Source organism: Arcobacter arenosus (assembly GCF_005771535.1).
GTDB lineage: Bacteria > Campylobacterota > Campylobacteria > Campylobacterales > Arcobacteraceae > Halarcobacter > Halarcobacter arenosus.
Genome location: NZ_VANU01000006.1, coordinates 57,672 through 115,342, shown reverse-complemented (window position 1 = coordinate 115,342; position 57,671 = coordinate 57,672). Strand labels below are relative to the sequence as shown.

Sequence of the window (57,671 nt, the reverse complement as noted above, 5' to 3'; positions counted from 1 at the left end):
CTTAAGATGTGCAAAACATCTTTTCCCTGAAATGCCTTATCATAGATTACAATATCTAAGATATGCCCTTGAATTATATAAACAAGAACAAAATGAAGCAATGAAACATAATATTACCATAAAAGCACATGATGCTATTGGTGATGTTTTAGTTATGAAATTATTTTTATCTAAATTAGTTGGAAAATGTAGAGAAATTTACCCAGACTACAACCCTATGGAAAAACTTGTTGATCTTACAAAAACACCAGTTATGGTAAAAACTTTTAGATTTGGAAAATATAGAGGTAAAGATATTGCAGAAGTAGCTCTTGAAGATCCTGGTTATTTAAATTGGATGAGAAGCTCAATGGAAAACCTTGATGAAGATTTAAAATATACACTTGATAAAGTTTTAGGTTAATAACAAATTTTATTCATATAAATTTCATTTTTATTTCACTATAATTACATATAAATTTTTTAGATGAGGATTAGTTGTGAATAAATTTTCACGTATAGGTTTTATACTTACAGCAGCTGGATCAGCTGTTGGATTGGGTAATATATGGAGATTTCCTTATATTACAGGAGAATATGGTGGTGGTGCTTTTATTTTAGTCTATTTACTTGCCATACTATTTATTGGTTTAACTGTTTTTCTTGCTGAAGCAGTTATTGGACAAAATGGACAAGCAGATGTTTCTACTTCATTTGTTACACTTTCTAAAACAAAAAATAAAAACTGGAAATATGCCGGTTTTATGGTTGCTACAGGATTAATTATATTATCTTTTTATTCTGTTGTTTTAGGTTGGATTTTAGATTATATGATTAAATCTTTTGTTTTTCTTCCTACTGAAGCTAAAATTGCTGGTGAAAACTTTGAAAACCTGATTTCAAATGATATTAGCTCTTTACTTCTTTACCATACAATTATTGCAGGGACTGTTGTTTTTATAGTTTTAAAGGGTATTAAAGAAGGTATTGAAAAAATAAATCTTATTTTAATGCCATTATTAGGGTTAATTTTATTTGGTTTATTGATTTATGCATTTACTTTAGACTCTTTTTCACAGGCTGTCTCTTTTATGTTTAGCCCAGATTTTTCAAAAATTGATAGTAATGCACTACTTGCAGCTTTAGGACAAGCATTTTTTACATTATCACTTGGAGTTGGAACAATTTTAACTTATTCTGCTTCTTTACCTAAAAATGCAAATATTGTTAAATCATCATTTATTGTAGCCTCTGTTGATACGATGATTGCCTTAGTTGCTGGCCTTATTATCTTTACATTCCTTTTTACAGCTGGTGCAAAAAGTGCAGCAGGACCTGGACTTGTATTTATTTCACTTCCTGTAATCTTTTCATCTTGGGGAATATTAGGAAATATAATTGCAGTTTCATTTTTTCTTGCTTTAGTTTTTGCAGGTATTACTTCTGCTGTATCAATGATAGAACCATCACTTAGATTTTTTATTGAAAGATTTAAAATATCTAGAGTTAAAGCAACAATTCTTTGTGGGACAACTTTTTATATTTTGGGTATCATAGCCCTACTTTCAATGTCAAAATCATTTGGTGAAGTACTTACTTTCTTTGGAAAAAATGCCTTTGATATTATGGACTTTGCAAGTTCATCAATTATGATGCCTATTGCTGCAATAATGATATGTATCTTCTTAGGTTATTTTGTTGAAAAAAAGACTTTGGAAGAAAAATTTACAAAACATACAAGTTATACGATATTTAGTATCTGGTACTTTCTTATTAGATATATAGTTCCCGTTGCAATTATCATTTTATTCTTAAATAAATTAGGAGCTATTTAATGAAAACAAACACATTTTCAAGAATTGGATTTATATTAGCAGCAGCTGGTTCTGCTGTAGGACTTGGTAATATATGGAAGTTTCCATATGTAACAGGAGAAAATGGTGGAGGTGCATTTGTACTTTTATATATAATTGCTATTACATTTATTGGACTTTCAATTTTTATTGCAGAATCATATATAGGAAAAGAAGCAAAAGCGAATGCTGCATCTTCATATCAAGTTATCTCTAAAACAAACAATAAGAACTGGAGATGGGCAGGTTTTCAAATCTTTGCAGGTATTATAATTTTATCTTTTTATGCATTTATTATTGGATGGATTATTGAATATTTAATAATAAGTATTACAGGACTTCCAACAACTATAAAAGAAGCAGAAGATACTTTTACAAATCTAATTACACAAAAAATTGGAACGCAAATATTATTTCATACTTTAGTTGTTGCAACTATGGTTTTTATTGCATTAAAGGGTATTAAAGCTGGTATTGAAAAACTTAATTTAATACTTATGCCTTTACTTGCATTAATCTTATTTGGATTATTAATCTACTCTATGAGTCTTGATTCATTTGGTAAAGCGATAAACTTTATGTTTATGCCTGATTGGTCAAAAGTTACAGTTGATTCAATTTTAGCAGCTATTGGACAAGCATTTTTTACACTATCTCTTGGTATGGGTATTATAATAACTTATTCTGCATCAATGGGAAAAGATACAAACTTTATTAAATCATCTGTCTTTGTAGCTATTGTAGATACTGCTGTTGCATTAATTGCAGGAATTATTATCTTCTCATTTTTATTTGCTGCTGGAGCAAAAAGTACTGCTGGACCAGGTCTTGTATTTATCTCTTTACCTTTAATTTTTTCGGAATGGGGAATATTTGGACAAGTTATTGCAGTTGCTTTTTTCTGTGCCTTATTATTTGCAGGTATTACATCAGCCGTATCTTTAGTAGAGCCATCAGTAAGATATCTAATTGAAAAATTCCAAATGAGTAGAATAAAAGCTGTATTTTACACAGCAACATTTCTTTGGATTTTAGGAATTTTTGCATTATTATCTATGAGTGCTGATTATGGTGAAATGTTAACTTTCTTTGGTAAAAGCTTATTTGATCATATGGATTACCTAACTTCATCAGTTGCTCTTCCAATTTCTGGTTTTGTAACTTGTATCTTCTTAGGATACTTTGTTGATAAAAATGTTTTAAAAACAAAGTTTACTTCAGTTACTAGTGTTGCTGTATTTAACATATGGTATGCACTAATTAGATATATAGTTCCAATTGCAATTGCTATACTATTTTTTAATAAATTAGGATTAATTGGCTAAATAAAACCATTATCAACTGTAAATTTTAAAGTTTACAGTTGATAAAAAGATTTAAAATAATGCTTTATCTAATCTATAAATCAATTTTTCTGATTGTTCTTCAATCTTTTCTTGTGTATCTTTAATATCAACAAACATCAAAGCTATAAATAAAACTGCCAATGCGCTACCAACAGACCAAAAAACTAAACTACCATATAAAAAGTAAAGAATAGAACCTAAAGTGATTGTAAATAAAAAGTTTCCCATGATGTTTCCTTTTTTTTAATTTTAAACATTATGAACTATAAAGTAGACAAGTTAATGTCCGAAAAATTTAAAATTTTTATTTTTTTAACTTTACATTTGATTCTTTTTATGTTACTATAAATATATAAAAGTAATAAAATATAGTTAAAAGGATACAAAATGAACTATTATTCAATACAATTAAATGGTAATTATATTACTAGCAAAAAAGATTCTAGTAAAATGCTAATTAGCTCAATAGCAGTAATAAGTGTTATTGTTTTAGTATTGTCAATATTCTAAGAAAAAAGAGGAGCCGAAGGGAAGTTAAGCTCCTCTTATAAGTAAAGTAAGTATTGTCTGACGCGAATCATACTGAGTATTGTTATTTAGTTTCAATAGGAAATATTGGGATGTGAAACAAACAAATACTTCAGTAACAAAATAGTATTTAATCTTGGTGACTACTCAGTTACAAAAAAGAATAAAACCTATTCTCTTCTTAAAATTTTTTCATTTAGAAAACTTGCAAAGAAATTCACCTTAAACTCCTCTTTCATTTTTTTTAGATCTGCTACTTCTTTTGACCAAGTAATTAGATCTATATTAGGGTTTTCTTTTTGATATTTAGCAAATTGTTCAAAATAATAATCACTTCTACCTGCCTTTGAATACTTAACATGCCCAAAAGGTAAAAATCTTAATTGATTTGTATCTAAAATATCTCTTTTTTCAATAAAGTACTGATATAAAGTACAAAAGATTCCTGTTCTATCAGCACCTGCTTTACAATGAATTAAAGTAGGATTGTGCATCTCTTCTTCCATAATTCTTTTATATTCTAAAAGTTCTTTAGTTGTAGGCATTTCCCTTGAACGAATATTTACATTTATAAGCTTTAGTCCAAGTTCTCTACATTTTTCCTCTTCAAATAAAAAATATGCACTTTTTCTGTTTTCTGATTTTAGATTAATAACAGTTTTTATCCCATACTCATTTTTCAATTCTTCTAGTTTTTTCATAGTAGGTTGACTTGAACGATAAATTCCATTTGAAACTTGATGAAAATTAAACCTAAAGTAGTTTGTAAAGTTATGATCTTCAAAAAACATTGAATAAAGCCATGCAACTTTTCTATCATAACTATCATCTAAATCAAATCTAAGAGTTTGCATTTTTTTCCTTACTAAGTAAATCTTTTTATTTTAAATCTATATGATTTCATTTTAGTGACATAAAATAGAAATTTCTAAAAGTGATTGTTGGCTAAACTTTCAAAAAATAAATAGGATTGATTTGAATAAAATTTTGAAATTTAGATATCACAACTTAATAGTTCTTTTATTTTTTTCTTTATTTGCCCTACTTCTACCAATTGGAAATGTACCCTTATTTGATTTAGATGAAGGAGCTTTTAGTGAAGCTACTAGAGAGATGCTTTTAAATAAGAATTTCCTTACAATATATTTAAATGGAGAATTAAGATTTGATAAACCAATACTTATATATTGGTTTCAAGCCTTAAGTGTTTCAATTTTTGGTTTAAACGAATTTGCACTAAGAATACCAAGCGTAATATTCTCACTTTTATGGTTAAGTGCAATATATTTATTTACCAATAGATATTTTAATGAAAAAACTGCATTATACACAAGTATAATTTTTTTATCATCTCTTCAAATAAATATTATTACAAAAGCAGCAACTGCTGATGCATTATTAAATATGTTTATAGTTCTAAGCATGTTTAGTTTTTATCACTATTTTAAAACAAAAAATATCAACTATTTATATTATACCTTCACCTTTATAGGATTTGGAGTTTTAACAAAAGGTCCAATTGCAATATTAGTTCCCCTTGCTTGTACATTAATTTTTTTATTAATAAAAAAAGAATTTCTATTTTGGATAAAATCTGTATTTAACATAAAAGGTTTATTGATTTTTTTAGTTATTGCCTTACCTTGGTATATATTAGAGTATCTTGACCAAGGGCAACTTTTTATCGATGGATTTTTTCTAAAGCATAATCTTTCTAGATTTAACTCTACTTTTGAAGGACATTCAGGAACATATTTTTATTTTATTCCTGTATTAATTTTTGGATTATTACCATTTTCAACTTTAGTAATAAAAACACTTACAAAAATTAAAACTTATCTAAATAATGATATAAACCTATTTCTTTTTATCTGGTTTATTTTTGTTTTCATTTTCTTTTCATTTTCAAATACTAAACTTCCTCACTATATAATTTATGGATATACACCACTTTTTATTTTAATGGGAATTGTTTTTAATGAATATTTAAAACAAGAGAATAAGAAAGTTTTTTTAGTACTATTTTTACCACTTTTATTTTTTTTAACAATTTTTCTTTTTTTACCTAACCTATTACAAATGATTCCAATAAAAGATAAATTTGTTAATTCAATTGAAGATGAAATTATTGAAGTTTTAGATATATACTTTCAAGTTAAACTTTGCATACTAATAATTCTAACTCTTTTTATCTTCAAGATAAAACTTATAAAACTTGAAAATAAATTTTTGCTAATAAGTTTTATTTTTGTAATTTCTGTGAATTATATAATTGTACCAGTAGTAGGAAAAATTCAACAGGAACCTATCAAAAATATAGCTTTATATGCAAAAGAAAATAAACTAAAAATAAATATGTATAAAATGAATAATCCAAGTTTTAATCTCTATTCCCAAAGTTTAGTAAAAAAAGGTGCCCCTAAAAAAGGTGAATATATTTTAACTAAGAAAATTTACTTAAAAGATTTTAATAAATATACAACAATAAAAGAAGAAATGGGTATTGTACTGATTAAATATTAGTACAACTTTTGTACATAACTGTATATATTATAATGTTATAAATATTTCTTAGGTAAAATTCACTGAACATATGTTCAGTATAATATTTGGAGATGCAATATGCCATACGTAAAGTTACTAAAAGAACTTAATATCTCATGTTTTTCTTTTGATGAAAAAGAGAAAACTATCAAAAGAATTTCACCAGAAAAAAGATCTTACAAATCCACATCAGAAAATATAAAACTGATTAGAAAACTAAAAGAAAAGAATATGAAATTTAAAGAAACAAAAGAGGGTAATATAAAAATAGAAGAGCTTTAATCTTCTATTTTTCAAACTCTTTTTTCTTTGCAAAACCAACTCCTGGCTTAGTTTTTATAACTAAACCTAGTTGATCTATAAAAATCTTATAATCAATACCTAAATTATGCATTTTTGCAAAACATGCAGCTGCTACGGCTATTGCATTAGGTATATGGTCTTTTTTCTTATAAGATTGTATATTTTTTTCACTAACTTTAATTAACTTACAAAATTTTGGTATGGATGTTTCTGCATCTAGCAAACACTTTTTAAACTCTATAAATGTCATAAATATCCTTCATATTTAAAAAATAATTATAATTTTAACATTTTTTTATTTACAATTAAGTTAAAAAATATATAATAGTCATAATATATTACTTAATGTAATAAAAAATAAAAAAGGAAGCTATATGGCAAAAGAATTAAAGAAAAAGGTAATTGCAAAAGTTGCAAAAAAAGCAGTTAAGAAAGCTGAAATCAAAAAGAAAAAAGCTCCAGCAGCAATTAAAGCAGTTAAGAAAGCAGTTGCAAAAAAAGCGCCAACTAAAGTAAAAGCAGCTAAAAAATTAGCAAAAAAAGCAGTTAAAAAAGCTGCATAATCAAAATATAGGAAGTTTTAACTTCCTATATTAATCCTATCTTTTAAAACCTACAAACTAATCTTGATTTTAATTTAAATACAATAAACTTTCGTATGAAAAAACATGACTATGATAAAATACTTTTTAGACTAAATAGCATTTGGCAAAGACTAAGAGAAGGAGAAGTTCTTTCTGTAAAAGATTTAGCACAGGAGTTTAATGTTTCTACAAAAACAATTCAAAGAGACTTTAACGAGCGACTCATTCAGAAACTTCCAATAGAAAAAATTGGTCATAAATGGAAAGTTAAAGATGGTCATAGTATTGACAAAAACCTTTCTTTTGAAGAAGATTTAGTTTTAGATGTATTAAAAGAGTTTGCTAGTTCTATGGGGAGTGGATTTGGAAGCAAAGCAAATACACTATTTTCAAAACTTCAAAACACTCATGAAAATCCAATTTATAGTAAAATAGAGATAGAAGATATTTCTGATAAAACTCAACTTATAAAACAACTTCAAGAATCAATTATCTCTTTTAAACAAATAAAATTTCAATTTAAAAATAAATATAGATCTTTAGAACCATATAAAATTACAACATTTGATGGATATTGGTATCTTTTTGGGAAAGATTTAAATGATAACAAACTAAAAACATTTTACATAAAGGATATAAATAACTTAATTGTGGAAGATATATTTTTTGAAAAAAATCTCCAAGCCCTTAAGAAATTAGATTCAGCAATTAATATTTGGTTTGAACCAAATAATGATATTTTTGAAGCAAGATTATTAGTAAAAGAAGATATTGCAAAATACTTTAAAAGAAGACCACTTTCGAAATCACAAGTAATTCTAAAAGAGAATAAAGATAAATCCATTGAGATTTTATTAACAGCTACATCGAAAAAAGAGTTGATTTATGAGGTAAAAAAATGGCAACCAAATTTGTTAGTTATAGAACCAACAAATTTAGCTAAAGAGATGTTAGAAATATCAAAAAATTATTATAAAGAACAATTAGTTTTTATAGATTAAATTAACCCTTTCTAAAACTTCTATTTGAATCTCTTTTTGTAGTTTTTTTAGATTTAGCACCAGTTCTTGTTGGAGCTTTATTTGAAGGAGTTCTTTTCCCTTTTATCTCACTAAGTTTTTTCTTAGTTTGAATTTTTTGTCTTGGTTGTCTATCTTTTAATGGAAAGTTTTCATGAACTTCTCTTTTTACATTTAATTTTAAATCTCTTTCAATTTTTGTAAAAGCATTATAATCATCAACAGTAAGAATAGTAATAACTTCTCCTGTATTACCTGCACGTCCAGTTCTTCCAACTCTATGGGTAAAATCATCTGTTGTTTCTGGTAATGTATAGTTTATTACTAAAGGTAGTTTTTCAATATCAAGCCCACGTCCTGCAATATCAGTTGCAACTAAAACTTTTACTTTTTTATTTCTAAAATCTTTGATTGCTTGAACTCTATCTTTATATTCAATTCCACCATGAACTGTTGCTACTTTTACACCTTGTTCTTTGAAATGTTCTAAAGCAGCATCAACTCCATCTTTCTTATTTACAAAAAGAAGGATTTGATCATATTTAGATTCTTTTATAAGTGCAGTAACTAACTCTTTTTTCTTTTTCTTATCTATTTTATAAGCTTTATGAGAGATTAAACTTACAGTATCCCTTCTATCATGAATTTGAACAGTTACTGGGTCTTTTAAAAACTCTTTAGCTAGTTTTCTAATATTTTGGGAAATAGTTGCCGAACACATAATAATTTGTCTATATGGTGAACATGATGAGAAAATTGTTTCTATTTCATCTAAAAATCCCATCTCAAGCATTGTATCAGCTTCATCTAAAACTATAAAGTTTACAGAGCTTAAATCTATTATTCCCTCTTTTGATAAATCAAGCAATCTTCCAGCTGTTGCTACAACAATATCAATTCCACCTTCTAAAGTTTCTGCTTGTTTTACTCTACTTGTTCCACCCATAATTTTTGTATGTTTAACTTTTAAAAATTGTCCATAATCATTTAAAGCTTTTGAAACTTGTTCAACTAACTCCCTTGTTGGTACAACAATTAAACCTCTTAACACCCTATTTTGTAAACTTAAATTATTGTTTATTCTTTCAAGCATAGGAAGTACATAAGCAGCTGTTTTACCTGTTCCTGATTTAGAAGCTGCAATAACATCAATCTTTTTATTTACAATTGGTATTATTTTCTTTTGAACTTTTGTAGGACTTTCATATCCTTTTTTCTCTATTGCCTTTAAAATAGAATCATTTAATTTTAATTCTTTAAACCCTTGTATAACAAATCCTTTTTATTTTGTTAGTAAACACTTGACATAATTTCATCATCAAGATATTCATCTATTTTTTTGATTAAATCATCATAAGAGATATCGCCCTTTTTATTGAAAACAACAATCTCTTCTCCAAAATCATCTTTGATAAAATGCTCACCTTTTTTAATCTTTTTATATAAATTTTTTATCTCAATTGGTGACTCTGCATCATTATATAAAAACCAATTAGCACTTGTTTTTTCAAGTCGAATTAAGCCATAAGTTTGTTCATCATCTATATAATCTTGAATTGTTCCATTTTCAAATTTTGCACCAACAACCATATCAAATTCGTTTAATATCATCTCCATAAAAAAGCCTTCAAATATTTTATAATTTCGCAATGATACCTAGATTTTCATTAAAATAATTGTAGCTAAAATAGCAAACTTAATCTTAACTGAAACAATTAGATTCATATTATAAATATTACTTTATTAGTATTCGTTAAAATTATAATAATAGCTTATATCAAAAGGAGTCAGTTATGAAACTTTATGGAGTAAAAATAGACTTTGATAATATTCAGTCATGTGGGATTCTTCCAGATATGTGTTTAAATTTTGATCATAGATTTGATGAACTATCAGAAAATGAAAAATTACTTTCATATTGGAATAGTCACATAAATGATTTGCTTGAAGAAACAAAAGATTTAGTTGTTATAAATGATGAAACTAAATCAATGGTATATTCAGCTGATAACAATGCAATTGAGCTGATTAAAAAACACTTTAAAGAGATCCAATTAGAAACAATTGAGTATGAAAATATTAATAAATGTGACTATTGTGTACAGCATGATTATTTGCAAAACTAAAAAAGAGTATTTATAAATATAAATGGCAATTAAACAATACCATTAATATATTTAAAACAATAAAGGCTTTGTTATAAAAAACAGAGCCAATTGATAATACTATATAAAATAAGAAAAACCATAATGGTGTTATAACATCAAATACAGTAAATTTATACTCTAAAAAATCTAAAATAAAACTATCTAAAAAACCTCCATAAGAAAATATATGAAATATTAATTCAAAAGGATAAAAAATAGAAAAACCAAGGGTTAATAGAGGAGATAAAAGCTGTTCAATAGTGGTATCAAAAAAGAAAAAATGAACAATAGGATTAAAAACAAAAAAAATCCAAATATTAAAAAACAAAATACTAAAAAGTTTTGGTAGATTTTTAAAATACTCAAGATACAAAAAGATATAAAATACACCAATAATTGAAAACCAAAAAGATATGGAAAATAAAAACTGCGGAAATAAAGAGATTATTATCAAAAAAGTCAATGCTAAAGTTTGAAAAGAAAGAATTTTCAAATTTGAACGGAGAAATAAAAAAGCTAGAAAAAACATCACAAAACTTCTTAATAAAGAAGGTACCATATTTGTCAAAAGTAAATATAAAAATAAAATAAGAATTGTAAATGCCATAACATCCGCTGATTTATTTCTAAAAATAAAATATCTTTTATGTAAATAACTATAAGGAAAATAAATCAACCAATAAATTATAAAAGAAAGAATAGCTAGATGAAATCCAGATATTGCTATTAAATGACTTATACTCAAATTTGTATAAATTTTTCTGTTTACTTTTGAAATTGGAATAGCTAAAAATAAAGCAGAAAATAATTCCTGTAACTTTTCATTCTTATGTTGTTTATTTATTTTTAAAAAAAGTTTTTCTTTTATAGTATTTTTTGTAGAAATCTCATCATAATAAATTGACTTTGTATAAAATCCTTTTAAAAATTCATAAAAACTTAAATTTGTAGTTAATATTGCAATATTGATATTTCTAAGCTTTTTTATTGAATTGTTTTTTTCAATAGAAGTATATAAAACTAAATTGTTCTCTTGAAGTTTTAATACATAAAAATCTTCTTTATCATAAATATTCTCTATCTTAAAATTTGAATAATAAACTTCCTGTGAAGTAAAATCTTTATATTTCATATACTCATAAATTATATTTAACAAAAAAACAAATAATAAAAATATGATTATCAAAAAGAAATCTTTTTTTGAAGAGACTATTTGTAAGCTATTCATTTAAAAAGCTTACACTAATATAACTATAAATATTATTAAATGATAAAAAAATCGATTAAATTATCTTAATTATTATGTTATAATTCTATTACAAAGGATACAAAATGACAAAATTAAGAAAAGTTCTTCTAAAAAGAGATATTTCTTTAATTATGTTAGTATTTTATGGATTAGGAAATATTTTAGGTGCAGGAATATATGTACTTATTGGTAAAGTTTCTGGAATAGCAGATATTTATACTCCATTTTCTTTTTTACTTGCTGCATTTATCGTACTTTTTACATCATTAACTTATGCTGAATTATCTTCAAGGTTTCCATATAGTGCAGGTGAAGCCCTTTATGCAAAAAAAGCTTTTAACTCTAAATATTTATCTATTATCATAGGGTTTATGATAGCGTTAAGTGGAATATTATCAAGTGCTACAATATTACATGGTTTTTACGGATATGTCTCAACTTTTATAAATATTCCAAAAACATTATCATCAATTTCATTGATTATTATACTTTGCATTATAGCTATTTTAGGTATAGCAAAATCAGTTAAATTTGCAGCAGTTTTAACTTGTGTTGAAATCTTTGGTTTATTGTTTATTTTATTTATTGGTTTTGAAAATATTAATTTTAATGAAGTATCGATGGTAAACTTTATTCCTGATTTTAAGATTTCTATTTGGTACACAATATCAATAGGTGCATTTTTAGCGTTTTATGCTTTTATTGGATTTGAAGATATGGTAAATATTGCCGAAGAAGTAAAAGAGCCTACAAAAACTATGCCAAAGGCTATAATTATAGCATTGATTGTATCTACAATGCTTTACATATTAGTTACCATAGTTTCAATATTGGCAATAAATCCAAGCGAACTTTCTAAAAGTGTAGCTCCACTTGCAGATGTATATTCAAAATTAACAAATAAAGAGCCTATTTTACTAAGCTTTATAGGTATGTTTGCCGTTATAAATGGAGCTTTGGTTCAAATTATTATGGTATCAAGACTATTTTATGGAATGGGAGAGAATAATTGGCTTCCTAAGATTTTTTCTAATATAAATGAAAAAACAAGAACTCCAATATTTTCAACCGTTGTTGCCTCTTTTTTAGTTTTGATATTTACATTATGGCTACCAATAGTAACCCTAGCTTCTCTTACTAGCTTTTTTATATTTATAATATTTACTTTAATGAACTTATCATTAATAAAAATAAAAAGAGAAGTGCCTAATCCAGAAGGGGTATTAGTTTACCCTATCTGGATACCAATAGTAGGAGTTATTGTAAATGTATCTTTATTAATTATTCAACTATTTTCTATAATCTAAATCTTTTTCCAAATGCTCATTTGTGAAAGTGTATGTTGATGTTTTCTAGCTGTTTCTCTAATAACAAAAGGAACATCTATAGTTTCAAGTAATTCAAACTTATCTTTTAGATTCTCTTTTAAAGTATCTAAAGTTTCAACCTCTTTATTATCTTTTAGAAAACCTCCTAGCCAATTTTCCTTTGGAGTATAATCTTCTAACCAAGTATAAGGACTTAGAAGTACTAGTAAACCATCTTTATTTACCCTATTTGGAACATCATCTAAGAATTTTTGTGGATAATATAATCTATCAATTAGATTTGAGCAAAAAATTAAGTCATATCCAGTGTAAATATCTTTTAAATTACAAGCATCCCCTTGCATGAAAGTTACTTTATCTTTGATTTCATCTAAATCAAAATCTTTTAAAGAAACAGTTTTTTCTTCAAAAAGTTCACCTTGTGTTGCAACTTTAAAAGTTAGGGAATCATATTTTTTTAACTTTACACCAACATTGATAAAGTTTGCTGAAAAATCAATACCTAAAACTTCATCAAAATATTTTGCAAGTTCGAATGTACTTCTTCCAACAGAGCAACCTAAATCCATAGCCTTTTTTGTCTGACAATCTTTTAAATAGGGTTTTAATATCTCTACACTATTTTTTGGAAAGTTTTTAACCCCAAAGTACTCATCACCATAATGAAACTCACAATATTGAGAGATTTGTTCATCTGTTTCGTAAACATTATTGTTTAGTTTTGTTCTATAATCATTTGATGAGTGTACATATCTAAAACCAGCATGTTGGAAGAAATGTTTTCTAAAGGCATACCTTGCACTTCTTAAAATCTCATTTCCTAAAGATATAAATGAACCACCTTTGATTAAAGCATGCCTATCATCAAAAGTTGGTGTAGTAAAATCATCATATGCAGGGTGAGTTTTAAAGCCATCAAAAGGATAAGTAGGGGTAATACTCCATTGCCATACATTTCCAACTACATCATAAAAATCATCAAAATCATATTTGTCAACTGGTGTTTGATTAAAGAAGTTTAGACCAATATTTGCTTCGTTATTTTTAACTTTTTCTTGAGCATTTACATAATCATTTAATCTATAATACTCATCTTCACTTGGAAGTCTAACCTCAAAACCTAATTTTTCACTCTTATATTTACAAAATGCTTCAGCTTCATAAACGTTGATATCTACTGGGTAGTTTAAAGGTAGAGGAACAATTCTATTTATCTCTCTTAAGAAATATTCTCCATCTTTTTTTAGCCAAAAAACTGGCATTTTAGCTTGCTTAAAATCTAACCATTTTAAGCCATCTTCACTAAAGTAATGAAGTTTTGAGTATCCTCCATCTTTAACAAACTCTAAAAATTCTCCATTAGAAACAAGATATTTACTTGCTTTAAAATCTTTTATAAAAGCTTTATGAAAAGCAAACTCATTGTCCCATCCATAAAAAACTGGATTTGAATGATCTTTTTCTAATAAAACATCACCCCCTTTTACATCAACAAGTTCATTTTGTGGATATTTTTGTGAGAATTCATTACAATATTGAAATATTTCATCTTTTATTAAATATTTAATATCTAATTCCCTTAAAAGTACTGACGAAGTTTCAATATGGATATTTTCATGTTCAATTCCCATAAGGATAATCCACATAGGAGACTCCCAATCTATAGGCATAGTAAACTCTATATTATCAATTATCTCTAAAACCAAACTCTTAACTTCATTTCTATATTGTTTTACTTCTTCAAAACTAGGCCAATCATAGTTTTCACTATTTAAATCATCCCAACTCATTTCATCAACGCCAATGGCAAAAATAGATTCAAATTTTTTATTAATTCTTTTTGTAGTAATGTTTGAAACATTTAATTTATTCATAAAAAAAGTAGCAGTATGACCATAATAAAAAATAAGAGGTTGTCTTAATTTATTTGGTTGTTTATAAAAATATTTTTTATCTTCCAATAAGTCGAATAATTTTTCATCTAATTCATATGTTTGAAGAAAATAGTTTCTAATTTCAGCTCTTTTTTCTTCTACAGTACCCTCATCTAACCTAATTGTATCTTTTCTATAACTTTCCATGACTTCTTTTCTATAATTCATTATCACCCCTTTTTATATGAGGCTTATTTTAGTAATTTAAAATTACAACTTGTATTCATTAAATGTTAATTTATAAACTTATATCGTGAATTTTACCTTTTTTAACAAACTTTTCAATTAAACAATCTATTTGATTTTTTTCATAAGTGTCAACTAAATTTATATGTTCTTTTAATCTTGTCATCATATTTACAGTTGGTTTTCCCAATAAAATATTAGCTATAATGTTTTCACAAAGTAAAATACCTAATCTTTTTATTGAATTAGTGCTATCTAAAATCTCAATTGCTTCTAACGTTAATTTATCAACTGTTTCTAAACATTTTTTATCATCAATAACCAATGATTTATATAAGATATTTAATGCTTGATTATGAAGCACAACTGGCATCTCATCCCTGTCTCCAACTGAAGTTTTTAATAATAATCCAATATCTCCCATATGAATAGATTTATCTATTGTTTCAATATTTTTAAAATCTTCAAAAATAAATTTAAACCTATAAGAAATTGACATATTAATAAAAGTCCCACCATACTCAAAATCTCCAAGATTTGGTATTGCTAGGCATTTTTTATAGTTTTCTATTGCCATTTCATAATCTTCATTCCATTCACAATAATTGGCTTTAATATTATAGTAATGCCATAACCAAATAGGTTTATTATCATTAGAATGGGAATATAACAAGTTTTTTAATGCTTCTAATAGTTTTAATCCCTCTTGTTTTTTCTCTTCATCCCTTTTTGAAACAATAATCCAAGATTTTCTTTGTAAAAATTTTACTTCTATCTCTTCTATTTGATTATTTGTTTTCTTATCAATGTTTTCGGGTAAAGTTTCATATGCTTTATTAAAATCACCCATTCTTTCATATAAAGAACTAATATCAACAGCGTATTTATTAGGGTTTATTTCAAAAAGATATTGAGAAATTAAAAGTGCTTGCTGGAAGTAACCATTTCTTTCAAATAAAAACTTTAAATCATCTAAAGATTCAATTGATAATTTTCTATATATTGAATTATTTGTTAATTCAAAGTTTTCAATCTGTTGTGGATCAAACATCTCACCTGCTATATCAAACCAATAATTATCAATCAATGAGTATTGTTGTTTATTTTTTATTGCTAAAATAAGTTTTTGTAAAATTGCAATGGTTCTTTTTTCATCTAAAACTATATCTTTTACATAATAATATAAGATAAGCAAAGATATAGGATTATCAAAATAGTCCAAACACTCTTCTATATGATTTCGTAAATAATATGATAAGCTTCTTTTCTCATCATCTAACTCTTTATTTTTTACAATACTTGAAAAATATATTTGAGCAGATTTCTCTTGTTTTACAAATTTAAAATCATCAAAACTTCTATTGATAAAGTTTTGAAAACCTGATATTAAAATATTTGAATCATTTTTGGTATCAAAGAAGTTTCTACCACAATATTCAAATAACTCTAAAGAGATAAAAGTTTTTTGACATTTACTGCTTGAAATAAACTTAGTTGAGCTTAAGTGCATCAAAGTATAAAGTTTCTTTTCCTTTGAAGATAATAAGAATTCAATATCAGAATCAAATTTCCCATTTCTTACATTTTCAAAGTTTACCTCACTAACTCCTAGTTTCTTTAATCTATTTGCAAAAACTTTTTTTAAATCATTTCTTACATAAAAATTTACTTCATCAAAGTTTTTAAGTAAGGTTGGAATAATTAAACGATACATCCAATGGTTTTTTTCAAGAATATCAACATTGTAAATATTTACTGTAGTTTTTTTATCTAATTCTTGTAAAGCAACTTGAAGTCTTTTTAATCTTCTTGTATCTTTATTAAACCATGATTGTAAACCATCTTTTAATTGGCTACTTTCACCTTCTAGTATTGAAGGCATCATTAAAAGTCCAAAGAAAAAGATTAAAACGAAAAATAGTGAAATATAATCATTAAAGCCTAAATCAAAAGGAGTTTCAAACAATATTTTTTTAAACATATCTTCATATAAAGAGGAAGAGATTAATGCAAAAAGAATTATGATAACAGAAATTACACTTAAAAAAAGTGTAGATATTTTTTTTCTGAGTTTAAAAAAAGAGGATGAATTTCCACATACACTATTTAAAGAAGACTCAAAATCGTCTAAACTATCTGTATCAAAATATGTAATTTCAATACCATTTTCATTTTTTTTGATTATTGAGTCATCTTTTGTTTTTCTACTAAATTTATTTAAATCTCCACTAATTATAGTTGATTTAGTTTTCATTTGTTAAACCATCTTTTGCAAATTTATTTTGTATAGGGTCACTAAAAGTGTAATTTCCATCTTTGATTGGAAAAGAAAAATTGGAATATGATTTTATAAATTCCTCTTTAAACTCTTTAGAATATGGTTCTAAACCATCCTCTAAGAGTTTTATATATTTTTTAGGAATAAATGCTTTTTTATTTGAAGCATTTGCTATTTTAGCAGGGTTTGTAGTCATAAAAGTATAAACTTTTTCATCTGTTTTAAAATCTTCAACAGAATCAATTTGTATACATGAATAATTCTTTTCCCTAAGCTTTAAAAACTCAAACTCTTCCTCTGTAATTTTAAGTAAAACCCCATTAGTTGATACTTTTTCATCTCTTTGTAAATTTAAAAAAACTGCATCAGTAATCTTTTCCTCTCCATCAAAAATCACATGTTCAATGGAGTTCCAAACCTTTTTAAATCCTTTTACCTGTACAGGAATAAAGTCACTATTTTCTAGTTTTCTTTTAAAAGATTTTTGAGCACTATTTATATTTACTAAAGAACCAAAACCAAATATATACATTTAAACAATTTTTTCTTTTGAAAGGATGATACCATCTGTATCAGCATAAATATAATCACCATCATTAAACTGAACACCACAAAAAGACAATTCAATATTTCTTTGACCTTGAGTAACAGGGATATACTTTCTTGGACAAGTTCCCCTAGCAAAAAGTGCAACAGGGATATCTTTTATTTGAAAAGTGTCTCTTATATAACCATTTACAATAATACCCTCAAAATTATTATTGTGTGCAAACTTCATTAAATTTTCACCCACAACGGCATAATATTCCTCTTCAACATCAACCACTACAATTTTTCCTGTTCCATCTTCATCTCTTAATAATTTAACCAATTCACTATTATTTCTATCAAGCTTTAAAGTTACTACAGTTCCACAAATTTTATCTTTTGCCCCATAATTTTTAAATTCGTTGTCTAATACATGAACTTTATCGGCATGTTCATCACAAATATCAGCAGTAAAAAATTCCATATAATATATCCTTATTTCTTTTTTAGGCTTCAATTATCTCTAAAATGTTATTAAAATCACTTTTTCTATACAATAAACTTTTAAAATAGAAAAAACAAAAGAGAGAAAGATGAAAATATATTTTATTTTATTTCTGACACTATTTTTATTAGGTTGTTCTAATAAAACAGTTACTATAAAGTCTTTGCAACCATCGCAAATTTCTAATATAAGAGTTCATGATGTCATATTAGAGAAGTTTATAAATGACAATATTAATCAAACAAATTATATTGAAGAACAAATTGTTAATAAAATAGTTGAGAATAAAAGAGTTTTTACCCTTAAACCAACTTATAAAAATGTTGATGCAATAATAACGGGAGAGGTATTAGATTCTTCAATACATTTTAGTTATTACTATGAAGATGATGTAGATTATACTAGATGTGTTGAATTTGAATATAAAGATAAAAAAAGAACCGATAAGTGTGTAAGATATAAAAAAATTAAAATTCCATGTGAAAGAAAAGATTATTATGTACAAACCAAAATTGATGTTTTAGATTATAATGAAACAGCTCTTTTTTCTAAAATTTACAAAGGTCATAAACAAAATATAGATTGTAATTACAACAGAAGATTTTTTACTGAATATTTTTTAAATGTAAATAGAGTCAAAAACAACTCAACTGACCCAATGAATATAGACATAGCAAAAGAGATAGCATCAAAAGCAATTAATGATATATCTCCCCATTATTCATACACAAAGGTTAAATTCTTTTCAAACTTTGATAATAAAAACTATCCAGATACTATGATAAAAAGTTTTGAGAATATTGTAGAACTGTTAGAAAAAAATTTAACTAATATTGCACAAGAAAAGCTTATTATTCTAAATGAACAATTAAATTCAAGCTCTTATGAGGTTTTATATAATTTAGCTTTAACTTATGAAAATCAAAGCTTATTTACAAAAGCTAGAAAATATTATTTTGAGGCAAAAGATATTTGTACTAATAATGAAGATTTAGTCCTTATTGATAATGCAATTGAAAGAATATCTGTAAATTCATATAATAACTCTAAGGCAAAATCTCAATTGATTAAAAAATAGTATTAAAGTACAAAAAGTAGATACCAAGATAGTATAACTAATGGTAAACTTAGAAAAAATAAGGATTTATCATGAAAGTTTTGTTAACAGGCTCAACAGGATATATTGGAAGAAGATTAAAACAAAGACTATCAAACAGAGATGATATAGACTTAAAAATTTTTGTACGAAATAAAAAATCTCACTCAAACTTAACTTTAAATAGTTTTGAAGTTTTTGAAGGGGATACTTTTGACAAAGAAAAACTTGAAATCGCCTTGCAAGGTGTTGATACAGCTTTTTATCTAATTCATTCACTTAATAATAAAAACTATAAAGATTTAGATAAAATCTCAGCTAAAAATTTTATAGAAGCTGCTGAGAAATGTGGTGTAAAAAGAGTGATATACCTTGGTGGCTTAGGTGTGAAAAATGAAAATACAAGTGAACATCTACTAAGTAGAATTGAAACTGGTGAAGTTCTTTCTTCATCTAAAAAAGTACAAACTATATGGATTAGAGCTGGGGTTATAATTGGTTCAGGGAGTACAAGTTTTGAGATAATTAGAAACTTAACTGAAAAACTTCCTATTATGACTACACCTAAATGGGTTTATACTAAAACGCAAGCAATAGGTGTTGATGATGTTTTAAACTATTTAGAACAATCTATAGATTTAGAATCAAAAGAAAATTTAGTTGTAGATATTGGAAGTGAACAACTTACCTATAAAGATATGATGATACAAACAGCTGAAGCTTTAGAGTTAAAAAGGATAATAATCCCCCTACCTTTTTTATCAATTACACTTTCATCTTATTGGTTAAATCTATTTACTCCTGTACAATTTACCGTTGCAAAAGCTTTAATTGAAGGATTAAAATCTGAAGTTGTAATTCAAAATAACAATGCAGAAAAATATTTTCCAAATATAAAACCAATAAGTTATAAAGAGGCTGTAAAAAAAGCGATTAAAGAGATAAAATCAAATCAAGTAATTAGTAGATGGAGTGATACTGGTGGAAGAATTTGGGAGCAAAATCATACTCAAGAAATTGCTGATGCAATTTTTGTAGATAGAAAAGAAAGAACGATAAAAAATATTAGTAAGGAAGCTATATACAAAAGTTTTATCTCAATTGGTGGCAAAAATGGTTGGTTTGCCTATGATTTTCTTTGGGAAATAAGAGGAGTTTTAGATAAATTAATTGGTGGGGTTGGACTAAAAAGAGGAAGAAGAAGCCAAAATGATTTAAGAATTGGTGAGTCATTGGACTTTTGGAAAGTTGTTGATATTAAAGAGAATGAAAGACTTTTACTTTTTGCTCAAATGAAACTTCCAGGTCTTGCATGGTTAGAGTTTAAAATTGAAGATAATAAACTAATTCAATCAGCTTATTATTATCCAAAAGGTGTTTTTGGTAGATTGTATTGGTATAGTTTAATCCCTATTCATTATTTAGTTTTTAATAATATGATAGATTCAATTATAAAAAAATCTGCCAATGATGACTAAAGTTTTTATGAAACTTTTCAAGGGCATTTTTAGAAAAATAGTGAATATATTTATCTTTTAATATAAAAAAATAAACCCTTGGCGAATAGGGTTTATGTTTTATGGCAATAACTTTAAAAAACCTATTTTCTAGCTTCTCTTTTATGATTTTAATTTGATTATCATGGGGCATTGAACGGTTTAGATGATGATAAACGACAACTGATCTTCCAACATTATATAGCTGTTCAATCTCATCAAAAAAGATATATTTTCCTGCTTTTACTTTTTTTGAAAAACTATCAAATGTTAATAATTCAATATCTTTTTCCTCTTTTTTAATTTTTGTTGCAATCCCATTGTCAGGATCAACAAAAATAAAATCAGCATCTTTTGAAAATCTTAAAGCTTCTAAAAACCACTCTTTTCTAAAATCTAATCTATCTTTTCCATTTTTGTTTACATACTTTGAAAAATATTCGCAGTTAGGTAAAAGATTTAAATTCTCCAAAGCTTTTACACTTCTTTGCCCACTAACAAGCTTCTTAAAAGAGTTTTCTAAATCTATATCAATATCTTTTACTTTATCAAAATAATTAATATACATCCCATCACTATTGTGTGATTCATCTGGATACATATACCAAATTTGTTTTAGTTTATAACTGTTGTGATTAAAAAGTGTTCTTAATAGATGAAACTTACCAAAATCTCCAATATCAGCCGCATATCTATTTTGCATACCATTAACTTTTTCTTAAATAAATAAGTCTATAAACCATTGGTACATAATAAAGATTTAAAATTGTTGCCCATAATATTCCATATCCTAATGACAAGGCCATTGGTTGTAAAATCAAAGCTTGACCTGAAGCAAAAAATATCAATGTACTCAAACCTAATACAGTTGTAATAGAAGTTAATAAAATAGGTCTAAGTCTTAAAACTGCATAGTCTTTTAACTCTTCTAAATTTTTAGCTTTTTTAATGAAATCCATCATAATAATACCATCATTTACAATTACACCAGCAAGTCCAACCATACCAATTAAACTTGGCATTGTTATATTTACACCCATAATAAAATGTCCAAAATAAACACCTAAAATAGATAAAGGAATGGTGCTTATTATGATAAGAGGTTTAATCATAGAATCAAACATCCATACTAAGGCAATAAAAATTAAAATGATAGCCATTAAGGCAGCTTGAGCCATCTCTTTTTTTACTTTTTCATTCTCTTCTTGCTCACCTTTTACATCAATACTTACATTTGTTTTTGTTTTTAAATCTTCTAATACAGGATTTAATTTGTCAAAAACATCACTAGAGGTTGTATTAGTAAATGATGCTGTAACACTTGTAATTCTCTTATTGTTTTCTTTAAAAATTTGCGAGTATGCAGGAACTTTAATAAAATCAGCAACTTGAGATAATAATACTTTTTGATTAGTTCCAGGAACAGTAACTTCAAAGGAATTTAAAGATTTTAATTCATCTTTATTTTTACTTTTAAATACAATATCAATAATTCCTTTATCATCAAACATTTTTGAATAAGTACCTTTAAAATATAAAGGTCTAAGTTCACTTAATATTGATTCTTCTGAAAAACCTAATTCATAACCATATGCATTTACTTTAAATTTAAGTTCATAATTTCCTGTTAAAGAATCATCAGCTATATTTGATACACCTTTAATCTTAGCTAATTCATCTTTAAGTATTTGTGCAATTTTTCTAACCTCATTATTATCTCCTGAGACAGCTAATTCTAAATCATTTTTAACAATCCCCGCCTTTGGTACAAATACTTTTAGCTCATCAAAATCACCTGAGTTTATATATTTTTGTAACTTATCTTTTACTATTCTCTCTATATCTTGAGCACTATTACTTCTAATCATATCTTTATCATCATATTTAGGAGAAAGATATGGATTTATATATTTTTCAAAACTATTTTGTGGTGCTCTTTCATATAAATTAACAAATATCTGAAAATAAAACTCTTCATACTGAGGTTGATTTTGTCCATCAAGTTTCATTCCTGTAACAGAACTAACTGATTGGATTTCGGTTTTAAAATCAAGTGTATTTAAAAGTTGTTTTTCCAATTCAAATACTGTTTGTTCAGTCTGTTCAATTTTTTTACCAACACCAACTGAACCAGTTATATAAATCTGTGTAGAATCAAAATCTGGTAAAAATTGAAATTTTGAAGATTTAATAAGAATAAAAGTTGATGCAAATATTGCAAAAACAAAAATTATCAAAGCTAAAAACCTACCTTTTAATAGATAAGATAAAATATTCCTGTAGAGATTTTTATTGAAATCCCAAACCTTATGAGACTTTCTATCTTCATGGCTAACCGTTAGTAGTTGATTGGCATGTAAAGGTAAAAAGAAAAATGCTTCAATAAGAGAACTAAGTAATAATATTGATATCATGATTGGTAAGATTTGCATAAATTTACCAGTTTGACCAGTCATAAGTAAAATTGGTAAAAAAGCAAATATTGTTGTAGCTGTTGCAGTTAAAACAGCAGGGTACATCTCTATTGCACCATCACGAGCAGCTTCAAATTTATCTTTACCCATCTCCATATGTCTATAGATATTTTCCCCAACAACAATTGCTTCATCAACTAACATCCCTAAAGCTATTAATGCCCCAAGAAGAGATAACATATTTAAACTATACCCTAAAGCATCAGCAGAGATAAGTCCTATCATAAATGAAGTTGGGATACCTATTGCAATAACTAAAGCAATTCTCACATTAATAAATAACAATAAGGCAATAAATAAAAGTACAAGACCAAATAAGATATTTGAAACTACTGTGTTAAGTCTATTCTTAACCCAAATAGAAGTATCAATATATGTATCAAATTGCACATTTGTATATTGCTTTTCAAACTCTTTTGTAATTTCCTTAATTTGCTTTACTAAATCAATTGCATCACCCTCTTCGCTTTTACTAATACTAACAGCTACATTTCTTTCACCATTAAAGTGAGACTTATCTTGAACATCTCCATATGTATAAGTTATATCTGCTATATCTTTTATTCTAAGTTTAGTTTCTCCAACTTTTATTATTGTATTTTTAATAGTTTCTACATCTTTTTCACCATTAAAAGTACTTAAATAATAATGTCTTGAAGTATCTTTAATAATCCCCACGGGAAATATTGTACTTAATGATTGAATAGCACTAATAACAGCTGTATTAGATAGATTAAAAGCTTCAATTTTAGATTCATTAAAAATGATATGTAACTCTTTATCACTTTTTCCTAAAACACTAACATTTTCTAAATCTTTTAATTGCTGTATTTTTGATTTAACATCATCAGCAATATCTAATAACTCTTCTTTTGAGGTATTGTTTTTTGAATAAACAGCAACAGTAATCAAAGGAAAATTATGAATCATATTTTTAACTATTGGCTCATCCATGTCTGATGGCAAATTAGTTTTAACTTTTGTAACAATATCTTTTATATCATCTACTACTAAATTTGAATCTTCACCCTGCTTTAATTCAGCAGTTATAGTAAAATATCCATTTTTAATAACCGATGTTATTTTATCAACTTCCCCTACACTTAATAGTTCATCTTCAATATCTTCAACTGCAATTTTATCAAGTAAATCGGAACTTGCTCCTGCATAAGTCCCAGTTATTGTAACCGCATCCATATTTGATGGCGGGAATATCTCTTTTGGGATTTGGAAATAAGCGAATACTGATAGTATAAAAATAAAGAAAAGTAAAAAATGGTTTAGTATTGGCTTTTTAAGTCCGAACTCAATAATTGTTTTTATCATTTGATTTTTGTTCCGTTTGCTTCTTCTATTGAATAAATTAAAAGTGAATCTTCAACTTGGTTTTTAAATTTCATATCCTCTAATTGCTGAGCAAGGAATTTATTTTCCTCTTTCAATGAAATATAATGGGCATATAATTTATTTATATCCTTACTTTTATAATATATATTATTCATGATATATAATTTAGGTACAAATAAAATCAAAGCAATTAATAAAATACCGAAAACAATAAGTATTGAATTTTTTGCATTTAATCTAGTCAAATTTAAAAACCCTTAATTTTGAACTTCTACTTCTTGGGTTTTGTCTAATCTCTTCTTTTGTAGGAACTATTGGCTTTTTTGTTAAAATTTTTCCTAAAGCATGGTTGTTTCCACAATCACATCTAAATGCATCTTTTGGACAAACACAAGACTTACTCCATTTTTTAAAATAGTTTTTTACTATTCTATCTTCTAGTGAGTGGAAAGAAATAATTGCAATAATACAATCCTTTGGTTTATTCTCCTCAATAGAATCAAAAAGTCTTTCTAATACTCCAAGTTCATCATTAACTTCAATTCTAATTCCCTGAAAAGGTAATGTAGCTGGATGTATTTTACCCTTTGACATTTTTTTTGCTAAAAAATCAGCAAGTTCTTTTGCAGAAGAGAATGGTCTATTGTTAACAATTAAAGAAGCAACTTTTTTATATTCTCTTACCTCTCCTAAATCATGAAAAACTCTTTCTAATTCATGTTGAGAGTAAGTATTTACTACAACTGAAGCATCTAATGGTTTTGTTTGATCCATTCTCATATCAAGGGTATCACTATCAAAACCAAAACCTCTTTCATTTTTATCAAGCTGTAAAGATGATACACCAATATCTGCTAAAATTCCTTTTATATTAAATCCCCTAAAGGTTTCAATTACATGTTCAAAATTTCCTTGATTGAACAAAACTCTATTTTTATAAGGTTCTAATCTTTTTTTAGAAAACAATAATGCTTCTTCATCTTGGTCATTACAAATTAGTTGAATATTTTCATTTTGTTCTATTAAACCGATACTATGACCCGCATAGCCAGTTGTACAATCTATAATATAACCTTCATTGATTTCACTAAAAGTTTCCAAAACCTCATTAAAAAGTACTGGAATATGTGGTATTTCCATTCATTAAGCCTTTTAAAGCAATTTAGTATTTTAATCGCTATTTGATATAATATTCTACCCAAAATTTTATTTAAGGTTTTTTAATAATGATTGATCCAAATACTGTAAAACTTTTATCCAATTTATCTCTTACTATGTTTAGAAAAAATTTCTTTGGTATATATCATGGTGCAATATCTGCAAAAGTTGACCATAACTCATTTATTATAAATACATCAGATGCGATTTTTGATGAAATGGATGAAAGATCATTTTGTAAGCTAACAATGAATAAAAAAGATTATAGATGGAATATTGCAAGTATTGAATCAGATATACATTCAACTATTTATACTAATATCCACGAAGCAAAATATATTGCCTTTGGTGTTCCTATTTATACAACAGCTTATACCTTTGACCATGATGAAATTATATTAGATGATTATTTCGGTAAAACTACATTTGGTAAAATCAATATTTATGACCCTGGTAACTTCGACAGTTGGTATGATAGAAATGCTTTAGAGATTACAAAATACCTGAAAGAAACTAATAATCATGTAATGGTAATTAGAGGAATTGGTACATATGTATATGATAGAGACATAAATAATTTAGTTAAAAGAGTAGCAATTTTAGAGAACTCTTGCAGACTTTTAAGCATAAAATCATCATATTAATAACAATTTTTTCTATATTTATAGAAAATAAGTTATGAAAGCCCCTAGTTTTAGCTATTTCAAAGGAAATATACTATAAAGTTTACTGATATTTTAATCTTACACAAGGAGTTCTTCTATGAACAAAGCTGAATTTATTGATGCAGTTGCAGCAAAAGCTGGTTTATCTAAAAAAGATGCTAAAGGTGCAGTTGACGCTGTATTAGATACTATTACTGAGACTTTAGTAAAAAAAGAAACTGTTAGTTTCATCGGATTTGGTACTTTTAGTACTGCTGATAGAGCTGAGAGAACTGCAAAAGTTCCTGGAACTGACAAAACTGTTACAGTACCAGCAACAACTGTAGCAAAATTCAAAGTTGGTAAAGCTTTAAAAGAAGCAGTAGCTAAATAATTACTACTTCTTAATAATTATAAAAAGGGTCTATCGAAAGATAGGCCCTTTTTTAATTCCTAATTTTTTAAAAATTAAACATAAATTAATTAAATAACGGATAAAATTTCATCCTTAATTTATTAGGTGCCGCTATGGTGAAATTGGTAAACACGCCGGATTCAAAATCTAGTTATTAATTAGCATGAGACACTAATAAATAGTGCGTTTAAAGACATAGGACACAATTTAGGGACACAAATTAATTAAACCTTTCAAGCCGCTATGGAGAAATTGGTAGACTCGAGAGATTCAAAATCTCTTGCTCTTTGAGCGTGTCGGTTCGAGTCCGACTAGCGGTACCATTAGATAATATACACTTTATTTAAATAAATATAAAATCTTAAATTAAGTATTTGCTAATTAATTTGAGAGTCAAGCTCATTAAATCATAAATTTATTTTTTGATATTACTAATTTCAGAATCATCTATAATCCAATCTTTTTGAATTTTATACGAATTACGAATTCTTCCATTAATTTTTTTTGTCACTAAATTTTTAATTCTTTGTAACTTAATTAATTGATCTTTTGAAAAGACTTTTGAGTCATAATTATTAAAAGTATGAATATTTATCATAGATTCTGAGTTTGATTCAAGTTTGTTTCTAAATACTACTCTTTTTATTGGAGTATTTTGACTTTTTTCTTTTAGTTTTATTGAAACTTTTTTCTTCATACTAACTCCTCTTTGAAAATTATACCAAAGATTTCTGAAATTGCTAAATTTCTATGATATAAACTTTTGCGAGTATAAGGATAAGTTAGAGAAAGTTCATCTACTAATTGTTTCCCGATTTTTTCCACTTCCTCTTTTTCTATTGCTATGTGTCCCTCATATGAAGCTATATATGTTCTATCTGCTGAAACTACTCTAACTTCATTTATTTGATCAAAAGTAAGTAGAATTGTTAAGTCTGCAATACTATGAGAGGTATAACTTGGATGATTATGAATATTAATATATTTTTCATCTCGTTTCATTTTTGACTTATAACTACTTAAAGGACATCTATTATAATCACCTTCAACTATACCCAATCTATTACCTGTACTTATTTCAATCATTTGACAACATTCTTTTCCAGTATTTGAATATATTTTAAGTATTTCATTTTCATCTTCTGCATATTCTCCTACTGTTCTTTTTCTTAGTTCTTCAATAGTTTCAGGCCTCAATTCAGCTTCAACAATATCTTCAGAAAATAAATCATCCATTAAATAACCTTTTAATTTAAACAATAATTTTTTAATAATTAAATATATTTTAATTTTTACTTAATTATTTAAACCTCTCTTTATGAAAAAGCATCTTATCTTTTTTAATCAATCTATCTTTAAAAAAAGCATATAAGAAAATTCCACATAAAAAAATAGATAAATAAATTAAACTCTCAATCATATTTTATCTCACTTTTAATTAGCTCTTACAGCTATTACCTTTCCTATTATAGTTACTTCATCACAATAAAATATTTCTGGTAAATATAGTTTGTTATATGATAGAAGTTGAATCTTTTTTAATTCTTCTATTAATATTACTTGTTTTACTAATATCCCATTTGGAGTATTAACAACATAAACATCATCTTCATTCAATTTAGGAGTTATAGATGTTTTATCAATAAAAACAATTGAATTATCTTTGATAACTGGTTCCATTGATTCACCTGTTACATTTAATGCTTCAATATGCTTTGCTTTTTCTATTCCTCCAAGTCTTTTTATTGTGTTTAAATCTAAATCTAAATATTCACAATTTTCTTCATCATTAAATGCTCCACCACCAGCAGAACTATTTACATTTTTAAAGTATTTAACACTAATAATCTTATCTGTAGTTTTATGAAGTGATTCTGGCATTTGATCAAATAGTATATAGTTAATTACAATGTTCTCTTTTGCACAGAAATTTATAATTGGCTGTAAAGGTATCTTATTTTCAGTTTTAGATCTACTATAATGTTCAGTTGATATCTCTAAAGCTTTTGCTATATCTTTATCAAAAACTCTACAATCATTCTTTTCTTGTAGATAAACTCTTATTTTTTGCATTACTGATTCAAAGTTACTACTTATCATTTTAAACCTTTTTCTGTTGATTTTAGTATTTTAACTAAATAAAAAAAAAAGATTAAAAATATTGCAGATTGCAAATATTTAAAATATATTTTTCTATCAAACTCTAATGTTTCTAAATTATGATAAATGATAAATTTACTTTTAGTTTCATAATATTATAACTTATTTATTTAATTATAATTATCTTCAAATCCAATTATTTTTAATGCAATTTTTAATTTTTCTTCATCACCATAGTAATACTCCTCTAGTAATGGCTTAATTTTATATTCTTTAACAAAGTCTAAATCTGACTCAGGTATATTCATGAAATAACTATGTCCTATTTGATACTCTTCACCTAAGTCTTTTTTAATTTGTTCATTAAGTTTTACAAATTCATTTGAAAAACCTTTAATTACTAAATCAGTATTTGGTAACATTTTAAGAAAGGTAAATCTTCTTCTCAAAGCAACGTCAATTAATGCAATGGATTTATCTGTAGTATTCATAGTTCCAATAATATAAAGATTTGATGGTACTTTAAATTTTTCTTTTGAATAAGGAAGAGTAACTTCATAATTATCTCTTTTTGATTCTTCAATAAGTGTAATTAATTCTCCAAATATTTTTGAGATATTACCTCTATTAATTTCATCAATTACTAAAAAAAAGTTTTTACCATTAATGTAGTTAATTTCTTCAATAAATGATTTACATAAATTATATATGATTAAATTATTCCCTCCATAAAACTTATCAAAATATAATCTTAAATTTTCTATTTTTCTATTTTTTATTTCTTCTAATGTAATATTACCATTATTGATATTTTCTAAAAGTTCTAATATCATTTTTTTTGATATTTGTATTAAATTATCACTATTATTTTCTTCATCTTTTAAAAATATATCTTCATTGGTAATTTTTTCTATTCTAAATATTCGATGCTCACTTTTAAACATTCGATTAATAATTTTTTCTTCATTTAAGTTAACTTTAGAAGAAGCTGAATTAGAAATATTTTTAAATATTCCATCTTTTAAATAAATTTTTCCTTCCTCATTTGGTCTAAAACCTTCAATGAAATCTTCATATCCAAAGCTTTGATGAAATGTTATGAACTCAACTCTTTTTTCATTTTTTATATTTAAAAATATTTCATTTGAATCATCGTTATATTCATTTTTTTTTATTGAATCAAATATTTCTTTTTGAGATTTACCCTCTTCTATTAAAGAAATTAACTTTTTATAATTATGAGTTTTACCAACACCGGGTGCACCATAAAGAATTATGTTTTTTATTAAGTTTTTATTACTCTTTATGAGGTTCCCTTTATCAATATATTTTTCTTCTAATTTATCTAAATTCTTTATAAAAATTATGTATTGTTTTAATCCATTACTCGGATCAGTATTCTGGTGTCTTTTATTGTATTCTTCTAAATCACCTTTTTCTAATCTATTCAAAATTATGTTTAAAAGTTCTATATCATCAATTCTAAAAATGCTTTCATTTATAATATCTTTCAGTCTAGTTAGTTCTCTAAAATATGATGTTTTAGTTCCTTCCGCGTATTTAGAACCATTTTGTTGAAGAATCATATCGCCAAACCAATATTTTTTAAATTCTTCTTCATAATCTTTTTTTGAAGCAACTGTTCTGGAACTTAAATAATTAGTAAGTTTTTCAGACAAAAATTTTAATATCACTTTGAAATATTTAGTATCTTCAAACTCATTATTTCCTTTGTATTGAAAATACAATGCAGCATATCTATCATAAGATGTATCTAAAAATTCATTTCTTTCAAATTTCGAAAAAATTACTGAATCATATATTCCAACTAAATTAAAAATTTCATTCACTTGTTCTTTAATAAAATTAAAAATATTCTCATTTTCTTTTTGTCTGTTACCACTAAACTCTTGTGTAGTACCACATTGAATTTTAATTCCTCGAATATCTACACCAAGCCATATTGAATAACCTGTATATTCTTTAATATCAGTATTATTTATCTTAAATTGATTCCAGAAATACTTTTTATAATTTCCACTATTTTGCCATCTATTATCAAGTCCAATTGGACTTAAATTCTCTGGACAAACTAATTCTGTAAACTTATTAAAATCTCTCAACAAGTTTTTAAAATCTTCTTGATATTCTGGTTTTGAATTAATATTTAATCCAATAATATTCCCATTATTGTTTTCAGTAACTTTTTCAAAAAGCTCAAAATTCATTCATTTTCTCCAATCTATTTTTTATCTCTTCTGTATATTCTTTATATCCATCATCTTCAAATTTCAAATCAATACTTTTAATTTTTAAATTCACTAAATTATAATCTTTCCCAAGTCTCAAATCTTCATCAACATCCAAGATATGTTTTGGATATAAAAGTATGGTATCTCTAATATTAAAATTTATTCCATAGGTAAACATCTGATATTTATCATGAGTTTTTAAATCATCTTTATTTTTAACTAATTTATATTTTGTATCAATTATTTGAGTTTCTGTTTTAATATCTGGTTTTAATTTTAAATTCCCAAAGTTTCTTTCACATTGCAATAAAGTTGAAGAATCTATTTCTTTATAAAGATTTCCTATAAACTTTTCAAACACTTCACTCATATCAAATAAAAATGCAAAACTTTTTTGAGTTGAATTATTAACTAATGGTGAAAGCTTTTTTAATATCATCATAGCAATTTCATAAGACTTTTCAAATCTTTGGTTTAACCTATCAAATTTAAAATTGATCCTATTTATATCTATATGAGAATAATAAACTTCATCAAAAACGGAATCACACTTATGTAAATTTGAATAAGAAGAGTATCTTTTAAATATTTTGATTGCATATAAAAAGAATTTGTTTAGTTCATTATCAGTTGAAAATTCATCAAATTCACAATAAATATTCATATGATAAAAGTTTTGAAAGTTTTTCTCAATAAGATACTTACCTCTTAATACTTTTAAGTTCTCTTCTCTTGTTATATATGTTTTATAAATACCTCTTTTTAATTCATGAAGTAATGAATCAGCAAAGAATCTGATAAAAAGTTCAAGATATTTAAAATTTGTGTTTTGTAAATTTGCAATATCAGGATTTGATATTTTTATATCATAAGCTTTTAAAAGCATATATATGAATATATTTAGATTTTGTTCTTCTTTATTTGAGATTTTTGGAATGATGAAATAGTTCTCATTTTCTATTGATAAAAAACCACATCTATTTTTTGGTTTAATTCTATTGAAGTTTATTTCAAAATGTTCATGTAATGATTTATTTTCTTTGATATAGGATTCTAAGGATTTTGTAATATTTTGATTTTCAAATAGATAATTCATCATTTTCTTTTATAATCTTTTAGTTGATTTATAATACTCTTATTTACTAAAAAAGAGATTATTTCATAAATTAGTATACAGAATTTTCAATATAATATAATGTCTACTTATAAAAATAAATTAACCTTCATATCAATTTTCTACTAAATTATATACAAATTGCAATATATTTTCAATAAATTATTACAAGGTGTAATAAAATGAAGATACATTTAGATTTAGACTGTTACTTTGTAAGTGCAGAAAGAACAAGGTATCCTTTTTTAAAAGGGAAAAATGTAGTAGTTGTTAAAAGCTCTGATAATAAGATATTTTCAAATAAAAACAAAGATGGTGTTTTATTAAATGATAGTGGTGCTTTTAATTCAGTATTAGAGTTTAGAAACAATTATGATGCAAATAATATATTAGGTGCTTGGAGAAAAGAGTTTATAAGTGATGAAGGTTATATACATGGAATTGTAATAGCAAAATCATATGAAGCAAAGAAATATGGAATAAAAACAGGAACACCATTAAAAGAAGCCTTAGTCTTATGTCCTAATTTATTAATACTTCCTTCAGATCATTTATATTATCAAACCCTTTCTCAAAAGCTAAAGGAGTATTTAGAATATCATATACCTGTATTAGAACAATATTCAATAGATGAGTTCTTTGGAGATTTAAATGGTTGGATAAAAGATGAAGATACATTAGATTTTATTACAAAATTAAGAGATGATATATTAAGAATATTTGATCTTCCTATTACTATTGGAGCATCTAAATCAAAATGGATAGCAAAATTTCTAACTGATACAGTAAAACCATTTGGAGTAACTGCAGTTCCCCAAGAAAAAGTATTTGATACAACAGATCATATTGATGTAAATGATTTCCCTGGTATTGGACGTGCTTTATCTAAAAGATGTGATTACTTTAAAATTAAAACATTAGGTGAATTAAGAGCAAAACCAAGATTCTTTGAACCATATGGTAAGACTGGACGTGATTTATATAAAAGGATTTGTGGAATTGATAATGAAAAGGTAATTGCTTATTCTGATAGAAGAGGAATTGGTATAAGTAGAAACTTTGTAGCAATTTTAGATAGGAATGAAGTATTTAGAAGAGTAATGGTTTTAGCAAGGTATTTATCATATACAATTACAAAGTTAAAATTAAACCCAACAACTTTTTATTTTAAAATTAGATATGAGTATGGAGGAAAAGCATCTCAATCAATTACTTACAATAGATTGTTTAATGAAAGATTTTTAATAGATTTAGCACAAGAGATGATAAAGAAGTTAGATTTTCATATAAATCATAAGATTCATTTTATAGCCATATCTGCTTCAAATTTTATTAGTCGAGCAAATCAAAAGACATTATCTTTAGTTGATTTAGAAAGGGATAGTAAGTTTAAATCTTTAAATGAAAAGCTTGAAAAAGTGAGAGATAAATATGGTGTTGATGTTGTTAGGTATGGGAGAGAATTTGAGGTTTAAAAGTTACCCAATTCAAATTGGGTAATTTTATCTTTCTATAAAGATTATCTATTTTATCTTCTTATTTAATCTGTGAACTATTCTCTACTATAATTTGAGGTACACCTTTATACTCATCAATATAACCAGTAACACAAATGTTTTTATATTTAAACATACTTTCTGGATTCCCACTAAAACTATTTCTACTTCTTTCAAAGATAACAGCTGTAAACAATTGATTTGGATATGGCAAATCAAAGTTTAAAAAGGTGGGTGCTCCATTTGATGATTTAGCGTAATAAGTTCCTACAACTTTTCCACAAACAGTTTTTTCTAGTCCTATGTAATTACTTGCTTCACTTGAAGATATTGAAGAAGCAAATAGGGATATGCTAAAAGTTAGTAACAGTAAAATCTTTTTCATTTATTTCCTTTTGGTATATTTAAAGAATAACCTTTATTTGAATAGTTTTCAAATAGTTCATAAAAGGTTTTTGTTCTTATTTTATTAATTATATTTCTAATAGTATAAACTGTTGCATTGTCTTTCTTCCATACTTTTTCTCTTATCTCATCAATTGTAAATATTTTAGTAGTATCTTGAAGTAGTGTTAATACAAGTTTTTTCTCTAACTTTGTAAATGTAATTTCATTTTTTTTTGAATCAAAGAATCTATTTAGATAACTATCATAGTAAAAGCCTTTACCTAAATTAATTGTTGAATTTATATCTGAATCAATTAACTTTTGAATGTATTGTTCAAGTGTAAGTTTTTCTTGTTCTAATTTCTTTTTTATTTTAGTAGAATCTTTTTTAGTTAGTTGGTAGTCAATATGTAACATAGCTATTTCCTTTGATAACAAAAAATATTATAACTAAAGAATGTCTCCTAAATATCTCATTCTAATTTAAATTAAAAGATTTGCTATAATTTTTCTATGAAAACATTATTCAGATATTTAAAGATTGCTATTGTTAGTGGTGCTATTAGTTTTGCATTAATATCAATTACAATTAATTTCATGGATAAAAGAATTAAAGAAGAGTTACCCAACTTTATGAATGCTTCTGAGGATATAAAAATATTAACTGATACTTTGAGTTTATGTACAGGTTTGATGCTTTCTAATCCAATTAAACAAAACCATGAAACTTGTAAATTAATAAGCAGTAAGTTAGAAGTGAAAGTAGAAAAGTTAAAAGAGGATAATCCTTACATTAACTTTTACACTACTTACATAAAAAGACAAGAGTTTTAATTTATATAAGGGTTTAAATTCCCTTATAGTTTTTCTACTCTTTTATTCTTGATTCTCTCCCAATCACTAATTGGGTCAAGTTTATTCCAAACTTCCATCATCTTTCTTTCTTGTTTAGATAGATTAACTTTATACTTATCACTCATATAAAAATAGATTCTTGCGATATCACCTCTTATATCTTCTTTTACATAAGCTCTTTTACCTTTGAAGTCTACTTGGAATTCACAATTACCATATTGTTCTTTTATAGGATTATTAGCACCATATCTATAATTACTTCTATCTCCATTTATTTCTCCAATTGCAGGAACTAAGTTATGCATATCTGCTTCCATTTCATTAAAGGTTTTATCACTCTTACAAGCTTTTCTTCCACCATCTCTCCAGCATTGTAGATGTCTTCCAAAGTTGTGTGCAGGCATTACATGTTCCCATTCAATTCTCTCAGCTCTTGTATTTACTTTACCTGATTTATAAAATGGTTTTCTTGGACTGTAATACTTTTCATCTTTAATAATTAAAGCTTTTTGTTTACCATTATCATCTTTTATTTCATATGGATTAGAACAATAGAATGTGATTTGATTATCATAGTAAACTTTTTTTAGTAAGTCTTTTTTAGATTTAGAAAAAGAAGCTGCATTTAAAAGAAATGGAATGGTAAATAGTAGTAGAAATAGTTTCATTATAGTTTATCTCCTCATTTTAATTATTGTATAATATCATCATTAACTTCTAAAATATTTTTTAAATCTCCAATATCTTTTAATACAAAAGGAGATGACTCTATTTCTTCTCTCTTCGAAATATTATTACTAGGACTTACAGCTTCAAGTAATATTAATTTTTTTGATTTACAATTTAGTTCATCAATTAATCTAAAGTCAGATAAGTCGCCATCAATTAAACTATAATCTAAATATTTCTTATTCAATAATAATTTATCTTTGAAGTCTTTCTTAGTTATTAGACATAAAGTATTTACTCCTAAATGTTCTTTATTTTTTGCAATATGGATATCATAAGAATAAGTTAAATAATAATTACTAAATTTTGATGCACTTTTTCTTTGTGTAGAATTATATTTTGTGTAGTCATAGAAAATTATACCTGAAAATATTTCAAAAATTTTATACTCTTTTCCAATAATAAGTTCTTTATTTATAGGAGTTTCTAAATCAATAATCTTTTCTAAATAATACTTATTAACAATATTCTTCTCATATAAATGAGTTTTGTTAAATTTTGAAATCTCTTCTTTCAAATTATGTGTAATTGAAATATTAATATTTTCCCACAATATATCAGAATAACCATTTAATCTTATTACTGGATTTTTTAACCTAATAAATTTTAAAATATCTAAACATAAATTTTCTAAAAAAATATCAGTTTTATACAAAAAAGTTATTGTTTTAAGTAATTTAAAAAATATTCCATTATCATTCTTGAAAGTTATTTTTTCTTTTTCTTTTGATATGTTATAACCTAAACAAAAATTTTCACATGTTCCAGACATTATACAAATATCAACTTTAGAAGATAATTTAGGTGCAAGTGATAACATTCCAATTCTGAATTGGTCATTATTTTTATAATGAAAGCGAGAAATATTTTTTTCAATATCATTTTTGGTTTTTTTAATTTTTTGTTCAGTATGTTTTTCTTGTATTAAATTGAACTTCAAATTTAAAATTTCATCTTCTTTTAATTCACATACCTTTTTTTTAAATGTTTTAACATATGATTTAGAATATTGTTTTATATCTAATAAGTTTGATAAAAGTTCAGATAAATTGATTTTTTGTTTTTTTATACCAATTCTTGTTTTAATATGAATTTCTTCCTTAGATGAAAAAGAGTCTTTTGTTATACTAAAGTCACTTAGTGAATACATTGTAAAACCTTTTTTAGTTGTACAATTAGTTTTTTGTCTTCACAATATATATAACAACCTTTCATTCCCCTAGACATTAACGTTCTATATGTATTTTTAATGATCTTATTGACCTTAGTTTCTATCTCAATTACTCTTTGAATATCGTTTGATTTTATAGCTTCTTTTAGTCTAGTCTTATAACCTTTTAAAGATTGGTCAGTTCTTGCTCTGTTTATTGGATTAGTAACTATTTTTCCATCTTCATAAGTTAAATCATCACCAATAATTACTCCTATATAATCTACTTCTAATCCTTGACAAGTATGAATACATCCAATTTGTTCAACTGATTCAGGTTTAATAATCCAAAGGCTTCCATCTGTATTTAAATTCCATTGCATTTCAAATCCATATTCAGGAATATGAATGTCCATTTGATTTTTATCTTTTTTACTGTCCCAGTTCCAACAATAACCAGCAACTAGTCTTGCTTTATTATTGATTTTGTTCTTTTTATATATTGCATCTCTTAAATCATTTGGATTATCAAATATTTTAAAATCATATTCATTTAAATCTAACGTGGTATTTGCAGTTTCTCTAATCTGTAGAACATTATCAAGCCAAGCTAAATATCCATCAGAACCATTACATCTAAACTGTGAAGTTAATTCCATAACTTCTACATTTGCATTGTAATACTCTGCCCATTTTCTTATTTCAGATTCTTCACCGATATCATTAAATGTAACAGTTTGATCCTCATCTAAAAAGAATATTACTGATTTAGAAGAGTAAATAGACTCTTTTATTTGATTCTCTCCTAAATTTCCATATAGTCCAGACTTTTCATTCATTCTATGTGCTTCATCAATAATAAGACAATCATATGAATTTTCAACACAGTCAACAAATGAACCTGAACCAGTAAATAAATTAGATATTTCTGTTTTCTTTAACGTACCAGTTAGTTTTGATTCATATACAGTTCTAGGAGCAGCATTTTTACTTACATATCTAGAGTTAAAACCTTTTTTTGTAAGTTCGGCTAATAAATTAATTGCAATAACTGACTTTCCAGTACCTGGCCCACCATGAACGATAAGTACATTTTTATTTCTTTTATCAGATTTTCTAGCTAATTGTAATGCAGTTTCATAAACAATTTTTTGGTTATCTATCATTGTAAATTCATCATTACCTTTAATCATAGAACTTATTGAATCAGCTAAAGTTTTAGAAGGTCTTATTTTACTATTATCAATTCTACTCATTACATCATTTTTATCGCCATTAGAAATATGTGATGATATAAAATCAATTAAAGAACTTCTTTCACCTTTAATAAATACTGGTGCTTTTGATAGATAGTTTCCATAGAATTCATTTTTTAATACATTATCATTAGTGTAGTTATGTAAATAAGCACATGGAATTAATTTAATGTTTTCAACTTCAACAACTTTATTAAAACCTTCAAGTAGTTTTACATAAGACCATGCCTGATAAGAAGGATGAGTAGTTTCTCTAAGACCTTTATTTAAAAAAGTTTTTATAATTCCATCTTTTGAAGTAAGTTCAGCTTCACTCCATTGTTTTAACTCAATGATTACAACTTTATCAACATTGTTTTTATCTTGACCAGAAATTATGATATCAATTCTATTCCCAGTTCTTGGGATATTGTATTCTATTGAAACATTTGAGTCATTAGGGATTTTATCACTATATAAAACTTTGGCCATTTCATTTAATGAGTTTTTCCAAGATATATACTCATTCTTCGCTGTTTTTCTACCTAAGCTAACTTCAACTGCATTAGCAATAATATCTTCAATTTCAATATCATTAACTAATACATCTTCTAAAAATTGTTTTTTTGTTTTTTTATAAACTATCATAGTTCAGTATACTTTTTTGCAGAACCTTTAACTTTTGCTACAGGATACTTTTCTTCATTTTTTTTCATTTTTTCAATAATTGCTTCATCTAAATTAATGTTTAGTTTCATACATATTCTAAGTAAATATATAGCTATATCAGCAACTTCTTCTTTTGCATGTTGTTTTTTTGATTCATTTAGATTGTAAGATTGCTCTTCTGTAAGCCACTGAAATATTTCAACTAACTCTGAAGCTTCTACACTTAATGCCATAGATAGATTTTTAGGAGAATGGAACTGTTCCCAGTCTCTTTCTTCTGAGAATTTCTTTAATATAGATTTTAATTTTTCAATATTCAATATTTTTCCTTTATTCCAAATTTCTTAATTTTCTTAAATAAAATATGTCTTATTTTCATTCTATAACTTTTACAGAATCTGTAATTATTCCTTTTGGATTAATAATACATAATTCTTCACTTTGATGATGTGAAAATGCATAAATATGACTCTTAAAAACTTCACATTTTAAGACAATTCTATCTAAATTTTTATCTTCTTCTTGCTCTAATTCATATGCAAAATATCTTGCTTTTTCAATATCTAATGACCAAGATTGACCAAAGTCTAAAATATTTCCTTCTGATTCTATAATACTAGTACCTCTATAAATTTCTACAATATCAGGTAAATTGTTAAAAGTTTTTTTATCTGATTCTGTCATTAAATGATACAAATTTTTAGTTATCTTTGGAAGTGGTTCCCAACTTTCTGATTCATTATAAAGGTATAGTTCTAACAATCCACCTGTTTTATAGATTTTAAAAGCTCTAATTAAAATATGTAATGTTTCATAAGTTTCTTCTGATAGTACACCATATTTATCAATAAACTTACATACATCTTCAATAAATTGTTCTCTATCAGTAAGTATCTCATAATTTAATAAATAATCACCAACTTCTTCAAAAATATAATCTAAACCATCAGAATAAAGTGAAATTCTTTTTTGATAAACTTCAACATCAACACACATTTCATTTATAATAAAATTTCTAACATTTAATGTCATTAATAAGCCTTTTAATATAATTGTGTATTTTATACATTCTCTTCAGCTAATGTATATTTGTAGCAATCATAGTTACTATTAAAAATAGATTCAATTGAATATTCAATTTGTAATAAACCAGAATTTGTCTTATCTTCATACTCCATAAATTTAAGGTCTACGAAATATTTATTATCAAATACTTTAATTTCAACTTGTTTAAATATGTCTAAATTTATCAATAAACAAAAATCTATTTTAAAATTATAAATTGAGTATACAGGAGTATCATTAATGTGGCATAAATAATCATTTTCAATTGTATTTGCATTTTTAACTGTAAAAGGTACATTATCATTATTTTCCCATATTAATTTTCTTAAATAACTTCTTACTTTATTTGAGCCAATAAATATAATACTATTTTTAATTAGTATTTTATCTCTCAGGATATTTATAATTAAATCTTCTTCTGAAATAAATTCTTTGTTTTTATAATCAATTTTATTAAAAATATCTCTAAAAAGTTTTATATATACTTGTTTATTCATTAATTCAGAATATGTGTCTTCTTCATAAGATTTATTTATTTCATTACTTATTAAATCTCTTTTATTAATACCCTGAATATTTAATTTTAGTGATTCATATTTTGTTTCTTCAACTTCTATTACTGAATTAAATAACTTTAGTGGTAATATAGAATCATCTTTTTTAAATGCACTTTTTGACAGATATTTTTTTAGTTCAACAATTCGACTTTCATTAATAGGTGTATTATAAACTTCTTCTTCAGTTGCATCTTTAATCTTATCTATAATTGCATTTATAGATTTTTTATAATTATTAATTAAATCCAGAATATTTTCTGTATTTAAAAGTGCTTTCACCTTAGATTCTGTTTCAACTTCAAAAACCAATAATTCTTCTAAATATGATATTATTGAATCTCTGAAAGGAATATCTACTAATTCAGAAAAAATAAAATCATATAAAGAATCAGATATTTTAAATTCATTTTTTGAATTTGAAATAATTAAAGCAATAATACAATCTTTAACATTGGAGATATTCTCTCCTCCAAATCCAGAATAAATTCTTCCAGAGATATGTTCTTCTTCATGTATTCTGTTAAATTTTTTTATTAATTTTTTTGAGATACCATTATTTGTGATATTAGAAAAAGGATATAAATTAAGTAAGTATGTTTCTAAAATTTCCGACGCATAATTATTATTAAATACATTTGAAAAATCTTTTTCGTCTAAAGGTGTTATTTTATCTCCCTTTATCAATGAAAATATGATTTTTCTATCTAATGTTGTTAATTCATCTGAATTCTTATTGAAAATATAAGATGCAGTAATTACCTTTGACTGAAACCAAATATTTTTTAAAGCGATAGTAAATACATCTTCAAGTTTTTCTTCATTGTTATTTAATATAAATTTCAAAAGTTTTTCATCTTTCTCTTTTAAAAAAAATGAAGTTGATAAAATTTCTTTTTTCCAAAGATAATCAATATGTGTCTTTTTCATTGAAAATTGGTTAGAATACCAATTATTAACTATGTTAACACTCCAAATTGATGCATCATAATTTTTAAATTTAAGAGACTCAATAATTAGACTATTAGATAAAATAAGGTGATCGAATAAAACATTCGAGTAGTTAGAAATAATTTCCCAATTTTCTTCAAACTCACTATATTTACTACCCCAAGACTCCCATGAACCTATATATGTTTTTAAAAGACTGTTAAGATTAGAAATTTCTTTTCTTCTATTTTCTTTTAATAAATTAATCCATAAATCTACATGTAATTCCATCAATCCCTTTTGAATTTCATGATGAAGTTTCTCACCTTGTTTACTAAAAGAATAAGGATAAAAACTAGATAGACTTCTGTAAAAATAATCTTCTGATATTATTTTAGAAATAAGAATTTTATTCAATGAATAAAATTCACTTAATAGGTTATAATATAGTTTATGAGAGAAAAATGAATTATTAGATAGTAATAACCAATTATCGATTTTACCTTCATCATTAATGAATGAAGTTATACTAAATATAGTTTGTAAAAAATCTCGTAAAGTTTCTTCTTCATCATCAAAAAGTCTTTGATTATTTGAATTTATAGCTTTATCAATATTATTAAACAAAGAATTTACAATATTTTCAACATCATCATCTTCAAATGGATTATTAGAAATAAACTTGTAACTACGCCTAATTAAAAAATTTTCTATTACTGTAAATTTATCATTTTTAAGTAAAGCTAAGTCAAAATCTTTATAAGAATATCCATCAACTGTAGTTGGTAAAAAAAGCTCCATATTTTCCTTAATTAAAAAATATGAATTTCTAAACATCCATAACTTTATAGCTAGTGATAAAAAAGTAAAATTAATATCTAATAAATATTGTTTTTTTTTAAATTTTCTAGAAACTTTATCTAGGTTATCTTTAGATTTTTCAAAAAAATGAAAAGAGATTTTTTGATTTGCATTAATACTTGTTGGTAATAAACTTAATTTATCTGGAATTTTGGGAATCAAGGAATAAAGTCTTTTTCTAATTTCTTCTTCTAAAACTATATTTGTAGTATATTTTTTAATTATTTCATTTTGTTTAGTTTTGTTTATAAAATTAAATGTTGAATGAAGAAGCCAACTAAGTAATAATAAATTTAATAAAAACCAAAAACTGTAAATCAATGAAATTACAATACTTAATTCATCAATTAGAAAAGGTTTAAAGTAATTATCTAAAATTATAATTGCACTTAAAGAAAGTCCACTAAAGCCAACTAACATAAATCCTGAATATCTATTATAAATTTTCCACAAAGACTTATTTGCAATATCATCTTTAATAAGTACACCAACAAATCCAATAACTAAAGGAAAAATTACAGCTAATATCGTAAGTTGTCCATTAAATATAGTATCTTTAAAATCTAAATTTTTTTTAAAAAAAAGAAAGAAATCAATCACTTGAAAAAATCGTAATAATTCAAAAAGAATTGTTATACTAATAAATAATAAATAGAAAAATAGAAAATATTTAAATATTTGTAAAATATAATTTTTTGACCATGAAACAATATATGATTCTATAAAATCCCATTTAAGTTCTTTATAAATATTATTTTTATAAATTGAACCTTCTAATTCTTTTTCTATTTTCTTTTTAAGTGAGTTAAACAATGTCAATAATCCATATATTTTTTAATAATATTTTATCTAATTTTTATTAAATAAATAGATTTTATATTTTTTATTAATTATTATTTATATATAAATTGTAATTAAAATGAAACTCAATTTTTATCTTTATACTCTCTATAAAATCTAGATAAACTTTTTTTATCAAATACAAATGCTAAATTTCTCTTAACTGATTTTATTTCATTAGTATAGCCTTTGTAAAGTAATTTTTTAGATGGTATATATGTAATATGCTCAAATTTTTCAGCTAAACTATGAAACATAGTTGTATTTAGTAAATTTGTTTCCTCTGTATTAAAACTTTCATTATTATAAAAAGATTTATTATTCTTTTTTAAACTATCTTTCTTATATCTAACTTTTCCAACAGTTTTATTAATTATGTCTAAAGTATATGTATCTATTCCTTGAAAGAGGAACAAATAATTACTTGAATTTAATATTTTTTGTGTTAATTCTTCATATTTAGCCTTAGGAAAATATTGAATAGCAGTAATTAAACATCCTCCTTTACTTCTTATTCTTGTATGTAAACCTTCTAATGTTTCTTCATCTAAATTTTTTGCAAAAGTTAAATATTCATCTAAAAATAAACCTGTTAAATTTGCTTTATTATCAGGTCTTGATAAAAGTATGGATGCAAAAATTGCTATAAAAGCTGTAAAAAAAGGATTTAATTTACTTTTTAAATCATCCCTAGCTAACAAAAACAATTTACTATTATTTGTTATAATAAAATTACTAATCGTAAATGTTTTACATCCATTTTGAACTTTAAAATCCATGTATTCAATAAATTCAAATAAAAGTTTCATAGTTGATATAACATCATTTTCTGATTTAGAATTACTTTTTGAAACTTCGGAAAAATATCTTTTTAATTCTTTAACATAAATACTAAGTTTTTGTTTTGCATTCAATTCTGATTTTTTATATAATACTTCATAAAAAATATCCATATACCTTTCTTTTGTGGAAGCAGAAAAAAAATCTTTTTTATCTCCAGCAATTGAATTTAATAAGTTTGTGAAGAAGATTTCTACAATATAAGGATTTAATTCAGCTTCCTCAAAAGGATTCCAAATAGAAGATCTGGAATCATAAGGATTTAAGATTATATCTCTTTTACTTGAATAAAATTTTTGTGTAAAATCACCTTTAGAATCAAAGATAAGATACCTATTCATAGTATTTTGTTTTAATAAAGAATATAAGAATTCTGATTTACCACTTCCCATTTGTCCAAAAACTATAGTTGATTTTGTTAAATCTTTTGTATTAATTTTACATTTAAAATTTTCAAATTTTTTCCTCAAAGAAAAAAAATAAAATTTATTAATAACATCATCATCAAACTTAAAATTGTTTATATATAAATCCCCATACTTCAATCGTTCTTTTACAATTTTTGAAGATGTCCATTTATTTCCTTCAGTTTGTGAGAAAAAATTTGAATATGAACCCATCATCCATGACCTAAAAAAATAAACTCTATCATTGACTTTTTTATATTCAAAAATGTAATAAATATAAAATATATACTCGATTATAAAAAGTAATAGGTAGAAAAAAATAAATAGATTCCTATCTTCTCTATAATAAATTAAAAAAATATTTTCAATTAGATATTTATTAAAAATCAATGTAATTAGTAACAAATAAAAACTATTATTTCTCATTTTAATATCCCTGCCCAATTTCTAATGATTTATCTTTATTTAAATTATCAATAAGGTTTCTAACTACATTAAGTTCTTTTTCTTTTCTAAGTTCATTAATTCTGTATCTGTTTTTTCTAATATCAACTTTAAACTCTTCTGAGAGATATTTTTTTCCTCTAATAAAATTTTTAATATCATTTGAGATAGTTCCAAATTTAACTCTAAGCTTTTCTCCATATTCTCCCAATATACTAATAATTGATTTTCTTGTAACTTGTTCATAATGTAATCCTTCATTTTGATTTTTTTCTTCTATAACTTTTGTTCTAAAATATTCTATTGTTGTACTTTTTGCTTGAGATTTAACTGCATTTATTTTTAATCGGTCTATAGAATTTGTAAAAATTTTTACTTCTTTTTTTGCTCTTGTAATCTGCACATACAAAGAATTTGTATTAGCTCTGTCTGCATCAGTCAATATTATTACTTTTTCTGAAGTTTGTCCTTGTGATTTATAATCCGTAATTGCATATGAATAATCAAAATAGTTATATTCATTAGTGTCTATTGAAATTATATTATTGTCTTTTTCCACATACACAATATTTTTGTTGAATCCTATAATTTTAGCAGTTTGACCATTTTTAATATTTATTTCTTTGTTATTTTTAGTAAATATGATTTTTTCATTAATAGCAAATTCTTTTTTTAAATTCTCATATGTTGATATCTTTTGACCATCTTTCTTTAAATCAATAATTATATTTTTTTCATTTGCATAAATTAGAATACTATTCGAATTAGAATCTATGGATTTAATTATTCCTTGAGTTCCTGCCTTAAGTCCTTTTATCCCCTTGTTAATAATCACAGTTTGATTTTCTTTATAGTATCTATAAAAATGTTTTTCTAATTCATTTAAATTAGTTGATTCTCTAGTATAGATTAATCTACTTTTTGACTTATTTTGAATTAAAGAGTTTCTTATTAGATTATTTAAGATAATTCTATCTGTATTTTTTGAAACAATTAGAAGTGAATGATTTAAATCTTTTAAATACTCATTTTTTATTTCATCTAAATTATTTGATTCAATAATAAGAGAATTAGATTCTAATGTTTTAAAAGCAGATTCAATATTTTTTGACTTAACATCAGAATACAAAGATTTCATGATAATAGTATTTGCTCTAATTGTTTCGTTCATATAACTAGTTTTTATTAAACCTTCTTTTTGTAATTGTTCAAAAATTGCACCTGCAGTAATTGGTTGAAATTGTTTAATATCACCAACTAAAACAATTCTTGAGTTTGTTTCTATAGCCTTATCAATCAAAGCTTTTATTTGTTTAGAACCCAACATTGATGCTTCATCAACTATGTAAATTTGATTATTTTTAAATTCTTTCTGATTAAAAAAAGTATTAAGAGTTGATGATGTTATATTTGACTCTTTTTCAAGCTCATAGGAAGCTTTTGCTGTAAAAGATAATCCTTGAATAGATGATTTATCATTAATAAATTTTTCTACTGCTCTAAGCATGTAAGTTTTCCCGGAACCGGCATCACCTTGAATTGTACATATTAAGTCGTTATTATTTAAAATATTTATAAAAGAAGTTTTTTGTCCTTTTGTCATTTTTGAAAAATTTCTTTCAATAAAAGAACTTAATTGATTTTCTGAAGAAATAGAGTTAAAACTATTTTTATATAATTCTATTTTTTTTAGAATTTCTTTTTCAATATTAACTATTTCTAAAGTTGAATAAACATTTTTATCTAATTTAATAAGTTCTTTATCTTTAGTAAATTCTTCTAAATAATCATCTAGCCTATATTCTCCTATCGATAATTTCATCACTTCTCTCAATAGCAATTCTTTAGTAAAAACTGATTCTTTGTTAGTTAATATTTCTTTTGCAATATCAAAATATTGTTTTAATGTTAATTTCTTATTTTTAAAATTTTTAAATTTAACACTATCTAATACATTATCAACATTTTCTATAGATTCTGCTCTGTATAAATTATTTTTTTTAATTTCTACCCTATTCATCTTTTTATTTTTTGATTTTCTAGAATCAAGTTTTGCCATTTCTCTTAATTTCCATTCATTAAAATTTGGAAACTTTCTTTTTAATTCTTCATAACTATTATTTACTTGTTCTGTTCTTTTGCTAAATTCATTAATCAATTTTTTACTTATCCCACTAACTTCAAAGAAACCATTTTTGACATCAGTTATTTCAATTCCATACCCCATTTTTCTAATATTTAGTGATAATTCATTTCTATAAATTTGTCCAAAAAATTGTTTGTTTTTAAATAATAAGTCATTATGTAATGCTCTCCATTCACTATTTCCTTTTTGTGTTAAATTCAAAATAAATGCATGAGTGTGAAGCTGTGGGTCAAGTTCTCTACTAATGTCGTGTTGAAATTTTGCAATCAGTAAATTTTTAGTATTTAATACTTCTCTAATACCAAAAAGCTGTTGTCTTGTTTGTGCATAATCTTTTTCTATATAAGATAAAGTATTTTTAACTGCAATATCATGAGCTAGTCTTATCTCCTTTTCTATTTCTTTAGTTGAAATTTCAATCAAAATTGAAATTGATTTTGGAGCAGAAAAAGTTAAGTCAGTTCCTGCTCTTTTTGAAGAATCTACTAATACCTTATCTTCAAAAGGATGAATCCCATTGCAAAGTCTTTTGAAATCATTATAGTTAAATTCTCGAAGGTTTAAATTATCCACTCCTTGACCTTGCCATTTTCCTTGAAGTTCATCTTCATGATAATAGTTTTTATCTTCATCATGATAATTAGCAACAGCTTCGGGTGACATATTAGATATACTTAACATCATTTAAACTCTGTAGATAGTAAAAAATTTCTTTTGATTGTAATTTTATTTGTTTATTTAAACTAATAAAATCTTTATGATTGTGAAGATATTTATTCATATAAAAATACATTATATCAGCATCTTTATCCCAATCACCCGAAACTATATTTAATTCTTTAATACAATCCTCTTCAACACTAATTTTACACCATGTATTAGTTATATCTGAAGTAATTCTTCTTCTTTCTATGTTATCATTATAAATAAAACTTTCAGTTTCATTTTTTATATTACCAGTGTTAAACACTCCTGAAAAAGTTTGAATAATAATTTTTGTATAATCTTTCATATTTTGACCTCATAAATTTTGTTTTAAAGACCTTCCATTTAAAATGGCGTATGGTCTGAATGAATTTCGTTAACAATAAACTTTCTAAACGTATGCAGAATAGTTTCTATAAACTGCTTTGACTTTATTTTTATTTCATAACCTTTCTATTTTATTGAAAGGGGGTAAACTCTTCTTGCAAAAAAGTGCAAATTAGTACTTTTATAGATGTTTTTTGAACATATTTTTTAAATCATTTTTTTTGTCCTCCTCTATTTTTAAATTATCTTTCTCAGTATTTTTTAACTGTTTTTTCTTTTTTATAAATTTTGATATTGACTGTCTAGTTATTTTTATTTCATATGTTTCAACAAGATAAGTTAAAATCTGTTCATGTGTGAAATTAGATATATTTAATTGCATAATTTCATCTTCATATTTTTCCAACACAGAAAATCTCTTACGAGGTGTGTTTTTTCTCATAAACTCTAGTAGTTTTTTATTCATTTATATAATCCTCTAACAATTTAATATTCGAATTTAACAAATAGTCTTTTGCTAATCTTGAAATTTTCCAGTCTCTATAAATATTTAACATTGCTGTTTTTTCACCAAATGTTTCTTTTTTTGCAAATTCAAGTATTTCATTTTGATTAAATTTAAAAGCTCTTTGTGCAAAATCATAAATTGTAGTTTTATATCTTGAAGTAGAATAAGAAAAAAGATTTGTTTTTTCGATAATAAAAAAATTATCAAAAATTTTTTTAAACGATTGAATTTCAAAATCATCATTTCCATCAATAAACATTAAATCATTTTTATCACTTAGATTGATATTGTTTATAACTACAGCATAATTATATTTTTTCACTAGATCTACAGTTTCTATTAGATTAGAAATCTGACTAAAATCAGCTAAAAAAGGAATTATAAATAGAGTATTTGTTGTTAACTCTTGTCTAATAATACTATTAATGACTTTTTTACTATCATTTCCACCTCCTGAATCTATTACAGTAATTAATTCATCTTCAAACATATTTTCAATTACTAGTTCTTCTAACTTTTGAAATCCTTGAGAAACATCACATGAAGTAACTCTATTTTCTAATAAATTGGATTGACTAAAAGATAAAGATGAATTATTATTGTCATCAATTTCAATTATTCTAAATTTTTTTCTTCTTAATAAATATGATAAAATATGAAAAACAAAAACTGTTTTACCTACACCACCTTTTGAACTAACTACAACAATATTTTTAAATCTCATAAAATACTCCTTCTAAAAAAATAGATGATAAAGTTCTTCAAAATAATCAAACTTTATTATTGTAAATGTAATTAATGAAGCAAAGGTGCTAGATATAATGATTGCTGTAAAAATTGAAAGATAATGGAATCTAAAATCATTTATCGATTTAGAATATTTCCTTATTTCTAAATCTGCATCAAACAAATATTCTACTGATTTACTAACTTCTTCTTCAATATTTTTTAGATAAATTTTTTTAGAAATAACTTCACCTAATTTATTAATATCACTATCAACTTTTTTGAAACTTTCAATCGATTTATCTAATCTTTCTGATGCTTCATTAAAAGCCATAATTCTTTCATCCAAAGAGTATAAAACTACTCTAGCCTCTTCAAAAAACATTATTGTTTCGTCTGCAGTTTTTTCATTCATGATATAAACTCCTGATTATTTATTTATCAAATTATCAAGTTCTTTTTTATTTATCATTTTTATTTTTGCACCTTCTTTTCTTGAGTTAAGACTTCCATCTTTTAACCTAACCCTAAACCAAGAATCTGAATACCCTGTATATTGAATAGCTTCCTTTATTGTTAATTCTTTTTTTTGAAATTTTTTATCTTTTTCCTCTTGTGTTACAACAAGTTTTGAAACAGAAAAAGTTAGATTATCAATTTTTTTTACTAATTGATTGAATTCATTTGGATTGATTAATAGTACTTGCATCTTAGCTCCTTAAAATTATTATTTAATACTTTTAATATTGAAATGCTAACACTCTATGAAGTTTTTGTCAAGTTTAAAAGTGCAATAAAAGCACTAAAAAAAGGGAGTTTATGAGAAGTATTCCAATTAAATAGATTAATTTAAGATAAATATGAAGATATATGGATAAAATTATTTTTAAAATTTTATTAAAATTGTAAACTATTTAATATTTAACTTTTTAATTTTTAATGTCAAAAAAACAATTTTTTATAAAATTCATTTAAATTTAAATAGATTCTAATATTTTTTTTAAAAAATATTCATCTTTGTGAGGAAAAATTTCTTTTAACTTATGTAGTTTTTCTTGTTGTGGATCTATTTTTTCGGAATAATCATCATCAAAAATTTCATCTAGCATTAGGTTTAACTTTTTAGCTAAAATTTCTTCTTGATAATTACCATATCTATCACCTACATTTTGTGTTTGTTTATGACCTATAATACTATCAACAATATCACGCGAAATAGCATGTACATTTTTAAGATATACTTGAATACAGTTTCTTAATTGATGCTTTACTATTGGCAGCTCTAATTTATCCCAATGTGTACGTAATGTATTGTCTGACATAGGTTTACTATTATCAGTGAGAGCAGGAAAAATGTAACCGTACTTTTTAACTTGTAATTGATTGAGTGATTCTATTAATCGTGGAGTAAGAACATAAATCATATCTATCCGAGCTTTATTATTACATGCTCTAATCGTATAAATCTTTTCTTCAAAATCAATATCTTTCCATTCTAAAGTTAAAACTTCATTAAGTCGACGTCCATGCATTAACCACATAAATATTTGTTTAAAAGGTTTAATATCATAGTTATATAATTTCAAAAAAATATCTTTAATTTGGTCGATTGATAAATTTATTTTTCGAGTGTTATTTAAAGAAGGTAATCCACTTAATGATGCAGGTGACTCAATAACAATTCTTTTCATTTTCAAATATGAATAAACAGGATTAACAGTTTGATAAACTGTTCTTTTTGTTCTTTCTGCTAAATCTTCACCAGTTTTAGTATTTTTCATTTTAGATATTACTTTTACTAAATCCTCATTAGTTAATTTATTTACAGGTATTTCATCTATAATATTTTTTAACCATTTATTATAAAATCTTTCTTTATTTAATCTATCAAAATCATTTTTATCAACTCTACTTTTGTACTGATGTTCTTTATAATCTAAATAATGTTTCCATACTGTTCCAAAAGAAGAAAATTCTGTAATCTCATTTTTTTTAAATTTATCTAAATTAGTAGCTTTCATAAGTTTTATGTAATGTTGAGAACAATCTTTTACTGCTTCAAGTAATGTTTTATCAGGAGGAAATTCATATGTTCTTTTTATATTAGTTCTTTTACCATTAATCATTTTATTAGCACGAACTTGAATCTTATAAGGATATAAAAACTTTATTGATGAAGTATTTATAATCTTTCCATTTTTTATCTTATTTTTTGGAATTTGACCATCATCTTTATATGAAAGTCCACTCGTATTATATTTTTTTAAATCAAATTTTAAGTACATTCAAAACCCTTTAAGACACAAAACAGGACACAATTTATTCTTAATATTATACTATTTTAAAAATATTAAGTTTATTAAGTATCACTAAAAGTGTTGATTTTATAGGACTTTTAATAGTAAATTATAAATTTTTGATAATTAACACACCGGATTCAAAATCCGGTGACTTCGGTCTTGTCGGTTCAAGTCCGACTAGCGGTACCACTTTATACTTTAAAGAAAAAATCCATCTTCTTTTTTGATTTCTGTTTCTTTAGAGTCTTCTTTTAACCATTCATCAAAATCTTCATTTATTTCAGAAGTATAATCTTTTAGATTCTTTTTATATTGAATATAAGCCTTTTCATTTGGTTTTATAATATCACTTTCTTCAATTTCATCTAAACTAGCATTTAAATTATTTATGTTGCTAACTTTTCCACCATTACAAGTTATTATTACATTTAAAGAATTACTTTTATATTGTTCAAAAGTGTCTACTTGGCCTTCATGTTTTTCAAATCCATATTTTTCAATAATTTCATCTGTGCATTCAGAATCTTTTAATAAAGTTAAACTTTTAAAAGTAGAACTTTTTATTGGTTTAAAATAAAACCTTCCAGCTACAAGTCCAAATTGTACTTGTGTTGCAACATAATACATTTTAGAATTATCAGTTGAAACTTTTATCATATCATCATTTTCTCCCCCACTCATATAAAAAAAGTGCGTTCCTGGGGTTGTCTCATAAATTATTCTATCATAAGATCCTAATGTTCCTACAAGTTTTGTTTCTTTTGTTGAAGGGTCAAATTCAATTACAGTATTACTTAATGCTGCACCTAGTGTTTGAGGTCTAGCAAAAGTAATATAACTTTTTGATTTATCTGCAGTTATTTGAGAAATTGGAGTATCAATTTTTGTTGTTAAACTACTTGCACAACCAGTAAATAAGATAACACTTAAAGCAAGTGTACCTACTTTTAAATAATTAAAATTCATCTATTTCCTTTAATATATAATGTAATTATAATAATATAATATCTCTATTTATAAATTTATTAGTAATATATAGAAGATAAAAATAAATACAACTCTAAATGTTAAAAGTAAAAACTTGTTATAATCACTTACTTTTTTTTGAGGTTAATTAGATGAAAATCATTAATATATTTTTTATTATTTTACTTAGTTTTACTCTTTCTGGATGTGTTACAGCACTATTAGTTACAGGTACTGTTGTTGGTGGTGTATATGTTGCTGATGAGATTGAAAATGATTACAATGGTGATGCAGGAGAGTTTATTGAAGATAAGAGTAGTAAAGCTTATAGAGCAATTACTGGAAATTAATTAAAACTTGAAATAGAAACTGCAATTGCTTGAATTGCTAGTAGAATCCATATGATTCTACTCATATTCGCATCAAACCATTTATTAAAATCATTCATTGTTTTCTTCTTTTATTTTATCTTGAGGTTCACCGATATAATATCCTTGACAATATACAACCCCCATATTTACAATAATTTCAAAGGTTTCTTTGTCTTCAATAAATTCAGCAATTACTTTTATCCTTAAGTTATCACATAAAAACTTTAGTGTTCCAACAAGTAATTGGGTTTTTGGATTCGTACTTATACCTTTTATTAAAGAGCCATCAATTTTAAGGTAATCAATATAATCACTCATTTTAACAATGTAATCAAAATTTGAATATCCACTACCAAAATCATCAATTGCTACTTTACAACCATATTCTCTGATTTTTTCTAAAAAACTAATAAACTCCGCATAATTGGCAATACCCTCTTGCTCAACTATTTCAATAACTAATCTATCTTTTACATCAAATTCTTCAATTTTTTCAAATAAATATTTCTGTAAGTCTATATTTGTAATATCTAAAATACTAAGATTTATTGAAAACTCAACACTTTTGTCTTTAAAATATTCAAAGGCCCTATCAATTATTAAAAAAGATAAATTATTGTATTTGTTTATTTGTTTAGAAATTGGCAAAAATATATTTGGATAAATCAATTCATCTCCATCTTTAATTCTTGCTAAACACTCGTATTTTTCAATTTTTTTACTTTGATTATTAAAAATTGGTTGATAATGAAGAATTAATCCATTTTGTTCGATTGCATTTTTGATTTTTCTTGCTAATTGAATATTCTCTTTGTTTGTTTTTATATTTTCATTGTGTTTTGCATCAAAGATATCGTATGGTTTATTTTTACTTAATGCTATTTCTAAAGCATTTTCTGCTTCACTTAACTCCTCTATACCATAATTTAATTTGTGAGGATTACTAATTCCTAAAGTGATATCTAAAAGAAAATCAAACTCTTCATCGTTTAAGGTAAAAGAGCAACTTTCTAGATTATTTACTAAAAAATCGATGAAATTTTTAAAAGAACCATAATCCGTATATTCAAAATTTATGGTAAAGGTACTGTAATTATTAGAATAAATTTTTAAAATATTTTCTTCATCTAATGAATTTAACATTTTATGAAATGTCTTCACCACTTCATCAGAAATTTTAAATCCATAGGTACTTTGTATTTTTAGTAAATTATTGATTGATATTAATATAACAATTGTAGAACTAGGAAATTTTTTGTTGATTAAATCATTTACCAATGTAACTCTATTTGGTAAACCAGTTAATTTGTCATGTTGTTGTTCTTTATTTGCTTTATCCCTTAAAAAATCAGGTAATTTTGAAAAATAAATTATTACAGGTAAAAGAACAACAGAAAATAAGATACTCAGCCAAACAAAATTATTTTGTGTCTTTTGTGTTTGTTCTACCTCTTCTAAAAATTTTGGTTCTAAAACCATCTTTATATTTTGTCCATTATTAAAATCACGTATTCTAAAAGAATAAAAATTCTTCAAATAATAGCTATCCTCTGATAATACAGTATAAGCATATTCTGGAAATTCATCATATAAATTATAACTCATATCTTTTCCAATAAGCCCATAATTAGGATTATGATGACTTAGAAAAGAACCATTTTTATCTATTAAATGTGTATGATATAAAACTGTATCATCTAAGTTTTTAAATAATTCACGCAAAGAGATATTGTAAATAATAATACCTTTTTTATTTTTATCATTATCAGTTAAAATCATTCCTAATCTAACTACTGGTTGTTTTGGTAAAGTTATTTTGCCAAACTCTTTGTTTAATTCAATTTTTGAAATACCAACTTCACCTATATTTAATTCTTTAAACTTCTTAAAATATTGAATTTCTTTCTTATTTTGTAATTTATTTTGAGGAACTACTTCAATTGTCTTTTTTAAACTATCATTAGAATTTAAAAAAGATGAATTTACTCTGATAATCTCATTTCCATCAAAATCTAAATATCTTATTTGCCTAAGGTTAGGTAAGGAAGCATGTAAACTAATAAAATAATTTTGAATATATTTATAATCAATACCATTAGTAAGTGAATTTTTAAAATTTTTATTTCTTGTAACTGCATTAATAGAACTAAAGTATGGTTTAAAAAAAATGTGGAAAAACTTTTCTCTTTCCAATGCTTTATTGTACATATTTTTCTGAGTTATTTGTCCTACATCAGATGAATTTGTTACTATAAACAAATTTATTAAAAGAAAAACAACAATTGATATAATTAAAAAATAACTAATTAAAATCTTACTTTTGTATGAATAATTGTACATAATTTAATTTTATATGAAAATGCATTTAAAGTCAAATATATAATATATAATTTGATTATAAATTCAATCAATGTAATTTATATTGTTAATAATTTTTTAATTGAATTAGTATTAAGATTAATTAAAGATTGGTAAGGAGGATATTTTGGAAATAAACAACAATATTCAGAATAATCAAATCCATTATTTAAATGCAAATCAAGCTTTAAACAGAATTGCAACTGGTATAAAATTAAATAGTGCTTCAGATGATGCTTCAGCTTTATCAATTGTACAAAATCTTCAAATACAATCAAGTGGAATTTCACAATCAATTGATAATGTTAATAGTGGTTTAGCGGCATTACAAATTTCCGATGGAGCATTAACAAGTCAGTCTGAAATCTTGGATGAAGTAAAACAAAAGCTTCTTCAAGCATCTACAGATACAACATCCCAAGAGGGAAGAGAATCACTACTAAATGATATTCAAGGACTTCTAGAAAACTTCAATAATATTGCTAGTAATACAAACTATAATGGAGAAAGCCTTTTACAAAATAGTTCAACAGATAACAGTGAATCATCAAGTTTTCAAATTCAAGCAGGTCAAAATTCAGATAGTTTAATAGATACGCCAGCAATTCAATCTAATACTACAGGAGTGGGATTAGATGGCTTGTTAAATCAAGACCCAGCTACATTTACATCTCAAACAGCTAGGGATTTTTTAGAAAATTTAGATAATGCAATTGATAATGTAAGTTCATTTAGAAGTGATATAGGTTCAGTACAAAATCAACTTCAAAGTACTTCAAGAAACTTAATTTCTGAATTTACACAAACAAGTGCTTCTTCATCAATAATTCAAGATATTGATTATGCACAAGAGGTCTCTAATTTTAGTAAGCAAAATATTTTAGCTCAAATTGGAGCTTATGGAGCAGCTCAATCAAAGAATATCAATCAAGCTATGGTAACAAGATTATTATCATAAAACTAAACCTAAGTTTTTAAACTTAGGTTTAAAAATTGATTGTATGAGTAATTTTAACTCTTCTCATTGGCCTATCTGAAATTTTATAATGTTCTACTCCATTATAAACAAAATAGTTTTTATATCCTGTAATAGTCTTTCTTTTTGAAGTTATTGGTTTATCATAACATTCAGTTTTTGTTTCATATCTGTAATTATCATCATATCTATCATTTGGTCTGTAATTGTTTCTAATTTCATGGGCAACTTTAGCACCTAATAATCCACCTACAATTTGTGCAGCAACTCTACCATTACCTTTACCAATTTGGCTTCCTATAACAGCACCTGCTGCTGTTCCTATTAGTGTATCAACACCTAAATTATCATCATAATCTGAATAATATCTATCATCTCTTACTTTATATCTTACCTCTTTACATTCTCTTTGAGATTCTCTATCATAAACATAATCATAAATAGGCTCAGAATATGAAACTTTTGCAAAATCATGAAATCTATCACTACCTGCATATAAAGATGAGATAAAAAGTAATCCTGTTAAAGCTATTTTTTTCAACATAATAAATCCTTTTCAGAGGTTCCTATTTAAAGGAACCTTTATTTACATTTTTGAGATATATTCAGCCAATGCTTTTATATCTGCATCTGAAAGTCTTGCTACTTGACCTTTCATAACACCTTTCATTGCTCCACCATAAGATCCATTTTTATAACCTTTTAAAGCTGTTTCAATTTTTGCTGTATCCCAACCTTTAATAATTTGAGATTTACCTAATGCTGCTTTTTCAGCATTTATACCATGACATGCTGCACATGATTGATATAATCCTGCTCCATCATTTGCAAAAAGTGAAGTTAAACCTAAAAGTGCAACTCCTGTTAAAATTCTTGTAGTTTTCATTTTGTACTCCTATGTTTTATTTATAGAAGAAGTATAAAAATTAATTGTGAATCGATTGTGAATGATTTAAAAAAGTAAAAAATTTATTGTAGTTTTCCAAATACTTTGTATTTTTCCCAGTAGATATCTAAAGCTTCTTTTAGTTCTTTGTCTGATAATTGTGTTTTATCCTTTATACCAAATCTATCAATAAAAGCCTCAGGCATGATAGTTGTGTCTTTACTTGGATTCTTTAAAAAATTTGTCATAGCCTCTTTTACACTTCTTTGGCTACTATATTTTAAAAGATATCGATAAAAGTATTTATCAATTGAAACAGGTTGTTTTTCATGGCATGATACACAATTATTTTCATAGACATTAGCAAAACAAATGTTTATAAAAAAAGTTAATACTAAAATTAATTTTCCCATATTAGCTCCATTTTGGTACCAATTTTAATTTCTGACTCTACATTGGTTTTAAAGTTATACTCTTTTGCAATCATAGAAACAATATTTAAACCTATTCCAAAGCCACCTACACTCTTATCA

Annotated in this window: 59 protein-coding genes and 1 tRNA gene (2 of these 60 cut by a window edge); 19 read left to right on the top strand and 41 right to left on the bottom strand. The window is 24.9% G+C overall.

The window, feature by feature from the left end; translation table 11 throughout:
• The 3 genes from FDK22_RS13370 to FDK22_RS13360 all read left to right on the top strand — a co-directional run.
• Positions 1-403, top strand: partial view of a 3'-5' exonuclease gene (locus tag FDK22_RS13370; protein ID WP_138153483.1) — the 3' portion only. It extends 338 nt beyond the left edge of the window; 403 of the gene's 741 nt are visible here — the last part of the coding sequence; its start codon lies off the left edge, out of view; its stop codon occupies positions 401-403.
• Positions 404-479: 76 nt separating this feature from the next.
• Positions 480-1,814, top strand: coding sequence for a sodium-dependent transporter (locus tag FDK22_RS13365; RefSeq protein WP_138153482.1), 1,335 nt, complete (start codon positions 480-482; stop codon positions 1,812-1,814).
• Positions 1,814-3,157: a sodium-dependent transporter gene (locus FDK22_RS13360; protein ID WP_138153481.1), complete on the top strand. Its 1,344-nt coding sequence runs from the start codon at positions 1,814-1,816 to the stop codon at positions 3,155-3,157. Before FDK22_RS13365 ends, FDK22_RS13360 begins: the two co-directional genes overlap by 1 nt.
• A 51-nt stretch (positions 3,158-3,208) precedes the next feature.
• Here the strand turns inward: FDK22_RS13360 and FDK22_RS13355 are convergent, their stop codons facing one another.
• A complete protein-coding gene (locus FDK22_RS13355; RefSeq protein WP_138153480.1) occupies positions 3,209-3,406 on the bottom strand; it encodes a hypothetical protein in 198 nt (65 codons plus the stop codon).
• 159 nt (positions 3,407-3,565) lie between these two features.
• Between FDK22_RS13355 and FDK22_RS15925 the strand changes: the two genes are divergently transcribed.
• Entirely contained in the window at positions 3,566-3,688 is a 123-nt protein-coding gene (locus FDK22_RS15925) for a hypothetical protein (RefSeq protein ID WP_276309191.1), read from the top strand.
• A gap of 188 nt (positions 3,689-3,876) precedes the next feature.
• Here the strand turns inward: FDK22_RS15925 and FDK22_RS13350 are convergent, their stop codons facing one another.
• Positions 3,877-4,560: a fused DSP-PTPase phosphatase/NAD kinase-like protein gene (locus FDK22_RS13350; protein ID WP_138153479.1), complete on the bottom strand. Its 684-nt coding sequence runs from the start codon at positions 4,558-4,560 to the stop codon at positions 3,877-3,879.
• A gap of 121 nt (positions 4,561-4,681) precedes the next feature.
• Between FDK22_RS13350 and FDK22_RS13345 the strand changes: the two genes are divergently transcribed.
• Complete coding sequence (locus FDK22_RS13345) at positions 4,682-6,229, top strand: ArnT family glycosyltransferase (RefSeq protein WP_138153478.1); 1,548 nt, start codon at positions 4,682-4,684, stop codon at positions 6,227-6,229.
• A gap of 99 nt (positions 6,230-6,328) precedes the next feature.
• Entirely contained in the window at positions 6,329-6,532 is a 204-nt protein-coding gene (locus tag FDK22_RS13340) for a hypothetical protein (RefSeq protein WP_138153477.1), read from the top strand.
• Between the two features lie 4 nt (positions 6,533-6,536).
• Here FDK22_RS13340 and FDK22_RS13335 read toward each other — a convergent pair whose 3' ends face one another.
• A complete protein-coding gene (locus FDK22_RS13335; RefSeq protein ID WP_138153476.1) occupies positions 6,537-6,803 on the bottom strand; it encodes a hypothetical protein in 267 nt (88 codons plus the stop codon).
• A 124-nt stretch (positions 6,804-6,927) separates the two neighbouring features.
• Between FDK22_RS13335 and FDK22_RS13330 the strand changes: the two genes are divergently transcribed.
• Both FDK22_RS13330 and FDK22_RS13325 read left to right on the top strand, forming a co-directional pair.
• Positions 6,928-7,116, top strand: a complete 189-nt coding sequence (locus FDK22_RS13330; RefSeq protein ID WP_138153475.1) for a hypothetical protein — start codon at positions 6,928-6,930, stop codon at positions 7,114-7,116.
• 95 nt (positions 7,117-7,211) lie between these two features.
• A complete protein-coding gene (locus tag FDK22_RS13325) occupies positions 7,212-8,138 on the top strand; it encodes a helix-turn-helix transcriptional regulator (protein WP_138153474.1) in 927 nt (308 codons plus the stop codon).
• A 1-nt stretch (position 8,139) separates the two neighbouring features.
• On the opposite strand, the gene FDK22_RS13320 is transcribed toward FDK22_RS13325, so the two are convergent.
• Both FDK22_RS13320 and FDK22_RS13315 read right to left on the bottom strand, forming a co-directional pair.
• Positions 8,140-9,378 (bottom strand): DEAD/DEAH box helicase, encoded by a 1,239-nt coding sequence (locus FDK22_RS13320; protein ID WP_228711726.1) that lies wholly within the window; start codon positions 9,376-9,378, stop codon positions 8,140-8,142.
• A 68-nt stretch (positions 9,379-9,446) separates the two neighbouring features.
• Positions 9,447-9,773 carry a hypothetical protein gene (locus FDK22_RS13315; protein WP_138153472.1) on the bottom strand — a complete coding sequence of 109 codons (327 nt, stop codon included), beginning with the start codon at positions 9,771-9,773 and terminating at the stop codon, positions 9,447-9,449.
• Positions 9,774-9,949: 176 nt separating this feature from the next.
• Between FDK22_RS13315 and FDK22_RS13310 the strand changes: the two genes are divergently transcribed.
• Positions 9,950-10,282, top strand: coding sequence for a hypothetical protein (locus FDK22_RS13310; protein ID WP_138153471.1), 333 nt, complete (start codon positions 9,950-9,952; stop codon positions 10,280-10,282).
• 10 nt (positions 10,283-10,292) lie between these two features.
• On the opposite strand, the gene FDK22_RS13305 is transcribed toward FDK22_RS13310, so the two are convergent.
• Positions 10,293-11,435, bottom strand: coding sequence for a ComEC/Rec2 family competence protein (locus tag FDK22_RS13305; RefSeq protein ID WP_228711723.1), 1,143 nt, complete (start codon positions 11,433-11,435; stop codon positions 10,293-10,295).
• 200 nt (positions 11,436-11,635) lie between these two features.
• Here FDK22_RS13305 and FDK22_RS13300 point away from each other — a divergent pair, with 200 nt between their 5' ends.
• Positions 11,636-12,859: an APC family permease gene (locus tag FDK22_RS13300; protein WP_138153469.1), complete on the top strand. Its 1,224-nt coding sequence runs from the start codon at positions 11,636-11,638 to the stop codon at positions 12,857-12,859.
• Here FDK22_RS13300 and ovoA read toward each other — a convergent pair.
• The 4 genes from ovoA to rraA all read right to left on the bottom strand — a co-directional run bounded on the left by ovoA (position 12,856) and on the right by rraA (position 18,290).
• A complete protein-coding gene (ovoA, locus tag FDK22_RS13295) occupies positions 12,856-14,982 on the bottom strand; it encodes a 5-histidylcysteine sulfoxide synthase (protein ID WP_228711722.1) in 2,127 nt (708 codons plus the stop codon). The genes FDK22_RS13300 and ovoA overlap by 4 nt on opposite strands.
• 70 nt (positions 14,983-15,052) lie before the next feature.
• Positions 15,053-17,254, bottom strand: a complete 2,202-nt coding sequence (locus tag FDK22_RS13290) for a tetratricopeptide repeat protein (RefSeq protein WP_138153468.1) — start codon at positions 17,252-17,254, stop codon at positions 15,053-15,055.
• Positions 17,244-17,810, bottom strand: a complete 567-nt coding sequence (locus tag FDK22_RS13285) for a gamma-glutamylcyclotransferase (RefSeq protein WP_138153467.1) — start codon at positions 17,808-17,810, stop codon at positions 17,244-17,246. Before FDK22_RS13285 ends, FDK22_RS13290 begins: the two co-directional genes overlap by 11 nt.
• Entirely contained in the window at positions 17,811-18,290 is a 480-nt protein-coding gene (rraA, locus tag FDK22_RS13280; protein ID WP_138153466.1) for a ribonuclease E activity regulator RraA, read from the bottom strand.
• 109 nt (positions 18,291-18,399) lie between these two features.
• On the opposite strand from rraA, the gene FDK22_RS13275 reads away from it, so the two are divergent.
• Positions 18,400-19,389, top strand: a complete 990-nt coding sequence (locus tag FDK22_RS13275; RefSeq protein ID WP_138153465.1) for a hypothetical protein — start codon at positions 18,400-18,402, stop codon at positions 19,387-19,389.
• A gap of 71 nt (positions 19,390-19,460) precedes the next feature.
• Positions 19,461-20,885, top strand: a complete 1,425-nt coding sequence (locus FDK22_RS13270) for an SDR family oxidoreductase (protein WP_138153464.1) — start codon at positions 19,461-19,463, stop codon at positions 20,883-20,885.
• Here the strand turns inward: FDK22_RS13270 and FDK22_RS13265 are convergent.
• The 4 genes from FDK22_RS13265 to rsmH are packed head-to-tail and all read right to left on the bottom strand — an operon-like array spanning position 20,857 to position 25,864.
• Positions 20,857-21,606, bottom strand: coding sequence for a hypothetical protein (locus FDK22_RS13265; RefSeq protein ID WP_138153463.1), 750 nt, complete (start codon positions 21,604-21,606; stop codon positions 20,857-20,859). The two genes, FDK22_RS13270 and FDK22_RS13265, sit on opposite strands and share 29 nt — an antisense overlap.
• A gap of 4 nt (positions 21,607-21,610) precedes the next feature.
• Positions 21,611-24,703, bottom strand: coding sequence for an efflux RND transporter permease subunit (locus tag FDK22_RS13260; protein WP_138153462.1), 3,093 nt, complete (start codon positions 24,701-24,703; stop codon positions 21,611-21,613).
• A complete protein-coding gene (locus FDK22_RS13255; RefSeq protein ID WP_138153461.1) occupies positions 24,700-24,969 on the bottom strand; it encodes a hypothetical protein in 270 nt (89 codons plus the stop codon). The genes FDK22_RS13260 and FDK22_RS13255 overlap by 4 nt, the downstream gene beginning before the upstream one ends.
• The gene (rsmH, locus tag FDK22_RS13250; protein ID WP_138153460.1) at positions 24,962-25,864 is read right to left on the bottom strand and encodes a 16S rRNA (cytosine(1402)-N(4))-methyltransferase RsmH; all 903 of its coding nucleotides are present in this window, start codon (positions 25,862-25,864) and stop codon (positions 24,962-24,964) included. Before rsmH ends, FDK22_RS13255 begins: the two co-directional genes overlap by 8 nt.
• Before the next feature lie 86 nt (positions 25,865-25,950).
• On the opposite strand from rsmH, the gene FDK22_RS13245 reads away from it, so the two are divergent.
• The 3 genes from FDK22_RS13245 to FDK22_RS13235 all read left to right on the top strand — a co-directional run bounded on the left by FDK22_RS13245 (position 25,951) and on the right by FDK22_RS13235 (position 27,264).
• Positions 25,951-26,526, top strand: coding sequence for a class II aldolase and adducin N-terminal domain-containing protein (locus tag FDK22_RS13245; protein ID WP_138153459.1), 576 nt, complete (start codon positions 25,951-25,953; stop codon positions 26,524-26,526).
• Between the two features lie 118 nt (positions 26,527-26,644).
• Complete coding sequence (locus FDK22_RS13240) at positions 26,645-26,920, top strand: HU family DNA-binding protein (RefSeq protein ID WP_138153458.1); 276 nt, start codon at positions 26,645-26,647, stop codon at positions 26,918-26,920.
• A gap of 258 nt (positions 26,921-27,178) precedes the next feature.
• A tRNA-Leu gene (locus FDK22_RS13235) sits at positions 27,179-27,264 on the top strand.
• Between the two features lie 92 nt (positions 27,265-27,356).
• On the opposite strand, the gene FDK22_RS13230 is transcribed toward FDK22_RS13235, so the two are convergent.
• From FDK22_RS13230 to FDK22_RS13210, 5 genes are all read right to left on the bottom strand, one after another.
• A complete protein-coding gene (locus FDK22_RS13230; RefSeq protein WP_138153457.1) occupies positions 27,357-27,638 on the bottom strand; it encodes a hypothetical protein in 282 nt (93 codons plus the stop codon).
• Positions 27,635-28,177: a hypothetical protein gene (locus FDK22_RS13225; RefSeq protein WP_138153456.1), complete on the bottom strand. Its 543-nt coding sequence runs from the start codon at positions 28,175-28,177 to the stop codon at positions 27,635-27,637. The genes FDK22_RS13230 and FDK22_RS13225 overlap by 4 nt, the downstream gene beginning before the upstream one ends.
• Positions 28,178-28,375: 198 nt before the next feature.
• Positions 28,376-29,041, bottom strand: a complete 666-nt coding sequence (locus FDK22_RS13220) for a S24 family peptidase (protein ID WP_138153455.1) — start codon at positions 29,039-29,041, stop codon at positions 28,376-28,378.
• A gap of 170 nt (positions 29,042-29,211) precedes the next feature.
• A complete protein-coding gene (locus FDK22_RS13215) occupies positions 29,212-31,269 on the bottom strand; it encodes an McrB family protein (RefSeq protein ID WP_138153454.1) in 2,058 nt (685 codons plus the stop codon).
• Positions 31,259-32,389 (bottom strand): McrC family protein, encoded by a 1,131-nt coding sequence (locus FDK22_RS13210; RefSeq protein WP_228711721.1) that lies wholly within the window; start codon positions 32,387-32,389, stop codon positions 31,259-31,261. The genes FDK22_RS13215 and FDK22_RS13210 overlap by 11 nt, the downstream gene beginning before the upstream one ends.
• Positions 32,390-32,589: 200 nt before the next feature.
• Here FDK22_RS13210 and FDK22_RS13205 point away from each other — a divergent pair, with 200 nt between their 5' ends.
• Positions 32,590-33,882 carry a DNA polymerase Y family protein gene (locus FDK22_RS13205; protein WP_138153452.1) on the top strand — a complete coding sequence of 431 codons (1,293 nt, stop codon included), beginning with the start codon at positions 32,590-32,592 and terminating at the stop codon, positions 33,880-33,882.
• Between the two features lie 61 nt (positions 33,883-33,943).
• On the opposite strand, the gene FDK22_RS13200 is transcribed toward FDK22_RS13205, so the two are convergent.
• Positions 33,944-34,288: a DNA-binding protein gene (locus FDK22_RS13200; RefSeq protein WP_138153451.1), complete on the bottom strand. Its 345-nt coding sequence runs from the start codon at positions 34,286-34,288 to the stop codon at positions 33,944-33,946.
• Positions 34,285-34,707 (bottom strand): response regulator transcription factor, encoded by a 423-nt coding sequence (locus FDK22_RS13195; RefSeq protein WP_138153450.1) that lies wholly within the window; start codon positions 34,705-34,707, stop codon positions 34,285-34,287. The genes FDK22_RS13200 and FDK22_RS13195 overlap by 4 nt, the downstream gene beginning before the upstream one ends.
• Before the next feature lie 96 nt (positions 34,708-34,803).
• Between FDK22_RS13195 and FDK22_RS13190 the strand changes: the two genes are divergently transcribed.
• Positions 34,804-35,124 (top strand): hypothetical protein, encoded by a 321-nt coding sequence (locus tag FDK22_RS13190; protein WP_138153449.1) that lies wholly within the window; start codon positions 34,804-34,806, stop codon positions 35,122-35,124.
• A gap of 23 nt (positions 35,125-35,147) precedes the next feature.
• Here FDK22_RS13190 and FDK22_RS13185 read toward each other — a convergent pair whose 3' ends face one another.
• The 15 genes from FDK22_RS13185 to FDK22_RS13115 form a co-directional block, all read right to left on the bottom strand.
• On the bottom strand, positions 35,148-35,813 hold the full coding sequence (locus FDK22_RS13185) for an endonuclease (RefSeq protein ID WP_138153448.1): 666 nt from the start codon (positions 35,811-35,813) through the stop codon (positions 35,148-35,150).
• 23 nt (positions 35,814-35,836) lie between these two features.
• Positions 35,837-37,024 carry a GP88 family protein gene (locus tag FDK22_RS13180; protein ID WP_138153447.1) on the bottom strand — a complete coding sequence of 396 codons (1,188 nt, stop codon included), beginning with the start codon at positions 37,022-37,024 and terminating at the stop codon, positions 35,837-35,839.
• A complete protein-coding gene (locus tag FDK22_RS13175; protein ID WP_138153446.1) occupies positions 37,012-38,907 on the bottom strand; it encodes a DUF2075 domain-containing protein in 1,896 nt (631 codons plus the stop codon). The genes FDK22_RS13180 and FDK22_RS13175 overlap by 13 nt, the downstream gene beginning before the upstream one ends.
• Complete coding sequence (locus FDK22_RS13170) at positions 38,904-39,248, bottom strand: nucleotide pyrophosphohydrolase (protein ID WP_138153445.1); 345 nt, start codon at positions 39,246-39,248, stop codon at positions 38,904-38,906. Before FDK22_RS13170 ends, FDK22_RS13175 begins: the two co-directional genes overlap by 4 nt.
• 55 nt (positions 39,249-39,303) lie before the next feature.
• Positions 39,304-39,960, bottom strand: coding sequence for a hypothetical protein (locus FDK22_RS13165; RefSeq protein WP_138153444.1), 657 nt, complete (start codon positions 39,958-39,960; stop codon positions 39,304-39,306).
• Between the two features lie 29 nt (positions 39,961-39,989).
• A complete protein-coding gene (locus tag FDK22_RS13160; RefSeq protein WP_138153443.1) occupies positions 39,990-43,151 on the bottom strand; it encodes a hypothetical protein in 3,162 nt (1,053 codons plus the stop codon).
• A 113-nt stretch (positions 43,152-43,264) separates the two neighbouring features.
• The gene (locus FDK22_RS13155; protein ID WP_171012998.1) at positions 43,265-44,641 is read right to left on the bottom strand and encodes a type IV secretion system DNA-binding domain-containing protein; all 1,377 of its coding nucleotides are present in this window, start codon (positions 44,639-44,641) and stop codon (positions 43,265-43,267) included.
• A gap of 211 nt (positions 44,642-44,852) precedes the next feature.
• Positions 44,853-47,699 (bottom strand): MobF family relaxase, encoded by a 2,847-nt coding sequence (gene mobF / locus FDK22_RS13150; RefSeq protein WP_138153441.1) that lies wholly within the window; start codon positions 47,697-47,699, stop codon positions 44,853-44,855.
• The gene (locus tag FDK22_RS13145) at positions 47,680-48,027 is read right to left on the bottom strand and encodes a hypothetical protein (protein ID WP_138153440.1); all 348 of its coding nucleotides are present in this window, start codon (positions 48,025-48,027) and stop codon (positions 47,680-47,682) included. Before FDK22_RS13145 ends, mobF begins: the two co-directional genes overlap by 20 nt.
• 201 nt (positions 48,028-48,228) lie before the next feature.
• The gene (locus FDK22_RS13140; RefSeq protein ID WP_138153439.1) at positions 48,229-48,513 is read right to left on the bottom strand and encodes a hypothetical protein; all 285 of its coding nucleotides are present in this window, start codon (positions 48,511-48,513) and stop codon (positions 48,229-48,231) included.
• The gene (locus FDK22_RS13135) at positions 48,506-49,279 is read right to left on the bottom strand and encodes a ParA family protein (protein ID WP_138153438.1); all 774 of its coding nucleotides are present in this window, start codon (positions 49,277-49,279) and stop codon (positions 48,506-48,508) included. The genes FDK22_RS13140 and FDK22_RS13135 overlap by 8 nt, the downstream gene beginning before the upstream one ends.
• A gap of 12 nt (positions 49,280-49,291) precedes the next feature.
• Complete coding sequence (locus tag FDK22_RS13130) at positions 49,292-49,696, bottom strand: hypothetical protein (RefSeq protein ID WP_138153437.1); 405 nt, start codon at positions 49,694-49,696, stop codon at positions 49,292-49,294.
• Between the two features lie 15 nt (positions 49,697-49,711).
• Positions 49,712-49,990: a hypothetical protein gene (locus tag FDK22_RS13125; protein WP_138153436.1), complete on the bottom strand. Its 279-nt coding sequence runs from the start codon at positions 49,988-49,990 to the stop codon at positions 49,712-49,714.
• Positions 49,991-50,258: 268 nt separating this feature from the next.
• On the bottom strand, positions 50,259-51,566 hold the full coding sequence (locus tag FDK22_RS13120) for a tyrosine-type recombinase/integrase (protein ID WP_138153435.1): 1,308 nt from the start codon (positions 51,564-51,566) through the stop codon (positions 50,259-50,261).
• 213 nt (positions 51,567-51,779) lie between these two features.
• The gene (locus tag FDK22_RS13115) at positions 51,780-52,547 is read right to left on the bottom strand and encodes a hypothetical protein (protein ID WP_138153434.1); all 768 of its coding nucleotides are present in this window, start codon (positions 52,545-52,547) and stop codon (positions 51,780-51,782) included.
• Positions 52,548-52,699: 152 nt separating this feature from the next.
• Here FDK22_RS13115 and FDK22_RS13110 point away from each other — a divergent pair, with 152 nt between their 5' ends.
• Complete coding sequence (locus FDK22_RS13110) at positions 52,700-52,897, top strand: hypothetical protein (RefSeq protein WP_138153433.1); 198 nt, start codon at positions 52,700-52,702, stop codon at positions 52,895-52,897.
• Positions 52,898-52,987: 90 nt separating this feature from the next.
• Here FDK22_RS13110 and FDK22_RS13105 read toward each other — a convergent pair whose 3' ends face one another.
• A complete protein-coding gene (locus FDK22_RS13105) occupies positions 52,988-55,126 on the bottom strand; it encodes an EAL domain-containing protein (protein WP_212745008.1) in 2,139 nt (712 codons plus the stop codon).
• 277 nt (positions 55,127-55,403) lie between these two features.
• Between FDK22_RS13105 and FDK22_RS13100 the strand changes: the two genes are divergently transcribed.
• Complete coding sequence (locus tag FDK22_RS13100) at positions 55,404-56,234, top strand: flagellin (RefSeq protein ID WP_138153431.1); 831 nt, start codon at positions 55,404-55,406, stop codon at positions 56,232-56,234.
• 28 nt (positions 56,235-56,262) lie between these two features.
• On the opposite strand, the gene FDK22_RS13095 is transcribed toward FDK22_RS13100, so the two are convergent.
• The 4 genes from FDK22_RS13095 to FDK22_RS13080 form a co-directional block, all read right to left on the bottom strand.
• Positions 56,263-56,796 (bottom strand): glycine zipper 2TM domain-containing protein, encoded by a 534-nt coding sequence (locus tag FDK22_RS13095; RefSeq protein ID WP_138153430.1) that lies wholly within the window; start codon positions 56,794-56,796, stop codon positions 56,263-56,265.
• Between the two features lie 42 nt (positions 56,797-56,838).
• Positions 56,839-57,138: a c-type cytochrome gene (locus FDK22_RS13090; RefSeq protein ID WP_138153429.1), complete on the bottom strand. Its 300-nt coding sequence runs from the start codon at positions 57,136-57,138 to the stop codon at positions 56,839-56,841.
• 83 nt (positions 57,139-57,221) lie between these two features.
• Positions 57,222-57,551, bottom strand: a complete 330-nt coding sequence (locus tag FDK22_RS13085) for a hypothetical protein (RefSeq protein WP_138153428.1) — start codon at positions 57,549-57,551, stop codon at positions 57,222-57,224.
• Positions 57,539-57,671: the 3' end of a sensor histidine kinase gene (locus FDK22_RS13080; protein ID WP_228711720.1), read on the bottom strand. The gene runs 893 nt beyond the window's last position; only the last 133 of its 1,026 coding nucleotides appear in the window; its start codon lies beyond the right edge, outside the window — the gene reads right to left on this strand; the stop codon is at positions 57,539-57,541. Before FDK22_RS13080 ends, FDK22_RS13085 begins: the two co-directional genes overlap by 13 nt.

Coding starts and splice junctions, on each gene's coding strand:
- FDK22_RS13350 (WP_138153479.1), bottom strand. CDS start 4,560: ATGCAAACTCTTAGATTTGATTTAGATGATAGTTATGATAGAAAAGTT.
- FDK22_RS13175 (WP_138153446.1), bottom strand. CDS start 38,907: ATGATAGTTTATAAAAAAACAAAAAAACAATTTTTAGAAGATGTATTA.
- FDK22_RS13165 (WP_138153444.1), bottom strand. CDS start 39,960: ATGACATTAAATGTTAGAAATTTTATTATAAATGAAATGTGTGTTGAT.
- FDK22_RS13225 (WP_138153456.1), bottom strand. CDS start 28,177: ATGGATGATTTATTTTCTGAAGATATTGTTGAAGCTGAATTGAGGCCT.
- FDK22_RS13085 (WP_138153428.1), bottom strand. CDS start 57,551: ATGGGAAAATTAATTTTAGTATTAACTTTTTTTATAAACATTTGTTTT.
- FDK22_RS13145 (WP_138153440.1), bottom strand. CDS start 48,027: ATGAAAGATTATACAAAAATTATTATTCAAACTTTTTCAGGAGTGTTT.
- FDK22_RS13260 (WP_138153462.1), bottom strand. CDS start 24,703: ATGATAAAAACAATTATTGAGTTCGGACTTAAAAAGCCAATACTAAAC.
- FDK22_RS13270 (WP_138153464.1), top strand. CDS start 19,461: ATGAAAGTTTTGTTAACAGGCTCAACAGGATATATTGGAAGAAGATTA.
- ovoA (WP_228711722.1), bottom strand. CDS start 14,982: ATGAATTATAGAAAAGAAGTCATGGAAAGTTATAGAAAAGATACAATT.
- FDK22_RS13120 (WP_138153435.1), bottom strand. CDS start 51,566: ATGTACTTAAAATTTGATTTAAAAAAATATAATACGAGTGGACTTTCA.
- mobF (WP_138153441.1), bottom strand. CDS start 47,699: ATGATGTTAAGTATATCTAATATGTCACCCGAAGCTGTTGCTAATTAT.
- FDK22_RS13275 (WP_138153465.1), top strand. CDS start 18,400: ATGAAAATATATTTTATTTTATTTCTGACACTATTTTTATTAGGTTGT.
- FDK22_RS13340 (WP_138153477.1), top strand. CDS start 6,329: ATGCCATACGTAAAGTTACTAAAAGAACTTAATATCTCATGTTTTTCT.
- FDK22_RS13245 (WP_138153459.1), top strand. CDS start 25,951: ATGATTGATCCAAATACTGTAAAACTTTTATCCAATTTATCTCTTACT.
- FDK22_RS13325 (WP_138153474.1), top strand. CDS start 7,212: ATGAAAAAACATGACTATGATAAAATACTTTTTAGACTAAATAGCATT.
- FDK22_RS13185 (WP_138153448.1), bottom strand. CDS start 35,813: ATGAAACTATTTCTACTACTATTTACCATTCCATTTCTTTTAAATGCA.
- FDK22_RS13360 (WP_138153481.1), top strand. CDS start 1,814: ATGAAAACAAACACATTTTCAAGAATTGGATTTATATTAGCAGCAGCT.
- FDK22_RS13180 (WP_138153447.1), bottom strand. CDS start 37,024: ATGTATTCACTAAGTGACTTTAGTATAACAAAAGACTCTTTTTCATCT.
- FDK22_RS13265 (WP_138153463.1), bottom strand. CDS start 21,606: ATGCAAAATAGATATGCGGCTGATATTGGAGATTTTGGTAAGTTTCAT.
- FDK22_RS13200 (WP_138153451.1), bottom strand. CDS start 34,288: ATGAAAAAGATTTTACTGTTACTAACTTTTAGCATATCCCTATTTGCT.
- FDK22_RS13285 (WP_138153467.1), bottom strand. CDS start 17,810: ATGTATATATTTGGTTTTGGTTCTTTAGTAAATATAAATAGTGCTCAA.
- FDK22_RS13315 (WP_138153472.1), bottom strand. CDS start 9,773: ATGGAGATGATATTAAACGAATTTGATATGGTTGTTGGTGCAAAATTT.
- FDK22_RS13240 (WP_138153458.1), top strand. CDS start 26,645: ATGAACAAAGCTGAATTTATTGATGCAGTTGCAGCAAAAGCTGGTTTA.
- FDK22_RS13105 (WP_212745008.1), bottom strand. CDS start 55,126: ATGTACAATAAAGCATTGGAAAGAGAAAAGTTTTTCCACATTTTTTTT.
- FDK22_RS13115 (WP_138153434.1), bottom strand. CDS start 52,547: ATGAATTTTAATTATTTAAAAGTAGGTACACTTGCTTTAAGTGTTATC.
- rsmH (WP_138153460.1), bottom strand. CDS start 25,864: ATGGAAATACCACATATTCCAGTACTTTTTAATGAGGTTTTGGAAACT.
- FDK22_RS13190 (WP_138153449.1), top strand. CDS start 34,804: ATGAAAACATTATTCAGATATTTAAAGATTGCTATTGTTAGTGGTGCT.
- FDK22_RS15925 (WP_276309191.1), top strand. CDS start 3,566: ATGAACTATTATTCAATACAATTAAATGGTAATTATATTACTAGCAAA.
- FDK22_RS13215 (WP_138153454.1), bottom strand. CDS start 31,269: ATGAATTTTGAGCTTTTTGAAAAAGTTACTGAAAACAATAATGGGAAT.
- FDK22_RS13210 (WP_228711721.1), bottom strand. CDS start 32,389: ATGAATTATCTATTTGAAAATCAAAATATTACAAAATCCTTAGAATCC.
- FDK22_RS13205 (WP_138153452.1), top strand. CDS start 32,590: ATGAAGATACATTTAGATTTAGACTGTTACTTTGTAAGTGCAGAAAGA.
- FDK22_RS13095 (WP_138153430.1), bottom strand. CDS start 56,796: ATGTTGAAAAAAATAGCTTTAACAGGATTACTTTTTATCTCATCTTTA.
- rraA (WP_138153466.1), bottom strand. CDS start 18,290: ATGGAATTTTTTACTGCTGATATTTGTGATGAACATGCCGATAAAGTT.
- FDK22_RS13355 (WP_138153480.1), bottom strand. CDS start 3,406: ATGGGAAACTTTTTATTTACAATCACTTTAGGTTCTATTCTTTACTTT.
- FDK22_RS13335 (WP_138153476.1), bottom strand. CDS start 6,803: ATGACATTTATAGAGTTTAAAAAGTGTTTGCTAGATGCAGAAACATCC.
- FDK22_RS13305 (WP_228711723.1), bottom strand. CDS start 11,435: ATGAAATATAAAGATTTTACTTCACAGGAAGTTTATTATTCAAATTTT.
- FDK22_RS13135 (WP_138153438.1), bottom strand. CDS start 49,279: ATGAGATTTAAAAATATTGTTGTAGTTAGTTCAAAAGGTGGTGTAGGT.
- FDK22_RS13230 (WP_138153457.1), bottom strand. CDS start 27,638: ATGAAGAAAAAAGTTTCAATAAAACTAAAAGAAAAAAGTCAAAATACT.
- FDK22_RS13310 (WP_138153471.1), top strand. CDS start 9,950: ATGAAACTTTATGGAGTAAAAATAGACTTTGATAATATTCAGTCATGT.
- FDK22_RS13130 (WP_138153437.1), bottom strand. CDS start 49,696: ATGAATGAAAAAACTGCAGACGAAACAATAATGTTTTTTGAAGAGGCT.
- FDK22_RS13195 (WP_138153450.1), bottom strand. CDS start 34,707: ATGTTACATATTGACTACCAACTAACTAAAAAAGATTCTACTAAAATA.
- FDK22_RS13155 (WP_171012998.1), bottom strand. CDS start 44,641: ATGATGGGTTCATATTCAAATTTTTTCTCACAAACTGAAGGAAATAAA.
- FDK22_RS13290 (WP_138153468.1), bottom strand. CDS start 17,254: ATGAAAACTAAATCAACTATAATTAGTGGAGATTTAAATAAATTTAGT.
- FDK22_RS13140 (WP_138153439.1), bottom strand. CDS start 48,513: ATGAATAAAAAACTACTAGAGTTTATGAGAAAAAACACACCTCGTAAG.
- FDK22_RS13125 (WP_138153436.1), bottom strand. CDS start 49,990: ATGCAAGTACTATTAATCAATCCAAATGAATTCAATCAATTAGTAAAA.
- FDK22_RS13220 (WP_138153455.1), bottom strand. CDS start 29,041: ATGATAAGTAGTAACTTTGAATCAGTAATGCAAAAAATAAGAGTTTAT.
- FDK22_RS13110 (WP_138153433.1), top strand. CDS start 52,700: ATGAAAATCATTAATATATTTTTTATTATTTTACTTAGTTTTACTCTT.
- FDK22_RS13330 (WP_138153475.1), top strand. CDS start 6,928: ATGGCAAAAGAATTAAAGAAAAAGGTAATTGCAAAAGTTGCAAAAAAA.
- FDK22_RS13300 (WP_138153469.1), top strand. CDS start 11,636: ATGACAAAATTAAGAAAAGTTCTTCTAAAAAGAGATATTTCTTTAATT.
- FDK22_RS13090 (WP_138153429.1), bottom strand. CDS start 57,138: ATGAAAACTACAAGAATTTTAACAGGAGTTGCACTTTTAGGTTTAACT.